This window comes from Micromonospora pisi (assembly GCF_003633685.1).
GTDB lineage: Bacteria > Actinomycetota > Actinomycetes > Mycobacteriales > Micromonosporaceae > Micromonospora_G > Micromonospora_G pisi.
Window position 1 is genome coordinate 3,452,212 of record NZ_RBKT01000001.1, and the last position, 57,671, is coordinate 3,509,882.

Annotated in this window: 47 protein-coding genes and 2 pseudogenes (2 of these 49 only partly in view); 26 read left to right on the forward strand and 23 right to left on the reverse strand. The window is 70.3% G+C overall.

Translation table 11 applies throughout. From position 1 onward, the window contains the following. A protein-coding gene (locus BDK92_RS14375) for a gamma-glutamylcyclotransferase (RefSeq protein WP_121157176.1) crosses the window boundary here: on the forward strand, positions 1 to 174 show its end. The gene continues 282 nt to the left of window position 1, outside the view; the window shows 174 of its 456 coding nt (coding positions 283–456); its start codon lies beyond the left edge, outside the window; it ends in the stop codon at positions 172 to 174. 71 nt (positions 175 to 245) lie between these two features. Here BDK92_RS14375 and BDK92_RS14380 read toward each other — a convergent pair whose 3' ends face one another. Both BDK92_RS14380 and BDK92_RS14385 read right to left on the reverse strand, forming a co-directional pair. Beyond that, positions 246 to 980 (reverse strand): SCO6745 family protein, encoded by a 735-nt coding sequence (locus tag BDK92_RS14380; protein WP_121157177.1) that lies wholly within the window; start codon positions 978 to 980, stop codon positions 246 to 248. 81 nt (positions 981 to 1,061) lie between these two features. Further along, positions 1,062 to 2,033: a hypothetical protein gene (locus BDK92_RS14385; protein WP_121157178.1), complete on the reverse strand. Its 972-nt coding sequence runs from the start codon at positions 2,031 to 2,033 to the stop codon at positions 1,062 to 1,064. A gap of 223 nt (positions 2,034 to 2,256) precedes the next feature. Here BDK92_RS14385 and BDK92_RS14390 point away from each other — a divergent pair, with 223 nt between their 5' ends. Next, the gene (locus BDK92_RS14390; RefSeq protein WP_121157179.1) at positions 2,257 to 3,309 is read left to right on the forward strand and encodes a DUF4349 domain-containing protein; all 1,053 of its coding nucleotides are present in this window, start codon (positions 2,257 to 2,259) and stop codon (positions 3,307 to 3,309) included. A gap of 60 nt (positions 3,310 to 3,369) precedes the next feature. Here the strand turns inward: BDK92_RS14390 and BDK92_RS14395 are convergent, their stop codons facing one another. The 3 genes from BDK92_RS14395 to BDK92_RS14405 form a co-directional block, all read right to left on the reverse strand. Further along, positions 3,370 to 4,251 carry an N-formylglutamate amidohydrolase gene (locus BDK92_RS14395; protein ID WP_170208588.1) on the reverse strand — a complete coding sequence of 294 codons (882 nt, stop codon included), beginning with the start codon at positions 4,249 to 4,251 and terminating at the stop codon, positions 3,370 to 3,372. Positions 4,252 to 4,531: 280 nt separating this feature from the next. After that, positions 4,532 to 5,341: a histone deacetylase gene (locus BDK92_RS14400; RefSeq protein ID WP_211349220.1), complete on the reverse strand. Its 810-nt coding sequence runs from the start codon at positions 5,339 to 5,341 to the stop codon at positions 4,532 to 4,534. 44 nt (positions 5,342 to 5,385) lie between these two features. After that, on the reverse strand, positions 5,386 to 6,663 hold the full coding sequence (locus BDK92_RS14405) for an amidohydrolase (RefSeq protein ID WP_121157181.1): 1,278 nt from the start codon (positions 6,661 to 6,663) through the stop codon (positions 5,386 to 5,388). A gap of 555 nt (positions 6,664 to 7,218) precedes the next feature. Here BDK92_RS14405 and BDK92_RS14410 point away from each other — a divergent pair. From BDK92_RS14410 to BDK92_RS14420, 3 genes are read left to right on the forward strand one after another with little or no spacing between them, the layout of a single operon-like run. Then, positions 7,219 to 9,132 carry a serine/threonine-protein kinase gene (locus tag BDK92_RS14410; RefSeq protein ID WP_121157182.1) on the forward strand — a complete coding sequence of 638 codons (1,914 nt, stop codon included), beginning with the start codon at positions 7,219 to 7,221 and terminating at the stop codon, positions 9,130 to 9,132. A 55-nt stretch (positions 9,133 to 9,187) separates the two neighbouring features. Beyond that, a complete protein-coding gene (locus BDK92_RS14415) occupies positions 9,188 to 10,891 on the forward strand; it encodes a phospho-sugar mutase (protein WP_121157183.1) in 1,704 nt (567 codons plus the stop codon). 52 nt (positions 10,892 to 10,943) lie between these two features. Beyond that, positions 10,944 to 12,776: a stealth conserved region 3 domain-containing protein gene (locus BDK92_RS14420; RefSeq protein WP_121157184.1), complete on the forward strand. Its 1,833-nt coding sequence runs from the start codon at positions 10,944 to 10,946 to the stop codon at positions 12,774 to 12,776. Between the two features lie 45 nt (positions 12,777 to 12,821). On the opposite strand, the gene BDK92_RS14425 is transcribed toward BDK92_RS14420, so the two are convergent. Continuing rightward, the gene (locus tag BDK92_RS14425) at positions 12,822 to 13,499 is read right to left on the reverse strand and encodes a GOLPH3/VPS74 family protein (protein WP_121157185.1); all 678 of its coding nucleotides are present in this window, start codon (positions 13,497 to 13,499) and stop codon (positions 12,822 to 12,824) included. Between the two features lie 38 nt (positions 13,500 to 13,537). On the opposite strand from BDK92_RS14425, the gene BDK92_RS14430 reads away from it, so the two are divergent. Further along, positions 13,538 to 14,068, forward strand: coding sequence for an NUDIX hydrolase (locus BDK92_RS14430; protein WP_246017035.1), 531 nt, complete (start codon positions 13,538 to 13,540; stop codon positions 14,066 to 14,068). A 209-nt stretch (positions 14,069 to 14,277) separates the two neighbouring features. On the opposite strand, the gene upp is transcribed toward BDK92_RS14430, so the two are convergent. Together upp and BDK92_RS14440 are read right to left on the reverse strand one after the other, a co-directional pair. After that, on the reverse strand, positions 14,278 to 14,910 hold the full coding sequence (gene upp / locus BDK92_RS14435; protein WP_121157186.1) for a uracil phosphoribosyltransferase: 633 nt from the start codon (positions 14,908 to 14,910) through the stop codon (positions 14,278 to 14,280). Continuing rightward, positions 14,891 to 16,264: a glycosyltransferase gene (locus BDK92_RS14440; RefSeq protein WP_121157187.1), complete on the reverse strand. Its 1,374-nt coding sequence runs from the start codon at positions 16,262 to 16,264 to the stop codon at positions 14,891 to 14,893. The genes upp and BDK92_RS14440 overlap by 20 nt, the downstream gene beginning before the upstream one ends. Positions 16,265 to 16,391: 127 nt before the next feature. On the opposite strand from BDK92_RS14440, the gene deoC reads away from it, so the two are divergent. The 3 genes from deoC to BDK92_RS14455 are packed head-to-tail and all read left to right on the forward strand — an operon-like array spanning position 16,392 to position 19,622. After that, a complete protein-coding gene (deoC, locus tag BDK92_RS14445; protein ID WP_121157188.1) occupies positions 16,392 to 17,351 on the forward strand; it encodes a deoxyribose-phosphate aldolase in 960 nt (319 codons plus the stop codon). 2 nt (positions 17,352 to 17,353) lie between these two features. Further along, positions 17,354 to 18,790 (forward strand): aldehyde dehydrogenase family protein, encoded by a 1,437-nt coding sequence (locus BDK92_RS14450; protein WP_121157189.1) that lies wholly within the window; start codon positions 17,354 to 17,356, stop codon positions 18,788 to 18,790. After that, positions 18,783 to 19,622 carry an aldehyde dehydrogenase family protein gene (locus BDK92_RS14455; protein ID WP_121157190.1) on the forward strand — a complete coding sequence of 280 codons (840 nt, stop codon included), beginning with the start codon at positions 18,783 to 18,785 and terminating at the stop codon, positions 19,620 to 19,622. Before BDK92_RS14450 ends, BDK92_RS14455 begins: the two co-directional genes overlap by 8 nt. Before the next feature lie 113 nt (positions 19,623 to 19,735). Here the strand turns inward: BDK92_RS14455 and BDK92_RS14460 are convergent, their stop codons facing one another. Further along, the gene (locus tag BDK92_RS14460) at positions 19,736 to 20,110 is read right to left on the reverse strand and encodes a hypothetical protein (protein ID WP_147457007.1); all 375 of its coding nucleotides are present in this window, start codon (positions 20,108 to 20,110) and stop codon (positions 19,736 to 19,738) included. Positions 20,111 to 20,271: 161 nt separating this feature from the next. Here BDK92_RS14460 and BDK92_RS14465 point away from each other — a divergent pair, with 161 nt between their 5' ends. Continuing rightward, positions 20,272 to 21,120, forward strand: a complete 849-nt coding sequence (locus tag BDK92_RS14465) for a helix-turn-helix domain-containing protein (RefSeq protein WP_121157192.1) — start codon at positions 20,272 to 20,274, stop codon at positions 21,118 to 21,120. Positions 21,121 to 21,129: 9 nt separating this feature from the next. Beyond that, positions 21,130 to 21,330, forward strand: a complete 201-nt coding sequence (locus tag BDK92_RS14470; RefSeq protein WP_121157193.1) for a DUF397 domain-containing protein — start codon at positions 21,130 to 21,132, stop codon at positions 21,328 to 21,330. A 13-nt stretch (positions 21,331 to 21,343) separates the two neighbouring features. On the opposite strand, the gene BDK92_RS14475 is transcribed toward BDK92_RS14470, so the two are convergent. Then, positions 21,344 to 21,826, reverse strand: coding sequence for an FBP domain-containing protein (locus BDK92_RS14475; protein WP_342775892.1), 483 nt, complete (start codon positions 21,824 to 21,826; stop codon positions 21,344 to 21,346). A gap of 59 nt (positions 21,827 to 21,885) precedes the next feature. On the opposite strand from BDK92_RS14475, the gene BDK92_RS14480 reads away from it, so the two are divergent. Further along, positions 21,886 to 22,530, forward strand: a complete 645-nt coding sequence (locus tag BDK92_RS14480; protein WP_246017037.1) for a TetR-like C-terminal domain-containing protein — start codon at positions 21,886 to 21,888, stop codon at positions 22,528 to 22,530. Between the two features lie 601 nt (positions 22,531 to 23,131). Here the strand turns inward: BDK92_RS14480 and BDK92_RS38405 are convergent. Genes BDK92_RS38405 through BDK92_RS14490 form a run of 3 tightly spaced genes read right to left on the reverse strand, consistent with a single transcriptional unit; the run spans position 23,132 to position 31,233 of the window. After that, positions 23,132 to 23,695: a hypothetical protein gene (locus BDK92_RS38405; protein ID WP_147457008.1), complete on the reverse strand. Its 564-nt coding sequence runs from the start codon at positions 23,693 to 23,695 to the stop codon at positions 23,132 to 23,134. Positions 23,696 to 23,732: 37 nt separating this feature from the next. Beyond that, complete coding sequence (locus BDK92_RS14485; protein ID WP_246017522.1) at positions 23,733 to 29,552, reverse strand: ricin-type beta-trefoil lectin domain protein; 5,820 nt, start codon at positions 29,550 to 29,552, stop codon at positions 23,733 to 23,735. Then, positions 29,449 to 31,233 carry a hypothetical protein gene (locus tag BDK92_RS14490; RefSeq protein ID WP_147457009.1) on the reverse strand — a complete coding sequence of 595 codons (1,785 nt, stop codon included), beginning with the start codon at positions 31,231 to 31,233 and terminating at the stop codon, positions 29,449 to 29,451. The genes BDK92_RS14485 and BDK92_RS14490 overlap by 104 nt, the downstream gene beginning before the upstream one ends. A gap of 431 nt (positions 31,234 to 31,664) precedes the next feature. Between BDK92_RS14490 and BDK92_RS14500 the strand changes: the two genes are divergently transcribed. Together BDK92_RS14500 and BDK92_RS14505 are read left to right on the forward strand one after the other, a co-directional pair. Beyond that, on the forward strand, positions 31,665 to 32,060 hold the full coding sequence (locus BDK92_RS14500; RefSeq protein ID WP_121157198.1) for a BlaI/MecI/CopY family transcriptional regulator: 396 nt from the start codon (positions 31,665 to 31,667) through the stop codon (positions 32,058 to 32,060). 4 nt (positions 32,061 to 32,064) lie between these two features. Next, positions 32,065 to 32,970 (forward strand): M56 family metallopeptidase, encoded by a 906-nt coding sequence (locus tag BDK92_RS14505; RefSeq protein ID WP_121157199.1) that lies wholly within the window; start codon positions 32,065 to 32,067, stop codon positions 32,968 to 32,970. Between the two features lie 18 nt (positions 32,971 to 32,988). Here BDK92_RS14505 and BDK92_RS14510 read toward each other — a convergent pair whose 3' ends face one another. Next, positions 32,989 to 33,849, reverse strand: coding sequence for an alpha/beta fold hydrolase (locus tag BDK92_RS14510; protein WP_121157200.1), 861 nt, complete (start codon positions 33,847 to 33,849; stop codon positions 32,989 to 32,991). Between the two features lie 155 nt (positions 33,850 to 34,004). On the opposite strand from BDK92_RS14510, the gene BDK92_RS14515 reads away from it, so the two are divergent. From BDK92_RS14515 to BDK92_RS14540, 6 genes are all read left to right on the forward strand, one after another. Continuing rightward, positions 34,005 to 35,261 carry a cytochrome ubiquinol oxidase subunit I gene (locus BDK92_RS14515; protein WP_121157201.1) on the forward strand — a complete coding sequence of 419 codons (1,257 nt, stop codon included), beginning with the start codon at positions 34,005 to 34,007 and terminating at the stop codon, positions 35,259 to 35,261. Between the two features lie 9 nt (positions 35,262 to 35,270). Beyond that, the gene (locus tag BDK92_RS14520) at positions 35,271 to 36,278 is read left to right on the forward strand and encodes a cytochrome d ubiquinol oxidase subunit II (protein ID WP_121157202.1); all 1,008 of its coding nucleotides are present in this window, start codon (positions 35,271 to 35,273) and stop codon (positions 36,276 to 36,278) included. Then, complete coding sequence (cydD, locus tag BDK92_RS14525; protein WP_121157203.1) at positions 36,275 to 37,951, forward strand: thiol reductant ABC exporter subunit CydD; 1,677 nt, start codon at positions 36,275 to 36,277, stop codon at positions 37,949 to 37,951. Before BDK92_RS14520 ends, cydD begins: the two co-directional genes overlap by 4 nt. Further along, positions 37,948 to 39,762 (forward strand): thiol reductant ABC exporter subunit CydC, encoded by a 1,815-nt coding sequence (gene cydC / locus BDK92_RS14530; RefSeq protein WP_121157204.1) that lies wholly within the window; start codon positions 37,948 to 37,950, stop codon positions 39,760 to 39,762. The genes cydD and cydC overlap by 4 nt, the downstream gene beginning before the upstream one ends. Before the next feature lie 80 nt (positions 39,763 to 39,842). Continuing rightward, complete coding sequence (locus BDK92_RS14535) at positions 39,843 to 40,526, forward strand: permease prefix domain 1-containing protein (RefSeq protein WP_121157205.1); 684 nt, start codon at positions 39,843 to 39,845, stop codon at positions 40,524 to 40,526. Next, a complete protein-coding gene (locus tag BDK92_RS14540; RefSeq protein WP_121157206.1) occupies positions 40,523 to 41,173 on the forward strand; it encodes a permease prefix domain 1-containing protein in 651 nt (216 codons plus the stop codon). Before BDK92_RS14535 ends, BDK92_RS14540 begins: the two co-directional genes overlap by 4 nt. A gap of 9 nt (positions 41,174 to 41,182) precedes the next feature. On the opposite strand, the gene BDK92_RS14545 is transcribed toward BDK92_RS14540, so the two are convergent. Then, on the reverse strand, positions 41,183 to 41,524 hold the full coding sequence (locus tag BDK92_RS14545) for a PadR family transcriptional regulator (RefSeq protein ID WP_121157207.1): 342 nt from the start codon (positions 41,522 to 41,524) through the stop codon (positions 41,183 to 41,185). Positions 41,525 to 41,656: 132 nt separating this feature from the next. On the opposite strand from BDK92_RS14545, the gene BDK92_RS14550 reads away from it, so the two are divergent. The 4 genes and pseudogenes from BDK92_RS14550 to BDK92_RS14560 all read left to right on the forward strand — a co-directional run bounded on the left by BDK92_RS14550 (position 41,657) and on the right by BDK92_RS14560 (position 46,692). Beyond that, a complete protein-coding gene (locus tag BDK92_RS14550; protein WP_211349225.1) occupies positions 41,657 to 42,676 on the forward strand; it encodes a DNA primase in 1,020 nt (339 codons plus the stop codon). A 40-nt stretch (positions 42,677 to 42,716) separates the two neighbouring features. Next, positions 42,717 to 44,351: pseudogene (locus BDK92_RS41175) on the forward strand (serine/threonine-protein kinase); the annotation flags it as partial. Between the two features lie 303 nt (positions 44,352 to 44,654). Next, positions 44,655 to 45,329: pseudogene (locus BDK92_RS41180) on the forward strand (transposase); the annotation flags it as partial. A gap of 148 nt (positions 45,330 to 45,477) precedes the next feature. Further along, positions 45,478 to 46,692: an ABC transporter substrate-binding protein gene (locus BDK92_RS14560; protein WP_121157208.1), complete on the forward strand. Its 1,215-nt coding sequence runs from the start codon at positions 45,478 to 45,480 to the stop codon at positions 46,690 to 46,692. Positions 46,693 to 47,052: 360 nt separating this feature from the next. Here the strand turns inward: BDK92_RS14560 and BDK92_RS14565 are convergent, their stop codons facing one another. From BDK92_RS14565 to BDK92_RS14580, 4 genes are all read right to left on the reverse strand, one after another. Further along, entirely contained in the window at positions 47,053 to 47,640 is a 588-nt protein-coding gene (locus BDK92_RS14565) for a GTP-binding protein (protein ID WP_121157209.1), read from the reverse strand. A 1-nt stretch (position 47,641) separates the two neighbouring features. Then, positions 47,642 to 48,019, reverse strand: coding sequence for a DUF742 domain-containing protein (locus BDK92_RS14570; protein ID WP_121157210.1), 378 nt, complete (start codon positions 48,017 to 48,019; stop codon positions 47,642 to 47,644). A gap of 105 nt (positions 48,020 to 48,124) precedes the next feature. Continuing rightward, positions 48,125 to 48,529, reverse strand: a complete 405-nt coding sequence (locus BDK92_RS14575; protein WP_121157211.1) for a roadblock/LC7 domain-containing protein — start codon at positions 48,527 to 48,529, stop codon at positions 48,125 to 48,127. Next, positions 48,526 to 51,966: a sensor histidine kinase gene (locus BDK92_RS14580; RefSeq protein WP_211349227.1), complete on the reverse strand. Its 3,441-nt coding sequence runs from the start codon at positions 51,964 to 51,966 to the stop codon at positions 48,526 to 48,528. Before BDK92_RS14580 ends, BDK92_RS14575 begins: the two co-directional genes overlap by 4 nt. Positions 51,967 to 52,159: 193 nt before the next feature. Between BDK92_RS14580 and BDK92_RS14585 the strand changes: the two genes are divergently transcribed. After that, positions 52,160 to 52,786 carry a uridine kinase family protein gene (locus BDK92_RS14585; protein ID WP_121157212.1) on the forward strand — a complete coding sequence of 209 codons (627 nt, stop codon included), beginning with the start codon at positions 52,160 to 52,162 and terminating at the stop codon, positions 52,784 to 52,786. Positions 52,787 to 52,858: 72 nt separating this feature from the next. Here the strand turns inward: BDK92_RS14585 and BDK92_RS14590 are convergent, their stop codons facing one another. After that, on the reverse strand, positions 52,859 to 53,935 hold the full coding sequence (locus BDK92_RS14590; protein WP_121157213.1) for an adenosine deaminase: 1,077 nt from the start codon (positions 53,933 to 53,935) through the stop codon (positions 52,859 to 52,861). Positions 53,936 to 54,018: 83 nt separating this feature from the next. Between BDK92_RS14590 and BDK92_RS14595 the strand changes: the two genes are divergently transcribed. Next, positions 54,019 to 54,930, forward strand: a complete 912-nt coding sequence (locus BDK92_RS14595; RefSeq protein ID WP_121157214.1) for a putative RNA methyltransferase — start codon at positions 54,019 to 54,021, stop codon at positions 54,928 to 54,930. A 46-nt stretch (positions 54,931 to 54,976) separates the two neighbouring features. On the opposite strand, the gene BDK92_RS14600 is transcribed toward BDK92_RS14595, so the two are convergent. The 3 genes from BDK92_RS14600 to BDK92_RS14610 all read right to left on the reverse strand — a co-directional run. Next, entirely contained in the window at positions 54,977 to 55,657 is a 681-nt protein-coding gene (locus BDK92_RS14600) for a DUF4272 domain-containing protein (RefSeq protein WP_121157215.1), read from the reverse strand. Between the two features lie 123 nt (positions 55,658 to 55,780). Continuing rightward, entirely contained in the window at positions 55,781 to 57,061 is a 1,281-nt protein-coding gene (locus BDK92_RS14605; protein ID WP_121157216.1) for a thymidine phosphorylase, read from the reverse strand. A 113-nt stretch (positions 57,062 to 57,174) separates the two neighbouring features. Beyond that, on the reverse strand, positions 57,175 to 57,671 hold the 3' portion of the coding sequence (locus BDK92_RS14610) for a cytidine deaminase (RefSeq protein WP_121157217.1). The gene runs 220 nt beyond the window's last position; 497 of the gene's 717 nt are visible here — the last part of the coding sequence; its start codon lies beyond the right edge, outside the window; the stop codon is at positions 57,175 to 57,177.

The following is a 57,671-nucleotide window of genomic DNA, read 5'->3' on the forward strand; positions in this document are numbered from 1 at the left end:
GTCACGCTGGACGGCGAGATCACCGCCTGGGTCTACGTCTTCGCCGGGTACGAGGGCGGCCTGCCGACCGCCTGGTACCTCTCCGAGATCGCCAACGCGGCGGAGAAGGCCGGCGCGCCGGACGACTACGTCGCCGAACTGCGCTCGCGCCCCACCGGCACCGCCACCGCCTGACCCCGCCGAGGAAGGGCCCCCTTGTCAGCGCCCGGACGTTGACAAGGGACCCTTCCTACCGCCCGGACGCCTCAGGTGAGGCCGCTACGGAGGCTGGTCAGCAGGTCGACCAGTTCGTTGCGTTCGGAGCCGGAGAGGACGCGGAAGCCGCTCGCGCCGATCCGGTGGGTCATCGCCTCGGCCCAGAGACAGCGCCGCATCAACGGAGCCACCTCCGGGTACGGCGGCTGCCACCCGTTCGCCAGCGCGCCCGACTCGCCGTCCGGCCCGGCCAGGATCATCTCCAGCGGTGTCAGCCCGGCGGAACGTACGGCGATCAAGGCGGCGGCGCTCTGGTGTTCCCGGAGCAGGTGCAGCAGCACCGCCATCCGGGCCGCGGGGTCCGGCACCGGAACCGGCACCGCCCGCCACGCCGCGAAGAGCGGCATCCCGGTCGCGTCCGCACTGGTCACAATCTGCTGCGCCAGGTCGAACAAGCGGTCCAGCTTCGGGAAGCTGTGCAGGTAATCGACGCCCCAGCGGCAGCACTCGGTGAGGATGCTCGCCGCCACCTCGGTCGGTCGGGCCACCCGCCGGGCCGCCTCCCACCCCTCGGCGACCGCGTCGGGCGCGAGGAAGCCGAGCGTCGCGGCCACCGTCTCGGCCGCCACGTCACCCAACGCCCCACCCCGGCCGGCCACCTGGAACGCCCAGCCCGACAGGCCGAGCAGCCGCGCCCGGCGCAACGTCTGCGGCGACTCGTGGAACGTCCTCGCCAGTGCCGACAAGCTTGGTCGGGCAGCGGCGGCAGCCTGTTCAGGGGTCAACTGAGCGCCCTTCCCACGATCCCGGCGCCGGAGCCGGCGGCACCCGATCGAGCCCGCTCGTTCTCCCGGCCTTCGGGCACACTACTCGGCATCGAGGGCTTCGACCGCCGCCTGCACGTCCCCGGTACGGCGTCGCGCAGCGGCGAGATCCCGCTCGGCCGACTTGCGCGCCAGTTTGCGGCGGCTGACCTCCTGCTCAGCCGCGGCACGGCGACGTTCCGCCTCGGCGAGAGCCGCCTCCGCCTCGGACAGGGCGGAGCCTGCGGCCCGCTCCGCCGCCGTGGCCCGCTCCAACTCCGACTCGGCCCGGCGCTGCCGCGTACGGGCACCGGTCAGCTCCCGCGCCAGCGTTCGACGTAACTCCGACCGCTCGGCCGCCGCCCGCCGCGCCGCCGCCTCCTCGGCCGCCTCCTCCCGTGCCGTGGCCTTCCTGGTGGCCGCCTGCTCGGCCGGCGAGCCGGCGCCACGCTGCCCGGAAACCCCGCCGGCGGTTCGGGTGGCGGTCGGTCCGCTCGCCGCCGGCTCGGGTAACAACACCTCGGCCCCGCCGGTGACCAGCCGCAGTTGCGGCCGGGGCACCTCGCCGAAGCCGGCGTAGCTGGCCGCCCGGACCAGGCGGCCGGACCGTACCTGCTCGGCCACCTCGACGTCGGCGAGCGCCGCCTGGAGCGTCGCCTCGACCTCGGCGAGGGGCAGCTTGCCGGCGCCCAACCTCGGGTCGGCCTCGACACCGAGCGCACGGGCCTCGGCGACCAGCGCGGCGACCGTACCGCGCCGCTGGGCGGAGAGTTCCCGGAGCCGGGGCCCGCGCAGGTCACGCTGGGCGGCACGCAACTCGGCCGCGAGCTCGACCAGATCGGCGACGAGTTCCGGTCGGCGGATCGCGAGCAGGTTCACCAGCCAGGCGGCCACGGTGGGCTTGCGCAGCTTGGCGAGCTGTCGCGCGGTGGCCTCGTCGCCGGCCGCCCGCGCGGCGGCGACCGCCTCGGTCCGGGCCCCGACGAACCCCTCCGGTGGGGCGGTGTAGAGGCGCTGGACAAGGTCAGCCGGCATGCCCGGTGCCCCCGGTCCGGGTCAGCACGGGCCCGACCGGCTGTCGACGTCCTTTTCGGAGGGTGAACCACGGGTGGCCGGTCCTGGTCCGCCGCATCGTGACTCCTCGACAACCGAATCGTGATGTTCCCCAGTGCAGTCTGCCGGAACCGGGGCACGGGCGCCTCGCGTCTGAGGGAACACCCGGAGCGGGGAAACGGAATTCGGAGGAGTCATGCGCGGTATGGCGCGAGGACGATGGGTGGGGTTCCTGGGCGCGGCCGGGATGGTCACCGTGCTGGCGGTGGCCGGCTGCGGCGCCCAGGCCGGCGACAACTCGACGGGCAGCGACGAAGCCGCGGTCGCCCCGGCCGCGGCACCGTTGGAGAAGGCCGACGCGGCGGCGGCCGGCGACTTCGCGGGGCAGGGCCAGGCCGATACGAAGCCGGGTGCGGTGGCCCCACCCGGCACCCAGACACCGGCGAACCTGCGGGTGGACCAGCGCTCCATCATCTACACCGGCTCGATGACGGTGCGGGTCAAGGAGATCGAGCGGGCCGCGACGGAGGCCGTCGCGATCGCGACCGGGGCCGGCGGCTTCGTCGGCGGGGACCAGCGGAGCAGTAGCACCGGCGACGCCGAGGCCTCCCTGCAACTGCGGGTGCCGGCGGACCGGTTCGCCTCGGTGGTCGACGCGCTGGCCAAGCTCGGCCGGCAGGAGCACCGTGAGATCAAGACCCAGGACGTCACCGAGGAGACCCTGGACCTGGCCGCCCGGATCCAGACCCAGCAGGCCCGGGTGGAGAGCGGACGACGGCTTCTGGCCCAGGCCAAGACCCTTTCCGACCTGGTGATGCTGGAGGGCGAGCTGGCCAAACGGGAGGCCGACCTGGTCGCGCTGGAAGCGCGGCAGCGCCGGCTCGGCGACCTGACCGCACTCTCCACCATCACCGTACGACTGATCGGGCCGGAGGCCGTGGTGGCCGAGGACGAGCAGGAGGAGAAGGGCTTCCTCGCCGGGCTCCAAAGCGGCTGGCAGGCGCTGCTCGCCACGCTGGGCGTCGTGTTGATCGTGCTCGGCGCGCTGCTGCCCTGGGTGGTCACGCTCGGCGTACCAGCGCTTCTGGTCTGGTGGCTGACTCGGCGGCACCGACGGCGTACCGGCCGGCTACCCGCTTCTCCGGTGACGGCCTCCTCCGAGCAGTCCACGCCACCGGCAGCCGCTCCCCCGCCGCCGACTCCCCCGGCGCCCAGGACGGCGGAGACGTCGGCCGAGGGTCGGACGGAACGAGCCTGAGGCCCCGGCCGGCCATCGATCGCCCACCGGCGGCCGGGGCGACAATGGGCGCGAGGCCCATCAAGCGTGGTTCGAGGAAATGCCCGGACCACCGCCGGATACCACTCCACCTTGGCCGCCCTCGCCAAGACGCCACGGCCCGTCGAGCACCCACGAACGGATCTGTTCCTCGGTGAGCAGGATGTCCTTGCGTAGGTCGTACACCAGATGGCGGGGGGAGGTCGGCGGGTCGCCCCGACGCGATCCCCGGAACGGCATGACCGGCAACAGCAACGGATAGTCGATGTCACCATTTCCGTTTACCAGGCCGATCTTCCGCTCAAGGAAATCGCGAATCCTGAAACGTACGTCTTCGACGTCCTCCAGCCGGGCGAGACCCGGATCGGCGGATTCCCCACCCTCGTCGATGACCCCGTCGATCGACGGCCGACGCCAGATCAGTTGGAACGCGGGCCGTTTCGCCGCGACACCCCGGTCCCACGGGCGTGGGCTCATCGAGAGGACGTCGTACGTGTGGTGGTGGTAGACGGTGCCCCGGCTGTCCATCGACTGGAGGATCTCGTCCACCGCGGCGAGCCACGGCAGCAGTGCCTCGTGTCGCAGGTCCCGACCGCGCCGCCGCAGGTAGGTCTGGTAGAGCTCCGCGCTGCCCACGTACGGGTCGACCGGCAACTGGGCCTCGACGGTGGCCCGGTTGGCGTCGAGCAGCAGCCGGGACAGGTGGAAGCCGGCGACGGCGACGCCCTCGGTGGCACCGGTACGGACACCCTCGACCAGTTTCCGGTAGATCGCTCCGGTGCCGAGGTCCACGTTCTGATGGACCAACTGCGAGAGCGTCTCGAAGTTCTCCGGATCGGTCTCCTCGATCAGGTCAGTCGGGAGTTCGGTTCCGCAGTGCGGCAGAATGTGCAGCTCCCGGACCGGACCCCGGGTGCTGGTCACGATCGTTCCGGCCCCGAACCGCTGCTTGCGGTGATGCGGTCCCGAAGTCGACGGGGAACCGTCCAGATAGGCGTGGCCGCAATCGACGCACAGGTGCTCCCGCTGATGTCGCAGGAAGGGCGACTTCGTACCCGTGCTTTCCAGCTCGGCCGTCATCACACTTTGGCGCACGACCGTTCCTCCTCTACTGAGAGCGCACTGTGGAAGCTGCGCGAGTTGCACAAGTTGGGTACGGCCGCGCCCCAGGACACCCGCGTGCCGTCAGCTAATGCTCGGGGACCTATCCAATACCGGCTCCCACGGTTGCCGGGGTCGATTCCCGGGCGGATTCGCCGTAACGGGTGACGTTGCGATCGGCGGCCACCCCGGGGAGTTCGTCGATCACCGCGACCAGTTCGCCGGGCGACCAGTGGCCGGCGGCGCCGGGGCGGCTGCTGAGGTAGTCGGCGATCCGCTGCGGGGACCAGCCGTAGGTCTCCGACAGGCCGGCCGCGAGGTGCCGCAGGTAGGTGGCGGACGGGCTGCGCAGTTCGACCTCGGATCTCCGCCAGGGCGCGGTGAAGGTGAAGCTGGGGCAGCCCTCCAGGTCGCCCAGGTAGAGCAGGGCCTGGTAGTGGCCCGGCCCCAACACCACCCGCCCGTGGGTCAGCACCTCGGTCAGGTCCAGGTCGGACCCGGGCTCGAAGCACATCTCCTGAGCCATGATGTCGGAGAACTGTGAGCGGGTGAGCAGGTGCGCGCGGGCCGGTGTCTCGCCCGGATCCTCCGCGTCGTAGAAGGCCATGCCGCCGGTCCAGGCCAGCGCCTCCAGCGCGAAGTAGACCCGGCCGGGCAGGGTGACGGGCAGGCTCCGTTCGGGTTGCCGCTTGTCCCGGCAACCGGGGTAGGTCAACGCGCCGGACGGTGGCTGGCCACCGGCCAGGTAGTAGTTGAGGCGCCTGAGGCTCATGTTCGAGCCGTAGCAGACGTACCAGACGTGCCCGGTCTGCGCCGCCGCGTCGGCCGCGTGTTCCAGGGCCGCCGTCTGCGCCGCGTGTTCCCGCACCGCCGCCGCGTCCGCCGTACCGTCGGCGAGCTCAACGCGCTCCATGGACCTACTCACCCACTCCGTAACGATCGTCGATCTGTTCCTGGTCACGCCGCGCCTTCGCCCGGCAGGGCGTCGAGGGCCGCCAGGGCGGTGTGCGTCATGACGCGGACGCCGTACCCGATCGACCGCTCGTCGACGTCGAAGCCGGGGTGATGGAGGTCCCGGCGGATGGTGGAGTCGGGGTCGCCGGTGCCGAGGCGGAACATCGCTCCGGGGACCTGCTCCAGGTAGAACGAGAAATCCTCACTGCCCATGCTGATCTCGGCTGGCACCACCCCGTGTTGGCCGAGCGCGCGGGTGGCTCCGGTGGTGATCGTCGCGGTGGCCTGCTCGTCGTTCACCACTGCCGGGAAACCCCGGTGGTACCGGACGTCGGCCTTCGCGCCGGTGCCGGCGAGTACGTCCCGTACCAGTTCGGGGATCACGTCCTGGGCCTCCCGCCAGGCGTCCACGCTCAGGGTCCGTACGGTTCCCCGGACGAAGCCGTCGCCGGGGATCGTGTTGTTCGCCGTACCGGCGTGCACCGTTCCCCAGACGAGCGAGAGGGGTGCGCGCGGGTCCATCCGACGGGTCAGCAGCGCGGGCACGTCGACGATCACCCGACCCAGGGCGTGCACCAGGTCCGTGGTCAGGTGTGGCCGGGCCGTGTGGCCGCCGGCCCCGCTCAGCGCGACCTCCACCGTGTCGACCGCGGCGGTCAGCGGGCCGGTGCGTACGCCGACCGTGCCGGCGGGCAGGTACGGCGCGCAGTGCAGGGCGTAGATCCCGGCGACGTCGGTGAGCCCGCCAGCGGCGATGATCTCCGGTGCTCCGGACGGGACGGTCTCCTCCGCCGGCTGGAAGAGCAGTCGGACCCGACCGTCGAGTCCGCCCTCGGCGGCGAGTCGGGCGAGCAGCAACCCGGTGCCGAGCAGGACGGTGGTGTGCACGTCGTGTCCGCAGGCGTGGCAGGCACCGTCCACGGTCGAGCGGTACGGCACGTCCTTGGCATCGGTCAGTGGCAGGGCGTCAAGATCCGCCCGGAGGGCGATCACCGGGCCGCTGGCGCGGCCGATGTCGCAGATGACCCCGTTCCCCTGTGGTAGCAGCCGGGGTTCGAGGCCGGCGGCGGCGAGTTCGCGCACGATCAGCGCGGCCGTGGCGATCTCGTGCCCGGAGAGCTCGGGGTGCGCGTGGATCCAGCGGCGGGTGGCCACCAGATCGGGCATCCGGAGCGCCAGCATCCGATCGAGTTCGTACGGGAGAGGTGTGGCCCCGGGCGGCGGCTCGGATGGGGACGACACCAGCGGGCTGCCGGTCGGCAGCGTCAACGCACTCGTCACGTCGAATTCTCGATCGCTGTGGATGGGATGGGACTGGGACAGCCTAGACCTCCGATGGTGACGCTGCGCAACATCAATTTGGTAGTGATCGGACCGCGCAGCGTCACGTATGTCCTGGTAGGAGCGTTCAAGTGGCTGCCACCCGGCCCAGGGGTCGCCGTCAAACGCCAGCATGTGCCCCCTTACCTCCTACAACGCGTGACGGTTGCGGCAGTCACGTGTCCGGCCCGGACGGCGCCAACCACGCCCGGATTGCCGGATTTTCGGTACTGGCCGCCGGCATCTGGTCGGCCCGTCGCCGCGTCGGAGGACGGCGCGGGCCTCACACTGACATACCCCGTTCACCCTCTTACGCACACCGTGTCCGTCAAAGCACGCTTCGCCACGTCATTCGATACACTCCGTCCAGAATTGGGCACATGGAGTGAGTGAGTCGGTACGGATGGAAGAGTTCCTCAGAACGCTGGCCGGGGCGGCTTTCGCTACCGGTACGCCAACCCGCAAGATAGGGGGGATGTGTCCCATGCCCCTCGATTTTCCCCGGCGGCCTTTCCTGTGACTCAGATTCCGACGTGGAGTGGCGGACCAGTCAGTCCCACCAGCGGACGCGCAGCTCCCGGCGCCACCATCGGCGGTCGTTACTCGCTGCGCGCAGCGGTCGGCCATGGCGGCATGGGCACTGTGTGGCGTGCCGCCGACACCCTGCTCCGCCGTGACGTGGCGGTCAAAGAGGTCGTGCTGCCACCGGGGCTCGCCCCCAGTGACCGCGACGCGATGTACGAACGCACCCTGCGCGAGGCCCGTGCGGCCGCCGCCCTGCAGCACCCGGCCGTGGTGCAGGTCTACGACGTGGTGACCGAGGGCGGCCGGCCCTGGATCGTGATGGAGCTGCTCGACGCGCGCAGCCTCGCCGACATGGTGATCGAGGACGGACCGCTCGCCCCCCGGGCGGTCGCCAAGATCGGCATCGCGCTGCTCGGCGCGCTCGAGGTGGCGCACGCGATCGGCGTACTGCACCGGGACGTCAAACCGGCGAACGTGCTGATCGCCTCCGACGGCCGCTGCGTACTGACCGACTTCGGGGTGGCGCGGATGCCCACCGACGTCCAGCTCACCACCCCCGGCATGGTGCTCGGCTCACCGCACTTCATCTCCCCGGAACGCGCGATGGGCAGCGACTTCGGCCCACCCAGCGACCTCTTCTCGCTCGGCGTCACGCTCTACACGGCGGTGGAGGGGCGGCCCCCGTTCGACCGGGGTGACCCGATCGAGACGATGCACGCGGTGGTCGAGGACCCGCCGGCCCCACCGTCCCGGTCCGGCCACCTCACCGAGGTGCTGATGGGGCTGCTGGAGAAGGACCCGGCCCGCCGCTTCGACGTGGACACCTCGCGCAACATGCTGCGCGAACTGCTCGCCGGCCCGCTGGCGAGCAACACCGCCGGACATCTGGTGACCGACCCGTACTCGGTGGTGCCGGCCCAGCGCGCGGCCTGGCAGCCACCGGCACCGCCGGCCAAGCCGCAGCCGACCGGCCAGATCGGCGGTTCGGCGATGCTCGCCCCCGGCGAGTCGCTCACCGACCGGCTGGCCCAGCTACGCAAGTCCGGCGGTGCCTCGGCCGGCTCGATGGCGCACGGCGGCGCGATGGACGAGACCAGGACCGGTGTCGCGCTCAGCGCGCAGACCGGCGCGATGCCAGCCGCCCAGCGCTGGGACGAGGGCAGCGGGCCGGCGATCTACGGCACCCCCGGCGGTGGCTCCGGCACCTACGGCCGCCCCGGTGGGAGCGGCAACGGCGGCGCCGTCGGCAACGCCGTGGCCGGGGCCCGACGGGCCGGCGATGCCGCGCTCACCACGATCAGGAGTTGGCCTCGCAAGATCCAACTCGCCGCCGCTGGTGGCGTGGTCGCCGTACTCGTGATCGGCATCATCGCCCTCTCCGGTGGCGACCCGGAGAAAACTGCACCGCTGCCGCAGGCCGGGGCAAGCCCCAGCGCACCGGCCGGGCCGGCGTTCCCGATCCAGGCACACGCCGAACGCGGCATCTCGGTCAACGTGCCCGAGGGCTGGAAGAAGAACGCCCCGAAGGGTGCCCTCTACATCGACTTCACCGACCCGGGCGACTCCGGTCGCCGGATCCGGCTGCTGATCGAGAAGACGTCGGCCACCCCGATCAAGTTCCTCGAATCCGCCGGCGGGATCCTGGCCAAGCCGGACAACAAGTCCTGCGCCAAGCCGTACGCCGAAATCGGTCTCCAGGAGGTCGAGCTCGGCGGCAAGCCGGCCGCCGAACTGGAATACACCTGCGGCGACGGCGACACCAAGCGACACGGGATCTGGCGGGCCGTCGTCCAGGACGGCAAGGCGTACGAGTTCTACCTGACCACCCCGGACGCCAAGTTCGAGGAGAGCAAGCCGATCTTCGACGAACTGGTCCGGAGCTTCACCATCACCGCCGCCGGCTGACCGCCGACCGGGGGACCCGGACCCGCCGGGTCCCCCGCCGTGCTATCAAGTCCGGGTGACGGCGAACCCGAACGACCCCGACAACCTGCGCGTCCTCGGCGAAGCCTGGCTGGCCGACGACCCCGACCCGGCCACCCGGGACGAGCTGCGCGGCCTGCTCGACCGGCTGCCCGACAGCGCGACCGAACTGGCCGACCGGTTCGCCGGCCCGCTCACCTTCGGCACCGCCGGGCTCCGGGGACCACTGCGCGCCGGCCCGAACGGGATGAACCTCGCCGTGGTCACCCAGGCCGCCGCCGGCCTGGTCACCTGGCTCGCCACCCGCGCCGCCGCCGGACCGCTGATCATCGGGTACGACGCCCGGCACGGCTCCCGTACGTTCGCCGAACGAACCGCGCAGATCGCCACCGGAGCCGGGCGACCCGCGCTGCTCCTCCCCCGCCCGCTCCCCACCCCGGTCCTCGCGTACGCCGTCCGGGCGCTCGGGGCAGCCGCCGGGGTGATGGTCACCGCCAGCCACAACCCGCCCCAGGACAACGGCTACAAGGTCTACCTCGGGGCGGAAATGGGCGGACCCCGGGGCGCCGGGGCGCAGATCGTCCCACCCGCCGACACCGAGATCGAGGCCGCCATCCGGGCGATCGGACCGGCCCGTGCCGTACCGCTCGGCCCGGCTGGCAAGGTGCTCGGCGACGACCTGGTCGCCGGGTACGTGGCAGCCGCGGCGGCGGTGCTCGACCCGGACGGCCCCCGGCAACTGAAGGTGGCGTACACGCCGCTGCACGGGGTGGGGGCCGCCGTCCTCACCACCGCCTTCGCCCGCGCCGGCTTCGGCGTTCCCGGGATCGTGGCCGAGCAGGCCGAACCCGACCCCGACTTCCCCACCGTCGCATTCCCCAACCCGGAGGAACCGGGCGCGGTCGACCGGCTGGTCGCGCTCGCCGAGGCCATCGGCGCCGACCTGGCCATCGCCAACGACCCGGACGCCGACCGCTGCGCCGTCGCGGTCCCCGGCCCGGACCGGCAGTGGCGCATGCTGCGCGGCGACGAACTCGGCGTCCTCCTCGCCGACCAGCTCATCCGGCGGGGCGTGACCGGCCTCTACGCCACCACGATCGTCTCCTCGTCACTGCTGCGCGCGATCTGCGCCGCCCGGGGTGTGTCGTACGACGAGACGCTGACCGGGTTCAAGTGGATCGTCCGGGCCGAGTCCGGCGACACCCCGCTGGTCTTCGGCTACGAGGAGGCGCTCGGCTACTGCGTCGCCCCGGACCTCGTACGTGACAAGGACGGCATCACCGCCGCGCTGACCGTCGCCGAACTCGCGGCCGGGCTGAAGGCCGAGGGCAGTACGCTCCTGCACCGGCTGGACGAACTCGCCGCCGAGTTCGGTGTCCACCTCACCGACCAGCTCTCGGTCCGGGTCGACGACCTGCGCGAGATCCAGGACCTGATGACCCGGTTGCGTGCCGACACCCCCACCGAACTGCTCGGCGCCCCGGTGACCTCGACGCAGGACCTGCTCCCCGTCTCGGACGTGCTGATCCTGCGCACCGACACGGCCCGGGTGGTGATCCGGCCCTCCGGCACCGAACCGAAGCTCAAGGCGTACCTCGAAGTGGTCGAACCGATCGGCGGCCCGGACCGTTCGGCGCCGCCGGCCGACGTCACCGGCGCGGTCGCCTCGGCCCGGGTGCGGGCCACTACCGCGCTGACCACACTCCGGTCCGAGATCGCGACGGCACTCGGCCTGGGCTGACCCCGGCGGCCCGCCCCACCACCTTTGGTCGTCGCTGATCGTTACAGCAGATGTGCTCGCACGTCGTTGTTACGCACTCATCCCGACCGCCCTCCGACGCCGACTCCACCAGCGTGTCCCCTTTGACCAGCAGGTACGGCTCAGCCGTTGGCTGAACCGGCCGGCCGGCACCTTCGGGGTGACCCTGCGCCAGTGGTACGACGACCGCTCCGGGCGGGACACCGGCCGGCGCTGGGTCCGGCTGGACGGACGGCGGGTTTCCGCCGCCGTCGACCCGGCCGCCACCCCGCTCAGCGCCCACCAGGGCAACCTGGACCGGGTACTGGCCGCGCTCGGCGACGCCTCGGTCGAACACTTCGCCATTCCGCACCACCGTGGCCTGCGCAGCCGGGTCGGGGTGCCGGCGAACCAGCGCGCCGAGGCGCTCCGGGCGATCGCCGGACTCGGCGACGTCCTCATCGGACGCCCCAGCCGCAAGGCGGTCCGGCCCCGTGCCGGTGGACGCGGCCCTCGGCGGGTACGCCGGGCCGACGTGGTGCTGGTCTACCGTCCGATCTGGATCAGCGAGGACCTCGCCTACGGTGCCGCGTACGCCTGCGAACTGGAGTTCTGGCACGGGGGCGACGGCCGGCTCACCGCGCCCCGACCAAACGCCCTGGCCCGCAGCGTGCCCAGCTTCCGGCCGAACGTACGGGTGCCCGGCGCGTCGCTGAACCCGTTCGTGCCCGCCGGCTACCACGCCCGCTACCCGGTCCGCGCCGACTTCGCCGGGGTCTCCGCCGACGCGGTGACGTTTCCGGTCGACGCGGTCTACGCCTGGCACGACCGGGAAGATCCACACTGGCGGTCCCGTTTCCAGACCGCGCACGACCGGCACGGGCTGCACGGGGAACCGGCCGTTGACGGGATCCGGCACGCCGACCACGACGAGCTGCGCTACTCGCTGCGCTCACTGCACCTGTACGCACCCTGGCTGCGGCACATCTACCTGGTCACCGACGGGCAGGTGCCCCGCTGGCTGGACCTGCCCCAACCGGGGTTGACCGTGATCAGTCACCGGGACCTGTTCGGCGACAACGCGACCCTGCCGACCTTCAACCCGCACGCGATCGAATCGGTGCTGCACCTGATCCCCGGGCTCGCCGAACACTTCCTCCACCTCGACGACAACGTCCTGCTCGGACGGCCGGTGCTACCGCGTACGTTCTTCCACCCGAACGGGCTGACCAAGTTCTTCCCGTCCCGGCGTAACCAGATCGACCTCGGTGACCCGGCCTACACCGACGCCCCGGTCACCGCCGCCGCGAAGAACAACCGCCGACTCATCGCCCGCCGCTTCGGCCGGGTGATCAGCGAACAGATGAAGCACGCCCCGTACGCGCTGCGCCGGTCCGTGCTCGCCGAGATCTGCGCCGTCGCCTCCGAGGAGATCGCGGAGACCCGGCGTCACCCGTTCCGGCACCCGGCGGACCTCTCCATCGCCTCCGGCCTGCACCACCACTGGTCGTACCTGCGGGGGACGGCGGTGCCCGGGCCGATCCGGCACCTGCACACCGACCTGGCCGACCCGCAGGCCCCCGTACTCCTCAACCACCTGCTGAACTGGCGGGACTACGACACCGTCCACCTCAGCGACAGCATCCCGGCCGGGGCGGACCGGGAGCGGGCGGACACCATGCTGCGCAGCTTCCTGGCCCGGTACCTGCCGGTCCGGTCACCGTGGGAGGTGACCGCCGAGGTCGAGGCGACCCGCGCCCACCAGTCCGCCACCGAACTCGCCCACCTGCTTCAACCGGGCGTGAGCACGGGCGGCGGTGTGCCGCTCGCCCGCCCCGGACAGAACGATCCGGCGACCCGACCCACCGGCCTGCTCCAGCCCCGCTGACCCTCCGGCAGGGGCGCCGACCCTGCTGAACCCTCCCGGCAGCGGTCAGCGCCGGGCGCCCAGGGCCGCGTCGATGGCGCTGGCCAGGGCCTCGATCACCAGGGCCACCGACGGGCGGACCGTCGACTCCTCCAGGCTCACCTCACCGGTGAAGCCGGCACCACCGGCGATCTCCGCCAGCCGCCGGTGCGCGTCCGCGAGGGCCGCACCGGACAAGCCCAGACTCGGTTCCATCCGGCTCGCCGCGACCAGGGCGGCGAGTGCCGCCGTACGCTCGTCCGGCACCTGCTCGCCGGTGAGCGCCACCGCCAACCGGCCCCGGATCTCCGTCTCCACCGTCGCGTCGACCGCCGGGTACCGGTGCACGTGGATGTGCCCGAGCGCGGTCTCGTCGACGTCCCGGACCACGCCCCGGCCCACCAGGCCGGCCAGGATCCGGTCCCGCAGCCCGTGCCGGAGCCGCTGCACCCAGGAGGCCGGCGGAAGCGGGCCGTCCCCGGCCATCCGCCCCAGCACCTCGTCCGTGATCGGGTTCCCGGTCGGCGCCGGGTCGCTCACCACGATCGAGCCGTTGTCGTACGCGACCCGACCGGCCAGCGCCAGTTCCACCAGTACCCCGGCGGCCATCCCCAGGTCGAGCCCGATCCGCGACCCGGTGGCCTTCCCCGACTCGTCGTCGTACGCGAGCAACAGCAACTCTTCAGCCAGCGCCACACCTGTCATGGCCCGAAACGGTAGTCGGTTTCCGCACCATCGTGCAGGTGGCCTCGCCCGGGATCGCCGGGGCCGGCCGTAAGGTGGCCCGGGTGCAGGCCATTCTCGCCACCCTCGGCTACGTACTCTCCGCCGACCGGCGCCGGGTGCTGATGATCCGCCGGGACACCCGCCCCGACGACCTGCACTACGGCTACTACAACGGGCTCGGCGGCAAACTCGAACCCGGTGAGGACGTGGTCGCCGGCATGCGGCGGGAGATCCGCGAGGAGGCCGGACTCGAATGCCGGACCGTGGAACTCGCCGGCACCATCTCCTGGCCCGGCTTCGGCCGCAATGGCGAAAACTGGTTCGGCTTCCTGTTCCGGATCCCGGACTGGTCCGGCGTCCCGTACGAGCGCTGTCCCGAGGGCACCCTGATCTGGACCGACCTGTCCGACATCCTCAGCGGCGCCGTACCGATGTGGCCCAGCGACCGCAACTTCCTACCCCTGGTCTTCGCCGACCAACCGGGGGTCTTCCACGGCTCCCAACCCTTCCACCACGGCACCCCCGGCCCCTGGACCGTCTCGGTGTAAGGAAGGGCCCCTTCTTATCGTTTTCCGTATAGGAAGGGCCCCTTCCTAACACCGAAGCACCGAAACACCGCAACCAGCAGAGCGAGTCGACCGAGCGCCGCCGCGGCGTCTGGAGCCCGAGCACACGCGGCGAAGCCGTCGTGCGCGCAGGGCGAAGACGCCGCACCGGGCGGCGCGAAGCGGAGCGAGCCAGCCGAGCGCAGCGAGGCTCAGAAACGGGGCATGCCGCCGAACTGGCGGTCGCCTGCGTCGCCGAGGCCGGGAACGATGAACTTGCGCTCGTCGAGCTGCTCGTCAATGGCGGCGGTGACCAGGCGCAGCGGCAGACCGGTCTGCTCCAGCCGGGCGATGCCGTCGGGGGCGGCGAGTACGCAGATCACGGTGATGTCGGTGCAGCCCCGCTCGGCGAGGAGCCGGCAGCAGTGTTCCAGCGATCCGCCGGTGGCGAGCATCGGGTCGAGCACCAGCACCGGGCGGCCGGTCAGGTCCCGGGGCAGCGACTCCATGTAGGCGCGGGGTTCGAAGGTGTGCTCGTCGCGGGCGAGCCCGACGAAGCCCATCGACGACTCGGGGAGCAGGGCGAGGGCCGAGTCGGCCATCCCGAGCCCGGCCCGGAGCACCGGTACGAGCAGCGGCGGGTTGGCCAGCCGGGTGCCGTCGGTCTGGGCGACGGGGGTCTGGATCGGGTACCGCTCGATCGGGAAGGAGCGCGCGGCCTCGTACACCAGGGTGGTGGTGAGTTCGTGTAGGGCGGCGCGGAACGACGCCGCGTCGGTACGGGCATCGCGCATCGCGGTGAGCCGCGTCTGGGCGACAGGATGGTCAACGACGAGTACGTCCACGATCGCTCAACCTACCGAATGCACCGACCGGCTGGGCGGGGCCGGGTCGACCTGCCCATTCGGCCTGTCTTCGGGCAACCTGCGCGTGTCGCCGGGCGGCGTGTGCGTAGACGTCGCAGATCGCGTCGGCGTACCGCTCGGGGGTGTGTCCGGCGGCCCGGTCGGCGGCGAGTTGGCCGAGTCGCCGGGCAGCGGCGGGGTCGGTGAGGAGGCGGAGCAGGGCGGCGGCGAACCCGGTGGTGGTGGGGGCGGCGCAGTCGGCGGCCCCGGCGAGCGGCCCGTGCCGGTGCAGGACCGGGTCGACCAGGACCGCGGGTACGCCGGCGAGCGCGGCTTCCTGGAGGACGAGTGCCTGGGTGTCGGTGCCGGAGGGGAAGGCGAGCACCTCGGCGGCCCCGTACGCGGCGGCCACCACCGGTGGCGGTTGCTGCCCGATGACGGTGATCCGGTCGGCCACCGCCGGGCCGACGAGACGCAGGAGTTCGGCGAGCCAGCGGGGCTCGTAGATCGCGCCGACCAGCACCAGCCGGGCGCGGGGGCAGCCGGCGAGCAGTTCGGCGAAGGAGTTGATCAGAAGGTCGACGCCCTTTTCCCGGTTGACCCGGCCGACGAAGAGGATCACTTTGTCGGTCGGGGCGATGCCGTTGCCGGCGCGGAAGGCCGCGACCTCGGTCGGGGAGGTACGGCAGGGGGCGACCCCGGTGGGCACGAGGAAGACCCGGTCGTCGGGGACGGGCAGGCTGATCCGGTCGAGCACGGCCCGGGTCGGCACCACGACCGCGTCGGCGTCGCCGAGCAGGAGCAGGTTGGTGGCGTCGAGGGCGGCCCGGCGGTGGCTGGCGGCCGGTGCCTGGCGGGATGGTGCGGCTCCGCCCGGGGCCGGCTCGGGCCGGACCGGTGGGCGGGGTACGCCGAGCCGGTGGGCGTAGAGGCGGACGGCGCCGCGCAGTGCCCTGGTCGGCACCTTGTACGCGTCGACGTACGCGTGCAGGTCGGTGTGGTACGTCTGGACCAGCGGCAGTCCGAGCCGCCGGGCGGTGAGTACGCCGAGCAGCCCGACCGGGCCGGGGGTGTGCACGTGTACGACTTCGGGTGCGCTGGCGGCGATCTCGGCGATGGTGCCGGCGGCGGCGCCACCGTGCAGCAGCCACGGGGAGAGCCGCAGGTCGGCGACGCCGCAGGGCAGCGCCCGTAACCGCATCAGGTCGGGCTCGCCGGTCTGGCCGGGGTGGCGGGGCACGACGGTGAGGCCGGGGTGTCCCCGGTCGGCCAGCGCCCGCACCAGGGTGCGGATGGAGCTGACCACCCCGTCGCGACGGGGCAGGTAGGTGTCGGTGAAGTGCACTGCTCGCACGCCGAGGACGGTGGGGGTTCGGTGCCAACAACGGATGTCGCTGGTTCGACAAGGCGGTGAAGTCTGGCGGTCCGGTCCCGGCAGTGAGCAAGATCACATCGACGCGCGGGTGCGTAGACTTGCCGCCATGACGGCGACAACGACGTCGGCGTGGTCCGACCTCTCCGATCTGGGGCGGTCCGAGGCCGCGCTGCGTACCTTCCTGCACGGTCTGCCCGGCGTCGACCAGGTCGGCGCGGAACAACGGGCGGCGATGCTCGGCACCCGCTCGATCAAGACCACGTCCAAGGCGTGGGCGATCGATCTGGCGATCCGCATGGTCGACCTGACCACGCTGGAAGGGGCCGACACCCCGGGCAAGGTACGCGCGCTGAGCGCGAAGGCGCGGCGGCCCGATCCGGCCGACCCGTCCTGCCCGGCGGTCGCCGCCGTCTGTGTCTATCCGGCGATGGTCCCGGTGGCGGCCGAGGCGCTGGCCGGCTCGGGTGTGCACCTGGCGAGCGTGGCGACCGCGTTCCCGTCCGGGCAGGCCCCGCTTGCGGTGAAGCTCGCCGACACCGAGGCGGCGGTCGCGGCCGGCGCCGACGAGATCGACATGGTGATCAACCGGGGGGCGTTCCTCTCCGGCCGCTACCGCGAGGTCTACGACGAGATCGTGGCGGTGAAGGCGGCCTGCGGCGACGCCCACCTGAAGGTGATCCTGGAGACGGGCGAGCTGGCCACGTACGACAACGTGCGGCGTGCCTCGTGGCTGGCGATGCTGGCTGGCGGGGACTTCATCAAGACCTCCACCGGCAAGGTCCCGGTCGCCGCCACGCTGCCGGTGACGCTGGTGATGCTGGAGGCGGTCCGCGACTTCCGGGACGCGACGGGTCGCCAGGTCGGGGTCAAGCCGGCCGGTGGGATCCGTACCACCAAGGACGCGATCAAGTACCTGGTCATGGTCAACGAGACCACCGGCGAGGACTGGTTGGATCCGGACTGGTTCCGGTTCGGCGCCTCGACGCTCCTCAACGACCTGCTGATGCAGCGCACCAAGCTGACGACCGGCACCTACTCCGGTCCCGACTACTTCACCCTGGACTGATCATGGCTGTCTTCGAGTACGCGCCCGCGCCGGAGTCCCGGGCCGTGGTGGACCTGCGGCCGTCGTACGGCCTCTTCATCGACGGCAGGTTCGTCGACCCGACCGACGGCGCGAGCTTCAAGTCGGTCAACCCGGCCACCGAGGAGGTGCTCGCCGAGGTCGCCGAGGCCGGCCCCGGCGACGTGGACCGGGCGGTACGCGCGGCACGCAAGGCGTACAGGAAGGTCTGGGGTCCGATGTCGGGCCGGGACCGGGCGAAGTACCTGTACCGGATCGCCCGGATCATCCAGGAGCGTTCCCGTGAGCTGGCGGTGCTGGAGTCGCTGGACAACGGCAAGCCGATCCGGGAGTCCCGGGACACCGACATTCCGCTGGTCGCGGCGCACTTCTTCTACTACGCCGGCTGGGCGGACAAGCTGAACCACGCCGGCTTCGGCCCGGACCCGCGCCCGGTCGGCGTGGCCGGCCAGGTAATCCCGTGGAACTTCCCGCTGCTGATGCTGGCCTGGAAGATCGCCCCGGCGCTCGCCGCCGGCAACACGGTGGTGCTCAAGCCGGCCGAGACGACCCCGCTGACCGCCCTGCTCTTCGCCGAGATCTGCCAGCAGGCCGACCTGCCGCCGGGTGTGGTCAACATCGTCACCGGCGCCGGGGAGACCGGCCGGGCCCTGGTCGAGCACGAGGGCGTGGACAAGGTCGCCTTCACCGGTTCGACCGAGGTGGGGCGTTCGATCGCCCGCGCGGTCGCCGGCAGCCGCAAGAAGCTCACCCTGGAGCTGGGCGGCAAGGCCGCCAACATCGTCTTCGACGACGCCCCGATCGACCAGGCGGTCGAGGGGATCGTCAACGGCATCTTCTTCAACCAGGGGCACGTCTGCTGCGCCGGTTCGCGGCTGCTGGTTCAGGAGTCGGTCTACGAGCAGGTGCTGGAGTCGCTGAAGCGGCGGATGGCCCGGCTGCGGGTCGGCGACCCGCTGGACAAGAACACCGACATCGGCGCGATCAACTCGGCCGCGCAGCTCGACCGGATCCGGGAACTCTCCGAGGTCGGCAGCGCCGAGGGGGCCGAGCGCTGGTCGCCGCCGTGCGAGCTGCCGGACCGGGGGTTCTGGTTCGCGCCGACCATCTTCACCGGGGTCACCCAGGCACACCGGATCGCCCGCGAGGAGATCTTCGGGCCGGTCCTGTCGGTGCTCACCTTCCGCACGCCGGCCGAGGCCGTCGAGAAGGCGAACAACACGCCGTACGGGCTGTCGGCCGGGATCTGGAGCGACAAGGGTTCCCGGATCCTGTGGATGGCCGACCGGCTGCGCGCCGGGGTGGTCTGGGCGAACACGTTCAACAAGTTCGATCCGACCTCGCCGTTCGGCGGGTTCAAGGAGTCGGGCTACGGTCGCGAGGGCGGCCGGCACGGGCTGGAGGCGTACCTCGATGTCTGAGACGGTGGACCGCCCTCGGCTGGCGGTACGGAAGACGTACAAGCTCTTCGTCGGCGGGAAGTTCCCGCGCAGTGAGTCGGGGCGGACGTATCTGGTGCAGGACTCGAACGTGTCACTCGCCTCCCGCAAGGACGTACGCGACGCGGTGGTGGCCGCCCGCGCGGCCGTGAAGGGTTGGGCGGGGGCGACCGCGTACAACCGGGGTCAGATCCTCTACCGGGTGGCCGAGATGCTGGAGGGGCGGCGAGACCAGTTCGTCGCCCTCGGGTGCAGCCCGGCCGAGGTGGACGAGGCGATCGACCGCTGGGTCTGGTACGCCGGCTGGTCCGACAAAATCATGCAGGTGCTCGGCAACCCGAACCCGGTGGCCGGCGCGTTCTTCAACCTGACGATTCCGGAGCAGACCGGGGTGGTCGGCATCGTCGCCCCGCCCGAGTCGCCGCTGCTGGGGCTGGTCAGTGTGATCGCCCCGGCGATGGTCACCGGGAACGCGGTGGTGGTGCTCGCCGACGAGCAGGCGCCGCTGGCCGCGATCACCCTGGCCGAGGTGCTCGCCACGTCGGATCTGCCCGGTGGGGTGGTCAACCTGCTCACCGGTCAGGCGGCGGAGACCGCGCCCTGGCTCGCCTCGCACGCCGACGTGAACGCGCTCGACCTGACCGGGGTGACCGACCCGGAGCTGGCCCGATCGTTGGAGCAGGCGGCGGCGGGCACACTCAAGCGGGTGCTGCGCCCGTCGGCCGGTCCGGTCGACTGGACCGCTGATCCGGGCCTGGGGCGGATGAAGACGTTCATGGAGATGAAGACCGTCTGGCACCCGAAGGGCGTCTGACGCTCGCCGCTCGGCCCCGCTGAAAGCAATAACCCGGTTTTGGTCTACACGTTCTTTCGTGTGCCTACACGAAAGAACGTGTACGAAGAAACCGCGTTACCGCTCCTTTTTCGTCAGTCGGTCAGCTCGCGGAGTCGGGCGGTCCAGTAGGTCAGGTCGGAGTGGTGCTCCACCAGGCTGACCGGCTCACCGCAGGCCGCTTCGATCAGGTCGACCGCCTCGTCCAGGTCACCGGGGTTGTGGTCCCAGTCCCCGTCCCGGTACATCCGCAGCCCCACGTCGGTGCGGTCGTAGCTGAGCACCTCAGCCGCGTCCGGCGGCACCAGGACGATCGTGTAGCGACCGACCTCCACCTCGGCCTCGCTCGGTTCCGGCTGCTCGGGCCGGCCCCGGCGGAACCGCTCCAACACCGATTCAATCGGACCGGGCGAGTTCGCCGGGTCGTACGGCCGGGCCCACGGCGGGGTGTACTTCGCTGAGGTTGTCACGTTCACAACGACCTCCCGGTGCGTTGGTTATTGATCAAGGCATCGAGCAACGTTGCAGTCAACTCTTGCGCTCGACGGGCATCACTGTCAATACTCAACGCGACGACAACAGTCGATCACCGTTACGGCCGGTCGATCGAAATCGGAAGCGGGAGTGCGCGATGGCGAAGTCGAATCAGCCCACAGTGGTCGGTCGCGGGCTCGGTGGCGAGTTGCGTGGGCTGCGGGAGGCGAAGAAGCTCGGCCTGCGCCGGGTCGCCGCCCGGCTCGACTGGCAGGCGTCGAAACTGTCCCGGATGGAGACCGGCATCCAGGGCATCCGGGCCGAGGATGTTGCTTCCCTACTGGTGATCTACGGCGTGACCGGTGACGAACGCAGGCGCCTGCTCGGCATGGCCGAACGCTCCGCCGAGTCGGGCTGGTGGGAGGTGATCGGCGGGCTCTCCGACGAATCCCGTACGTTGATCCGCCTGGAAGCCGAGGCCACCAGCGTCGTCAACTGGCAGCCGCTGCTGATTCCCGGCCTGCTCCAGACCGCCGACTACACCCAGGTGCTGATGCGCGACGGCGGGGTCGAGGAGCCGGACGCCCAGTCCCGGGTGGCGGCCCGACTTGGCCGACAGGCGGTCCTCACCCGTCCACAACCGCCGGAGCTGCTGGCGATCGTCGACGAGATGGTGTTGCGCCGGGTGCTCGGCAGCCCTCGGCTGATGGCCCGCCAGCTCCGGCACCTGATCGAGGCCGCGGAACGCCCCAACATCACGCTGCGAGTGGTGCCGTTCGCGGTCGGCGGGCATCCCGGACTCGACGGCGGGTTCGCGCTCTTCGACTTCCCCCGCAACAAATCCGTGGTCTATCTCGACCAGAAAATCTCCGGGCTCTTCCTGGAGGAGACACCGCAGGTGGCGTTCTTCCGGCGGGAGGCGGAGCGGCTCGGCGCGGTAGCCTTGAGCCCCACCGAGTCGGTCGACTTTGTTGCGCGGGTCGCAACGGAGCACGAGCGAGAGTGAGTCTCCCGGATGATCGCCCCTGACCTCTCCGCCGCCACCTGGCGCAAGTCCAGCCGCAGCGGCACCAACGCGGACTGCGTCGAGATCGCCGAGTTGCCCGAGGCGGTTGCCGTACGCGACTCCAAGGACCCGTACGGGCCGACGCTCGCCTTCGACCGCACCGCCTGGGCCAGCTTTGTCACCCGTACGCCAAGGGCTTTCTCGGTCTGAGCACCGCCCACGGTCAGCCGGCGACCTGCCCCAGGAAGGCGTCGAGGCTGGCCATGGTCCGCTCGATCTTTTCTTCGAGGGTGATCGACTCGTGGAGGCGACGGCCGGCGTCCTTCTTGCCGCGCAGATAGAGCGAGCAGGCCAGGTCGGTGCAGATGTAGAGCCCGACGGAGTTGCCCTGCCGCCCGCTCGGCCCGGCCTTGCGCGCGGTCATCAGCGAAACGCCGTCGCCGGTGTGCGTGGTCAGGCACAACGAGCACATGCTGCGTCGCAGCTGCCCGGTCTGCGATGCCACCCGCAGCGCCACCCCGACGAGCCCGCTGCCGGACTCGGTGACCAGGTAGGCCCGCTCGCCACCGGAGGGGTCCCGCCACCCGAAGAAGTCAAGGTCGGCCCAGGGTCGCGCGTCCAGATCCTTCGGCACGCCCAGCCGCTTCGCCTCGCCCTTGGTGCAGTTGACGAAGGACGCGCGGATGGCAGGCTCGGTCACGGGCATCATAGGAGTTATCCTAGAAGCCCTAGGCAAATGATTAAAACTTCTAGGTACGGAGTGTGGTGCACGTGGCACGTGCCGGGGTGACCACCGAACGCCTGACCCTGGCGGCGGCGGAGCTGGCCGACGAGGCCGGCTTCGAGAACGTGACCGTCTCGGCACTCGCCCGCCGCTTCGGCGTCAAGGACGCCAGCCTCTACTCCCACATCAGGAACGCGCAGGACCTGCGGATCAAGGTCGCACTGCTGGCCTTGGAGGAACTCGCCGACCGGGTCGCCGACTCACTCGCCGGCCGCGCCGGCAAGGACGCCCTGGTGGCCTTCGCCAACGCGTACCGCGACTACGCGAAGCAGCACCCCGGCAGGTACGCCGCCATGCAACAGGACCTCGACCCGGAAACCGCAGCCGCGAGCGCGGGCGGCCGACACGCGGAGATGACCCGGGCGATCCTGCGCGGCTACCAGCTCTCCGAACCCGACCAGACCGACGCCGTACGCATGATGCACAGCACCTTCCACGGGTACGTGAGCCTCGAACGGACCGGCGGGTTCCGCCACCACCCGCGTACGGCCGACGTCTCCTGGTCCAGAACCCTCGACGCCCTCGACACCCTCCTCCGAAACTGGCCCGCAACATCAACTGCTGTTCGAACTCCACCTCCGCCCGTGTCGGCTACGAGCGACACCGATCTATCCTCACCCGCCTAACACGAAGCCGTACGCCGGCCGTATCGCGGGCCGCCATTCTGGCGAGGTCCATCTTGACCGAAGGGCATCTTCCCGGTAATCCAGCACAATTGACATATCGATGCAAGGTCACCAATCAACAGCGCTCGCTGCGGATCGATGCCTAAACTCTTCCCGGGAATAACCTCTCCACATGCAGGACGGCAACGCTGCCGCACGCCGGCAGACTTCGACACACGCACCATCACCCTGGCGACGGAGTGTAGCCAAGGTGATGCGCCGGAATATGCAGGCCCTTCTCGCCGAGATTCCTCGCCGAGCCTCCACTTCAAGGATCCTCTATCCGGGATCCAGTGGGTAGACGCGAAGCCAAGCCCGATCGCCCGGAATGCCTCGCAAGAAGGACAGACCTCGATCCAATGCCTTGCACAGGCAGCGGAAGTCGGAATGGTACGGACGTAGATTCACCCAGCCCAGGGCCTGACAGCATCAGCGTCCACGGTTCCGCCCGAATCAAAACCTTTCGTGGTCAACTTTGAGTGGTGCCCGAGACGACGTCGTCGCGGCAGCGGTACACCTCGCACTTCAAATACCGTTACCTGAACAAATCTTGTTGGCCACGTCATTGACATGATTGAGGAAGGTCGTCGATAGCAATCTCGATGTGTTCGCGTATTGACAGGCACGATCGCAACGACAGCGCGCTAACGAATGCCTGGCAAACTTCATTCAAAACACCGTCAACATGGACGGCACACATGAGAAGTATGTCGACACAGCTGGCATTCCCCGACGCCAATAGCTCCTCGATGAACGCATTCAGCCGACTCGCCATCATCTCGACACAAGTCCGCACGGACACCTCGCCGACTACTTGATTGTCGACGTGCTCTTCATAACCGGTCGCGATGACACTCAAGAGATCAAGGATCGACTTGCGTCCAGGCGGCGGCGCCAGATCCATCGCGACGAGCAAGCATGAGGTAACCGGTTTAACCGCTTCGGACAGCCTCCCATCCACAACGACCACATTGTCGATTCGCCAGTATCCCGCCGCAGCCTGCTCGTCAGACTCCGCAGAAGCCAACGTCACGATAGCCACAGGAACCCTTGAGGCATCACCCGTGAACGTGCGGAAGGCGGTCCAGTCATGCTTGGCCAGTTCAACTGAAAGCGATGGATCCACCTCGGTTCCCTGTTGCGCCAACTTCCACCTTCACAATCTAGTCGGGATCGTTAACTCGGAGCCAATCTGACGCGAACGTGGTCTCGGGGGAAACATTTTCTCTTCCCCACGTGAGCTCACAACTGATGCAAACAGCTCGCGGACTCAGAAAATTGGATTTACGCAGCAATACAGGAGTTGTCCGCATTACCTTCGTTGGGTCACCGCCCAAGGCGTTGATAAGACATGTCTCAGCGCATCCTGCCGCCGAAGACGCCGCAGCCGCGTACTCGCCAGTTTGCATGTTGTAGCCGCCGATCGCAACATTCGGCATCTTTCTGCCCGATACCGACCTACTGAGATGAGTAGCCAAGCTGTCGCGAGCTTGGATCGCCGCGCCTTCAAGCTCCCCTGACGAAAGCCCCGTCGACTTGTTGACTGCCGTGCCGATGCAGTTGTGTACGAGTACCGGGGTGGTGCCGGCTACCACGTAGTACGTGTGGTCGGTGTCGACGGTGAGGTCGTGCATGACCTCGGAGCCAGCGTAGTAGCGGGTCGTGGTGACGGTTGCGGGTGTTTTGTCGAGTGCGAGGAGGCGTTCGCCGGGTTGCAGGTTGACGGCGTCGATCCAGGCGTAACGGGTCTGGCTCCAGAAGGGATGGTGCTGGGTGGTTTCGATGACCTCGATGCGTCCGTCTGCGAAGCGGATGGTGAGGTCGGCGAGGTCGCTGTCGAGGTTGGTGTGGGTATCGGTGACTTTGCGCGCCTCGGTCTCGCCGGTCGCCGGGTTGGTGGCAAGGACCTGGTCGCCTTCGTCAAATTCCTCGATGGCCTTCACCTGCCCGTTCGCCAGGACCACCTTCGTCCCTGGGGCAAAGCTGTGGCACTTGCCGAGGATCTTGTTTGCCCAGGCGACTGACTTGTCCCATGCCCTGACGGCGCTTTCGACAGCCTTCAGGCGATTGAGAAGAGCTTTGCCCTTGAGGAATGCGTTCGCCACTTTACCCGGAGGCAGGACGTTGAGTAGCGCCATACCGCAGGCGACGAGGTTTCCGCCGACACATCCGAGGATGTCGTTGATGCCAAGAAAGTCAAGCAGCAGGTCACCGGCAGCCTTGAGGATGACCTCCTTGATGCTGGTGTTCTTGATCTTATTGGCCTTGGCGAGGTCTTCCTTGCTCGGCCCATTATTGGTCGGCTTCTTCGCCGGCTTGACCGGGTCCTTCCTGACGCCCCACTTACCGTTACTCTTCTTGACAACCTTCTCGCCCGTAGCCCGGTAATGGCGCTCGTCCCCATCTGCGGTTTCCGTGATGAGTGGCCTGAGACCGTCGGGGTCAGTGAAAGTGACGGGCGAGTTGTAGGAGTAGGCGTATCCGTTGATTTGTTGTGGGTCGGCGGTGTCGATGACCGGGTCGACGCTGATGAAACGGCCTGTGGTGGGGTCGTATTCGCGGGCGCCGAGGTGGGTGAGGCCGGTGGGGTCCTGCGTGCCACCGACAAAACCCTTCTGGCTGGGCCAGGTGGTGGGTTGGGTGCCACGGGGTTCGCCGAAGGGCGTGCTCCGGCGACGGATGACATCGAGGCTGTCGGGATCGATCTTGACTTGGCTGGTGCCGTGATGGTCGGCGGAGACCCAGGTCAGGCCGGTGACGCCGCGTACGGCGACGGTGGTGCCGTTGTGGGTGTAGTAGCGGGTGCCATCCACCTGCCCGTTGGTCTTGAGGTGCAGCTCGGTTCCGCCGAGGTAGAGGGTGCTACCACCACCGCCGGTGTCACGACGCAGGAGCCGGTTGCCGCTGGCGTCGTAGACGTAGCTGGTTTCCAGCCCGGTTTGGCTGGTGGAGGCGAGGTGGCCTTCGGGATCCCAGGTGAGAGTTTGGGTGGCACCGTTGACCGGCCGGGTGATGGTGTTGCCTGCAAGGTCATATGTGTAGGTGTCGGTGCGGGTGGTTTCCCCGGTGTAGGCAACCTGGGTAAGGGTGTGAGGCTGGTCGGCCTTCGGATTGGGGTAGGTGGAGGTGGCCGTGGTGGTGCCGGTCGCACTCCAACTGGTCTGGGTCTTCCGGTTGCCGGTGACGTCATAGGTCCACGCCAACCGGTACGGGTCCGCCCCTGCTCGCTGTGGCGTGGTGCAGCCGGTGGCGGGCTGGGACCATGCGTCGGTGAGGCGCCGGTGGTAGTCGTACCGGAAGCATTCGACCTGGTCGCGGACGCCGTCGCTCTTGCCGGCGATGGTAGTGATGTTGCCGGCCGGGTCGAACTCGTACTCCGAGGCAGAGCGGTTGTTCCACGTGTTCGGTGTGGTGGGGTTCTCGGTGTCGACCAGGATGTTGGTGAGGCGGCGGGTGGCCTCGTCGATCCCGTACCCGAGCCGCACTCGTTTGCCGGCCGCGCCGAGGATCTGGTTTTCGATCCCACCCAACCAGTCGTGGCTGGTCGAGGCGACGTAGGTGGTGATCGGAGAGGCCATGGTGGTGGCGAGACCAGTGGTGCCGTACCCGTAGGTCAGGGTCTCCTCGGGCAGGCCGCCGAGAGCGGGCAGCGTGGTGGTGGCAGGTGCGCCGGTCGGGAGGAACGTGGCGGCGGTGGTGTAGATGCCGGCGAGGTTGCCCTCGGTTGCCGGGATCGTGACGGTGCTGCCGGTGGGCTGATATCGGTCGGTGTAGCCGGTGACGGCGGTGGTGTAGGCAGCGGCGCCAATGTGGCGGGTGGAGGACGTGAGCTGCCCCTTGGCCAGGGTGTCGTAGACGTACGAGGTCCGCAGCGCACCGGTAGGGCTGTCATCGCGTGTTTCGGTGAGCCGGCCGAGCGAGTCGTTGTAGACTCGCGCGATCGTTTCCCCACGGGCGTCGGTTGTCGTCAGGACCCGGTCGAGGTCGTCGTACGTGCTGCTGGACTCGCCCGCATCGGGGTCGTTCTTGCTGATCTGCCGGCCGCGCAGGTCGTAGGTGTAGCTCCACTCGTTCCCAGCCGGGTCGATGACCTTGGTCAGCATGTCGGACGGGTCGTACTGGTAGATGGTTTCGTCGGCCCCGCCGGAGATGGACCCGGTGTGGTACTGCCGCAATGCTGTCGTGTTACCGCGGGCGTCGTGGATGGTGGTGGTGGCGACCCCACCGTCGGGCGGATCAACGTGGATACGGTCCCCGCCGTAGGTGGTGGTGGTCTGCCACTTGAACGTGTTGCGTGACCAGAACGCGTCAACCTTGGGGCGTCCGGCGCCGTCGTAGGTACGCCGAGACTGGGTCGCCACGTCGGCGTCGTTGAATGCGTACAGGGTGCCGTTCGAGGCGGCGGCGTTGTGGAACGTCGACGTCTTGACGGGCAGGCCCTGGGAGTCGTACTGGGTGTCGCTCACCGCGCGGGTGCCGGACGGGGTGGTGCTCTGGGTCTGCCGGGCCTGTAGGAGCCCGTCGTAGATCGCGAACGAGCTGACCTGGTTGCCGTTCGGCGCGAGAGTCTTCGTCTGCACGTGCCGGGCGGTCGCATTGACCGTGTAGATGTACTCGGCATCGGGGGTCTGGTTTGTCGCGCGCCCCGGATTCCACACCTTGGTGCGCCGCCCGAGCAGGTCGTACTGAGCCGTGGTCGTCTTGTTGTTGGCGTCGACAACGCTCAGGATAAGACCCTTGCGGGGATCGTAATGGGTGGTAGTGATGTGTCCGGCTGGGTTTGTCACGGTGACGGTGGACGGCGCCGCACCGGTGGGCGGGGTGTAACTGGTTCGGGTGGTGTTGTTCAGCGCGTCGGTAACCGTCAACGGTCGCCCGTAGCTGTCATACGTGGTGCTCGTGCTGGTCACGTAACTGCTGGTCGTGCCGTTGTGCGACTTCACCTGTTCGGTCCGGGTAACCAAACCCTGGGTCGGCGCGACACCAGCGGCCTGCCCGTCGTAGGAGGCCACATCATCGGAGACCAGGTCCTGTGGGTACGTCGGAGTGGCCGAGCAGTCCTTCAAAGTGGTGAGGGTGCGGGAAACGGTATCGACGATTCCGCGGGTGGTGTTACGGACGTAGGTGTACCTAGTGCAGAGGTTGTCGGCCGCGGTGTTGAGATCGCCCGCATTGGTGACGGTGGTCGGGAGCCCGTATTCGTCGAAGGTGGTGCGCTTGTAGGTCCAGCGCCAGGTACCGGAGGCAGGCAGCCATGTCCGCTGCCATGCGCTTCCTTCCAAGACCATGTGGGCTTTCACGTCCTCGCCGCCGGCGACCGGTGTTGGCCGCAGCCCGGTCTGCACGGCGGTCAGAACACGAATCGTGCCCCCGATGACGGTGGTGCCGTCGAGGGTGATCTCCTCGCGTGGGCGTCCCTCCAGGCCGTTGACGTCAGAAACCCGGTTCGCCCATAGCTGGCTCAATGCGGCGGTGCAGTCCCAGATCCCTGCCTGAGTGCCGTTCGGTGCTTGCCCGCCTGCGAGGCAACGCCCGGACTGTGGGTTGAGCAGCGTTCCATTCGGCTGTGGCTGCCACACCTGGCTACCGCCGCCGTTGCAGGTGAGCAACTGCACCAGGGTGCCGTTTGCGGTGCCGCCGTTGATCACGTCAAGGCACTTGCCCGACCTTGGGTTGAGCAAGCCGCCATTAGCCCGGGTTTCCCAACCCTGTCCGCTGCCGTCGTTGCACAGACGGGAATCGGCTCGGGTTCCGTCAGTCGTGCCGCTGACCTCCAAACAGCGGTTGCTCTGCGGGCTGATCAGGGTGCCGTTCGCCTGCGGCTGCCAGATCTGACTCCAAGCGTTGGTGCAGTCCCAGATCTGCAGGCGGGCCGCGCGGCTGGTGGATGCGCTGACGATGTCGAGGCACCGGCCCGTCGGCGGATTACGCAAGCTTCCGTTGGGTTGCCGCACCCAACGCTGGTTCCCACCGGTGTTGCAGTCCCAGAGCGTGACCTCGGAACCGTTCCCGGTGGCCTGGTTGGCGATGTCCAGACAGCGACCCGATTGCGGATTCCGTAACCGGAAGGACGGGTCGGTCAGCGACGGGTAGTCGGTCTGCCACACCTGCCCGGTGGCACCGGTGCAGTCCCACATCTGGATGACTGACCCGTTGGCGGTGGCGTTCCCCGCCGCCTCCAGACAGCGACCGCCTTGACCGGAAACCGCCACCTGCATCCCGGGCGTGCCCATCGGCGTGGTGATCCCCACCCGGCGGCTGTTCCACACCATGGACTCGTTGTCGGCACTGGGCATCCCATCGCCGCTCATACCCCGGAAATAGTGTTTCCGGGAACTGGTCTGGGGGCCGCCCGCCGCACCTTCGGTGGTCGTGACCGTCGTGTACCCACGCCACAACGACCACGTCCGGACCGCCGCCAACGACGTCTCGTTATGGTCATGCGCCCACAACGCCGTGTCAGTCGAACCGTCGATCCCGTAGGAGTAGGACGTCACCTGGTCCGGCGACCCACCGGTGGTGTCGTGCTCCACCACCTGCGTCACCACGTACTTGTGGAACCAACCGTATCCGGCTGGCATGCCCACCGGTTTGTGCATCTGCGGGAAGCAGCGCCAGGGATTCGCGTGCGGGCTTGGCTGCACCGCCCGGGTGCACTCCTCGCCCGAGTAGGTGACCAGAGTCTCCCCACCGACCCCGTTTTTGATCACACCGATCCGGTAGCGCGCGTACGGTGCGACACCGATGTCGTTGCCCCAGTCCACCCGGTTGTACTTACGAGTGCCACCGAACTGGACCGCAGGCTCCGCGAGTCCGGTTGTCCCATCCTCCGCGAATCCGGTGCGTGTCACACTGTCCAGCCACAGATTCGGCGACGTGTCATCGCCCGCCGGGCTGATGAAGTCGCCGCTGGCCGGGTAGCTCTGGGCGAGGTCCCAACGATCCACCGTCCGGTACTGACCGGCCGAAGAATTCCACAACATCGCCCGCACGGCCGACAGCTTGTATGGGCTGAAGAAGACCGGGCTCGTGGTACCCGGGCAACTCGTCGACGACGACGAGCAGTGCAGATCCCACGGGGTGTCGGGGTAATCCGACTGCGCGCAAGCCGAACCGGTGACACACCGAAGTGTCTTGTCGAACTCCACCCGCCCCCCATGGCGTCTGCGCACCCTCGTTACCCGCCCGGGTGCCGTAATCGATGTACTTCGGATATCCCGCGAGTTCGTACGACGCGACCCCGGCGGTGTTGTTGTTCCGCCCGTAGTTGCCGCTGTACTTGTCGTAGAAGTACGTCATCGAGTTGCCGGTCGTGTCGGTGACGTAGTCCAACTGCCACCGATACGCCTGTCGACACGACGACGCCGCGAACCCGCTTGAGGAGTAACACGGTTCCCCTGCGTTGTTCCCGAACACCGGGACCGTCAGAACCGACGACGTCACCCTAGGGTCGGTCGGGTATCGCTTGTGCAGCCCGAAGTGGTACTGCGTGCCGTCCTGCGACGTGACCCGCCAATACTCCCCGTCGTTGTCTCCATTACTCAGAGACGTGTCCTTGAGGGCCTCGATCTTGAGCCCTTCATCGTTGGCGCCCTTCCACACCCCGGTCGCGGCGTCCCGAACCAGGCTCGTCGACGAGCCGCCCCACACCAGCGTCGCGTTATCCGGGGAGAACCAACACAGGTCGCCCGTCGTGCCACCGTCGTCTGCACACGAACGGTACGACCGCTCGATGTAACCGACCTGCAGATCCCAACCGTCACCCACCCACGACGCCTGGCTGTTACGGGCCAGCGTCCGCCCATCAACCGAACCCGACGAATACCCCAACGCCAGTTCCGGTTCCAACCCGCCCGGCGAAGACGGCACCGCAAATGGGTAACTGAACCCAAAATCACCACCCTGACCACCAGCAGACCAGTCATACGTCGGAGACAACGACGTCGCCGTGAACGTGCCACCCGCTGACTCCGCCGTCGACGCCAACGCCACCACCATTGGCGCCGCCCCCGACTCCCCCGCAACAGACGACTCGACAGCCGGGTCGCCACCGACCGCCACGCTGCCCGACACCACACCGGCCCGGTTCACCGAGTCCAACGGCGTCTGCACCTGACACACCGGCTCCGCCGGGGTATCCAACACACACGCCGGCAACCCCACCAACCGCAACCGCTGCCCGTAATCGGCCCCAAACGCGTTGGTGAACTGCCCGTAGTCGACGCTCAGCTTCACCGGCCCGGACCGGCCCACCCCGTCCGCACGCGACAGCGCCAACACCACCCCAGGCACACCCGCAGCCCGCGCCACAGCACCGTCGACGACACGCGTCCTCACTGTTGCCGGCCCCGACAGCCCGGCCGCGCGGCCCCGTCGGGACAGGTCATCGACCACCACCTCCGGCGCGATCGACACCGGCAACCCGCCCACCGTCGCCGGCGTCCCTGACACCGGTACGTCCGCCACACCCGCCGACGGCAACGCCGTTCGATCCACTGCCTTGATGGCAGCCCCGTCGGAATCCGCACGAGTCGGCTTCACCGGCTCCACCGGCCGCACCGGAACGGACTCCTCCGCCGCCGTACCCGAACCAGACGGCTTCGGTGCCGCCTGCGCCGGCACGAACGGCACCACCGACACCGCCATCACCACCGTGGTCGCCAACACCCCACGCCTCGCCCACCGGTACACCCGGGAAAAAACCCGCGACGACCCCACACCAGCGAACACGTGGTCCTCCCCAGGACAACACCAACGATCAATGAAAGCCATCGAACGCTAGAGATCCAGACCACCAACCGTCAATACCCAATCACAAATAGTAAGGACGGGTTGATCGTTAATGGACAAAAGACCGACGACGATCACTAAACGTGTCGGAGTGATGGACAATTCGAATACGGCAGCCTGGGCACAGCGGCGTTTGATCAGAGGCTCCCCCCGACCGGACACGCCGCGCCAAGGTCGCCCACTCCCGGAAGCGGCGGACCATTGCGGTCGCCCTCACCTGGCAATTCACGACCACCACGGCCGGACCTACCGCCTCCGAGCCCCGGGACCTGGGCTGTTACGACGACGAGTAGTAGGCTTAGTTCGTGACGCGACTGGGTGACCTCGAACGTGCGGTGATGGACGTCCTCTGGGACCGGGCCGCCGCCCCACGCGCCGGCGCGGAGAGCGCCACCGGGGTCACCGTACGGGAGGTCGCCGAGGCGCTCAGCGACCGCGAGTTGGCGTACACGACCGTGATGACCGTGCTTGACCGGCTCGCCGGCAAGGGCATGGTCGAGCGGGAGCGGGAGGGCCGGGCCTGGAGTTACCGGCCGGCGGCCACCCGGGAGGCACACATCGCCCGGCTGATGTTGGACGCGCTCGACCTGGCCGGCAGCCGGGACGCCGCCCTGGTGCGGTTCGCCCGGTCGGTGACCGGCAACGAGGCCGAGGTGCTGCGGGCGGCCCTGACCGACGAGGCCGCGGACCGGCAGGGCTAGGGCCATGACGTACGCCGCTCACCTCGTCGGTACGGCCGTGGCGTGCTACCTCCTCGCCATGGTGCTGCTCCGCTCCACCTGGACCTGGCGCAGCCCTCGGGTGGCGATCATTTCCTGGCAGGCGATCGGCCTCGCCCTCGGACTGTGCGCGATCGGGCTGCCGATGTCGATCGGGCTGGCGCCGTACCACGAGGGGCTTGGCGATTCGCTGCTGCACCTGGGCCGCGACCTGCTCCACGGCACCCTTCCCGCCGGGCTCGGGGTGACCCAGCTCGCCCTGGTCGGGGTCGGTTTCGGGGTTGCCACCGCCCTGCTCGGCTCGACCGTACGCGGCCTGGTCAGCGCCGTACGCGCGCAGACCCGGCACCGGCAGTTGCTGGACCTGGTCGGTCGGGACGATCCGGCCGCCCCGGGCGCGCTGGTGCTCGACCATCCGAGTGCGGCGGCGTACTGCCTGCCCGGGATGCGACCGACCGTGGTGGTCAGCGCCGGCACCCTGGACCTGCTGGACCGGACCGAACTCGCGGCGGTGCTGACGCACGAGCGGGCACACGCCGACGAGCGGCACGACCTGGTGCTGCTGCCGTTCAGCGCGCTCTGCCGGGCGCTGCCCCTGGTGGGTTGGCTGCGCCGGGCGTCGGAGACGGTGGCCCTGCTGGTGGAGATGCGGGCCGACGACAAGGCCCGGCAACTGCACGCGGAGGGGCCGTTGGCGAACGCGCTGCTCCGGTTCGCGACCGCCGGATCGCGGGTCGCCCCGGCCGGCGCCCTCGGCCTCGCCGACGCGCACCTGGACGCCCGGGTGCAACGGCTGCTGGTTGTCGGACCCCGCCCGTGGCTGCGTGGCCTGGCCAGCCTGGCCGTCGCGACGACCCTGGTGGCCCTGCCGGTGACGCTCTTCTTCGCCTGACGAACGCCAACACCCCGCTCAGCTCGACGGCACCGGGTGACCGACGACGATCTCGGCGAGACGCCGCGGGTGTTCCAGGAAGGCGAAGTGTCCGGTCTCGGGCAGGATGATCGGTTCCACGCCCAGCGCCTGCGCGGTACGCGCCCGCTCGTCGGGCCGGGACCAGTCCTGTTCGCCGTAGACCAGGGTCACCGGCGCGGTGACGCTGCCGTACATCTCACGGGCGGCGCTCCATGAGCGCCAGTTCAGGTAGACGTTCCGTTCGACGTAGTGGAAGCCGGGGCGTTTGAGGGTGGCGTCGAACTCATCGAGCAGCGGTTCGGGGACCTTCTTTCCCTCCGCCAGGCCGCCCTGCATGATGTGGCTGGTGACGGACTTGTTCTCGGCGGCGCCGAGCGCCGGTCCCACCACCGGCAGCGCCACGCCACCGAGGATGACATCGGCCAGTCGGTTGCCGCGCCGGATTCCGTCGGCGAACCGGGTGTCGTAGTCGTAGGGGTTCGAGGCGACGACCCGGGCGACCGACTGCGGTATCTGGCTGGCGACGGTGAGCGCCAGTACGGCGCCGATCGAGTCACCGACCATGGTCACGTCCCGCAGGCCGAGCTTCGTGATCGTGTCAATGACGCCGCGTCGCAGGTAGGGCTCGTCGTACTCGACGGTGGTGGGCTTCGACGAGCGGCCGTGGCCGGGCAGGTCCAGGACGTAGACCGTGTAGTTGCGCGCCAGCATCGGGATGACGTCGACGAAGTATTCGAGCTGGGTCCGGATCGTGTGCAGCAGCACCAGTGGCGGTCCGGAGCCGGCTCGGAGATACCGCACGGTGCGCTCGGAATCGAGTTGTAGGTCGGCGGCTTCGCCGAGTTCGTCGATGTGCATGGCGTGGGTTCCCCGGCACGGGCGACGACAAAACGCCGCTCGCTATCTACTACCGAGTGTCGTAGGCTCAAGTTACTACTGCCCGTAGTAGAGATAGGTAGCGAAGCTACGTGTAGGCTCGCTATGAGATGTGAGCCGACATGTTTGGGGATGGCATGGACGCACTCCTGATCGCCCGCCTTCAGTTCGCCACCACCACCTCCATCCACTTCCTGTTCGTGCTGGTCACCCTGGGACTGGTCACGATGCTGGTCTACCTGCAGACCGCCTGGGCGATCACCGGGAAGGCCGAGTACGAACGCCTGACCCAGTTCTGGGGCACGCTCTACCTGATCAACTACGCGCTCGGGATCGCCACCGGGATCGTGATGGAGTTCCAGTTCGGACTGAACTGGAGCGGCCTGTCGCGGTACGTCGGCAACGTCTTCGGCGCACCACTGGCGATCGAGACACTCGCCGCCTTCTTCCTCGAATCCACCTTCCTCGGGATGTGGATCTTCGGCTGGCACCGGCTGCGGCGCGGGGTGCACCTGGCGCTGATCTGGGGCGTCGCGATCACCGCGTACGCCTCCGCGTACTGGGTGCTGGTGGCGAACTCCTGGCTCCAGAACCCGGTCGGCTACCGGCTGGAGAACGGTGTCGCGCACCTCACCGACTTCGCCGCCCTCCTGACCAACCCCACCCTCGGCATGGCGTTCGGGCACGTGGTCAGCGCGGCCGTACTCACCGGCGGACTGCTGATGGCCGGGATCAGCGCATACCAGCTCATCCGCCGTACGCCCGACTACGCCCTGTTCCGCCGGTCACTGCGGATCGGTCTGGTCACCGCCGCGCTCGCCAGCACGATGGTGATGGGCTTCGGCTTCTCCCAGTTCGGAGCGGTCGGCGGCGTCCAGCCGACCAAGTACGGCGGCGACGCCGAGAAATCCGCGATCGTCTCGGACTGGACCACCCGGTTCGGGCCGGGCGACTACACCCCGCCCGCCTGGAGCAACGCGGCGCTCGGCTTCATGATCCTGATCGGCTTCGCGCTCGCCTGGAGCTGGCTGCTGCTGCCGCTGCTCTTCCGGGACTGGATCATCCGGTTGCGGTTCCCGCTCTACCTGCTGCTGATCGCGATACCGCTGCCATTCGTCGCCGGCATCCTCGGCTGGCTCGCCCGCGAAGGCGGACGCCAACCCTGGGCGGCGTACGGCCTGCTCAAGGTCGAGGACGCGGTCACCCCGATCTCCAGCGGCGTGCTGCTCACCTCGCTCATCGGCTTCGCCGTCCTGCTCGGCGCCCTCGCGGTCACCAACTGGACGTTGCTCGCCCGTCGTGCCCACCGGGGCGCCCACGACCTCGCCCTCGGCCGACCCCCGCACTCCACCGACGAGTCCGGCGCACGGCCCAACCACGTCCTGGCCGGTTAGGAGAGCACGATGGAGATCTTCTGGTACGCCCTGCTCGGCCTCTTCCTCACCAGCTACCTCGTGCTCGCCGGCTACGACTACGGCGTCGGCCTGCTGCTCGCCGGCGCCGACAATGAGCAGTCACGTCGACGGGCGCTCACCGCACTCGGCCCGTTCTTCCTCGGCAACGAGGTCTGGCTGGTCGCCGCCGTCGGCATCCTCTTCGGTGCCTTCCCGATGCTGGAGGGCGAACTCCTCTCCGGCCTCTACCCGGCCGTGGTCACCGCACTGGCCGGGGTGATCCTGGTCACCGCCGGAGTGCAGCTGCGCAGCCGACCGGTCAGCGCCGCCGGACGGACCCGCTGGGACCGGGTCGTCGTCACCGGCAGCGCGCTCGCCACGCTGGGCTGGGGCGCCGTCCTCGCCGGTCTGCTCCAGGGAGTGCCGCTGCGCGCCGACGGGCACGTCGCCGGGATCAGCCACCTCCTCACCCCGTTCGTCGCCGCCAGCGGGCTCGCCCTGGTCGGGCTGGTAGCCGTACACGGGGCGGTTTTCCTCGCCCTGCGACTGCCGGCCGGGGCCGGCGAACGCCACCACCGACTGGCCCGCCGCCTGATCCCCGCCGCGCTGGTCGCGGTCGGCGCGGCCACCGTGCTGGGCCTGCTCTCCCACCGGGTACGCGAAACCACCCAGCAACCGGTCGCCGCGCTGCTCCTGCCACTGCTGCTCACCCTGGCGCTGGTCGCCGTCAACGGTGCGCTCACCCGGCACCGGGTCGGCCTCGCCTTCGTCGCCAGCTCCACCGCGCTCGCCCTGCCGGTGCTGCTGGTCGCGGCAAGCACCTGGCCCTACGCACTGGTCTCCAGCGTCGACCCGGCGGCGAGCCTGACTGTGATCGACGCCGCTGCCAGCACACCCACCCTGCGGCTGTTGAGCTGGCTGCTGATTCCGCTGCTGCCAGCCCTATTAGGCTTTCAGGCAATGAACTGGTGGGCGTTCCGCGGACGGATCGACGACCGGGCGCCGGTGTACTGGTGAGCCGACGCCGCCCCTTCGATCCACGGCTGCTGCGCCGGGTCCCCTCGACCCGGCGCCAGGTCGCCGTGCTCGGCGGGCTCGGCGTCCTCGCCGCCGGGCTCGTCATCGCCCAGGCGACCACCCTCGCCGACCTGCTCGCCACCGCCGCCGGTGGTCACCTCGACCGGGCCGCGCTGATCGGATTCGTCGTCGCCGTCGCCGGCCGGGCAACCGTGCTCTGGGCGCAGGGCGCGGTCTCGGCCCGGATGGCGGCCACGGTCAAGGCGGCGCTCCGCACCGACCTGCTCGACGCGGTCGGGCAACGCGGGTCCGGCTGGCTCGCTGGTCAGCAGGCCGGACGGATCGCCACCCTCGCCGGGCGCGGGCTGGACGCCCTCGACGCGTACTTCACCGGCTACCTGCCGCAGCTCGTGCTGAGCGTGACCGTGCCGCTCGCCGTACTCGCCCGGCTCACCCTCGCGGACTGGAGTTCCGCACTGATCATCGCGGCCACCCTGCCGCTCATCCCGGTCTTCGGGGCGCTGCTCGGCTGGCAGGCCCAGGCCGCCACCGAGCGGCAGTGGCGGCGACTCAGCATGCTCGGCGGGCACTTCCTGGACATGGTCGCCGGCCTGCCGACCCTGCGCGCGTTCGGCCGGGCCCGCGCCCAGGTCGACGTGGTCCGGCGGATGGCCGACGGCCACCGGGCCGCGACCATGAAAACGCTCCGGATCGCGTTCCTCTCCGGGCTGGTCCTCGAACTGGTCGCCACCCTCTCGGTGGCGCTGGTCGCGGTCCCGATCGGGCTGCGTCTGCTGCACGGCGGCCTGGCCCTGCAGACCGCACTGCTGGTGCTGCTGCTCGCCCCGGAGGCGTACCTGCCGCTGCGGACGGCTGGCAGCCGCTTCCACGCCAGCATGGAGGGCCTGACCGCGCTCGACGACGCCCTGACCGTGTTGGGAGGGGCCCCCTATACAACGGAATCCGATAACAAGGGGCCCTTGCTCACCCCGGGCGAGATCCGGTTCGAGGGGGTGGGGGTCGAGTACGAGCGCGGGGTCGCGCTGCGGGACGTGTCGCTGACCATCCGGCCCGGTGAACGAATCGCGGTGATCGGGCCGAGCGGGGCCGGCAAGAGCACACTGCTCGGCCTGCTCCTCGGCAACGTCGCCCCGACCAGCGGGCGGATCACCGTCGACGGGGTCGACCTCGCCACCGCCGACCTGGAACATTGGCGCCGGCAACTGGCCTGGGTGCCGCAACGGGCACACCTCTTCGCCGCCTCGCTGACCGACAACATCCGCCTCGGCCAACCCGACGCACCGATCGACACGGTCCGCGCGGCCGCCAGCGCCGCACTCCTCGACGACGTCCTCCGGGACCTGCCGGACGGGCTCGACACCCTGCTCGGCGAACGCGGCCACGGCCTGTCCAGCGGGCAACGACAGCGGGTCGCCCTGGCCCGCGCCTTCCTGCGGGACGCGCCGATCGTGCTCCTGGACGAACCCACCGCCCGGCTCGACGGCGGTTCCGAGGCCGCCGTACTCGCCGCCACCCGGCAGCTCGTCGCCGGCCGTACGGCCGTGCTGGTCGCCCACCGGCCGGCGCTGCTCGCCGAGGCGGACCGGGTGCTCCGGGTCGAGGACGGACGGGTGACCGAACTCACCGCCGGCCGGACGGAGGTGGCCGTATGAGCACGCGGGACAGGCAACCCCTCGGAGCCGAGCGGGTGGTGCTCCGGCTGGCGCGACCGTACCTGGGTCGGCTGGTCGGAGCCGGACTGCTCGCCGCCGGGACCGAACTCGCCGGGCTCACCCTGATGGCCACCGCCACCTGGCTGCTGATCACGGCCGCCGGGCAACCGCCGCTGGACGTACTCACCGTGGCGATCGTCGCGGTCCGGGCACTGGCGATCGGCCGGGGCGTCCTGCGCTACACCGAACGGCTCGCCGGACACGACGCCACCCTGCGCATCATCACCGACGTACGGGCCCGCGTCTTCGCCACCCTGGCCGGCCGGCGTACGACCAGCGACCAGCACACCGGCGACGCGCTGAGCCGGCTGGTCTCCGACGTGGAGGCGGTACAGGACCTGCTCCTGCGGGTCCTGGTGCCGGGCGCGGCGGCGGCTGTGGTGAGTCTGCTCGCCATCGCCGGCACCGCCGCCGTCGCACCCGCCGCGGCGCTGCCGCTCGCGGTCGGCCTGCTGCTGGCCGGGGTCGCCCTCCCCGCCGCCGCCACCGCCCTGACCCGGCGGACCGCCGACCGGGTCGCCCCGCTGCGCGGCGCGCTCGCCGTGGACGCGGTCGACCTCACCCACGGCGCCGCCGACCTGGCCGCCTTCGGTGCCACCCGGGCGGCGCTGGAACGGGCCGACGGACGGGGCCGTGAGCTCGCCGGACTGGAGCGGCGGCTCGCCGCGGCCGGTTGGGCGATCGACGGAGTCGGCGTGCTGCTCTCCGGTGCGACGAGTGCCGCCGTGGTCGTCACCGCCCTGCACGCCGGGGTCGACGGGGTCCTGGTCGGCGTACTCGCGGTCGGCACCCTGGCCGCGGTGGAGGTGACCCTCGCCCTGGTCGGCGCCGCCCGCCAGTGGACGCAGCTCCGTACGGGCCTGCGCCGGGTCGCCGTACTCCTGGCCGAGGAGCAGAACGCCGAGGAGCAGAACGCCGGGGAGCAGAACGAGGACAACCAGCCGGACGACGCCGGGTCGACCGCCGCCACCCCGCTGCCTGCCGAAGGGGTCGACTGCGCACTCGACGAGGTGACCGTCCGGTACCGAGCCGGCGCACCGGCCGCGCTCGACCGGGTGAGTCTCGAACTGCCGGCCGGCGCCCGGGTCGCCGTGGTCGGGCCGAGCGGAGCCGGCAAGAGCACCCTGATCGGCGTACTGACCGGGGCGGTACGACCGGAGAGCGGCCGGGCCACCCTCGACGGGCGGGACGTACGGACGTACCGCCCCGAGGAACTGCCCCGGATCGTCGGCGGACTGCTCGCCGAGGCGTACGTCTTCCACGCGTCGGTACGGGAGAACCTGCTGCTCGGCCGGGCCGACGCCGACGACGACGAGTTGGCCACCGCGACCGCTGCCGCCGGCCTGCTCGACTGGGTACGCCAACAGCCGGCCGGCTGGGACACCGTGGTCGGCGAGGACGGTGGTCAGCTCTCCGGTGGCCAACGGCAACGGCTGGCGCTGGCCCGTGCCCTGCTCGCCCGCCCCCGGGTGCTGGTCCTCGACGAACCCACCGAAGGGCTCGACCCGCAGAACGCCGACCGGGTGCTGGTCACCGCGACCGGCGCGGTTCCGGCCGACCATGCCGTACTCCTGGTCACCCACCGGCTGCGCGGCCTGGACCGGTACGACCAGATCCTGGTCCTCGACGGCGGGCGGGTGATCCAGCGTGGGCGGCACGAGGAGCTGCTCGGGCAGCCCGGCTGGTACCGGGAGCAGTGGCTCACCCAGGAGGCGGCCGAAGGCGACTACCTCGCCCTCTCCGCACACTGACCCGACCCTGAGACGGATCGGGGACAGACCCGGGAATCCGCCGGACCTCAGGTTGCGCCCCGGCATGGCAGGCTGGCGACATGTCCATGCTCGACGAGTCCCCGATCGACCAGCATGTGCGGCTGCTCGGGCAACGGTTGCGCGGTCCGGCCCGGCTGAAACAGGACCTGCTCACCGAGGCACGGGACAGTCTGCGGGACGCCGCCGAGGCGTACCTGGACGACGGGCTGGACCCGGTGACCGCCGAGCACCGGGCGGTGGCCGAGTTCGGTGCGGCCGGCCAGCTCGCACCGGCGTACCAGGCCGAGCTGAGCGCCGGGCAGGGACGACGGCTCGCGCTGCTGATGGCGCTCGTACCGGCCGGCATGCTGACCGCCGACCTGATGTGGTGGCAGCCGCCGGCGACGACCCCGTCGGCGACGTCGGGTTTCCTGATCCTGGTGCAGGCCCTGGACTGGGCCTCGTACGCCGCCGGTGCCCTGGCCCTGCTCGCGCTCTACCTGCTCGGACCGGGCGGCCGACGGTGGTCCGTCGCCCCGCGTACGGTCGTCCGTCCGCTCGCGATGGTCGCCCTCGTCGTCGGCGCGGCGATCTGGGCGCTCGGCGCGGTTGCCGGGGTGAACGCCGCACGGGAGTCGCCGGCCGCGCTGACCTGGCCACCGATGATCGCCGCCTGGATCCTGCTGACCGCGACCTTCGGCCTGTTGACGACGATGACGGTACGGGTCATCGGGGCGACCCGGCTCCGGCCGCTCGCCAGATGATCGACACGTACGTGTACCGCCTGGGCCGGGCGCTGCACGGCCCGTCCCGGCACAAGTCTGACCTGCTGACCGAGGTACGCCACAGCCTCACCGACACCGCTGAGGGTTTCCGGGCCGGCGGAATGGACCCGGCGGAGGCGGAGCGGCGCGCGGTCGCCGAGTTCGGCCCGGTACGGCAGCTCGCCCGGGAGTACCAGTCGGAGTTGCTGGCCGGCTCGTTGCGTTCGCTCGCGATCCGGATGGTCGTCGTCGGCGTGGTGCTGGCGGCGGTGGGCGACCTGATGTGGCGTGGCGCCCCGTGGACCGGCCCCGAGCCACCGGCGGCGTACCTGTTCCTCTCCGGAACGCTGGAGTGGCTCTGGCACGGCGTCGACCTGTTCGCCCTCGGCGCCTACCTCTGGCTGGGCTGGCAGGCGCGACGGGGCCGGTTCCCGGTTCGGCTGGCCCGGGTGACCGGGATCGGCCTCTGTGTGGCACTCGTCCTCGGCCAGCTCGTCACGATCGCGGTCTACACCTGGTCGGTGACGCTCTGGGAGGCGGCGCTGACCTGGCCACCGATGCTGGTCGGCGGGGTCGTGCTGGTTGCCGTGCACGGTTGGCTCGGGCGGTCGGCGTACGTCCACCTGGCCAGCGGGGTGAAGGGGTGACGGCCTCGGTCAGGCCGGCGCCTCGGCGGGGCCGTCGACGCCGAGGAAACGGCCGACCGTCGAACTGAGCTCCTGCCAGCTCGTCCGCTCACCAGCCAGGGCCCGGTGGCCGGCTCCGGTGAGCTGGTACGTCCGCCGCTCCCGCCCGTTCACGGTGCTCCAGGTGCTGTCCACGTAGCCGGCCCGCTCCAGTCGGCGCAGGGCGGGATAGATGGTGCCGGTGGGCAGATTGAGCGTGCCGCCACTGCGCACCTTGAGCGCCTCGATGATGGCGTAGCCGTGCAGCGAGCCTCCTTCGAGCACCGAGAGCAGGAGTGCGTCGAGATGGCCGTGCAGTGCCTGGGCCTTCATAGGTAGCAAGACTACTAATAGATGGTGCCTTCGCCAACGGGGTGCCGGCACCCGGCTCACAGAACGGCCGACTAGGGTGTGTGCGCAGAGTCACCCACCCGACAGTTCCACCCCGATCGGGTGCCGCAAACCTTGAGTGCACACACGGAGGTCAGCGTGGCCCGCCAGTCGTCCCACCGGCCCGACGCCGACGAACCCGACACCGAGTTCGACGAGAGCAGCCGGCCCACCGACACCGCGACCGAGAGCACGGCGGACGCGGCAGCCGATCCCGTCGAGGACGACCCGGACCTCGACGACGAGGGGGCGGTAGCCGAGCCGGCGAACCGTGCCCTCTGGGAAGACGTACGCATCGATCCGGTGGAGATCGCGCTCCCCTCGGGCAGCGGCTTCACCCTTCGGGCGTACCGGATGTCCAACGAGGTCACGCCGACCGAAATCGGCGAGCGGGACGACGACGACCCGTTCCACGCCCGGGCGCGCCGGGACGAGGAAGAGGAGACCGTCGTCTTCCTCGACGAGGATTTCGCCGAGAGCCTTGAGGCCGAGGACCGCGAAGAGGACCCCCGGCGAGGGCGTGCGGTCCGCGACGACGACGAGGCCGACGACGAAGACCTCGACGACCAGGCGGACGAAGCGGACGAAGAAGACGAGGATGAGGAAGCCGAAGAAGTTGCGGTCTTTCTCACTCACCGGGGCAAACTGCTGCTCTTCAAGAGCCGCGAGTCACTGGTCAGCTTCGTCCTGTCCGGAGCACCGCACGACATGACCGAACTGGACACCTGGGACGACCTGGTCGCACGGGTCCAGCCTGCGGATATCGCTCCGCTGGACGAGGACTCGTACGAGCTCGACCTGGTCGTGGAGAACCTCCGCGGCGGGCACGACACCTGGGACCCGAAGCTGCTCATCGCCGCCGGCGAGGTCGCCCGCGACCTTGCCTTCGCGCTGCGGCTCCCATCCGTACTGGATATGCTCTCGACCGGCAACAGCCTCGATGACCTGGACGAGGCGCTCCGCGCGACGGCCAACGGCGGCCTCGGCGGATTCATGGGGCGCCGCCGGTTGAAGAAAATCGGGGCACAAACCGCAAGTTTGGGTTGGCGCACGATTATCGGCAAGATCTCTGCAGCGGTGGACTGGCGCGACTGACCTCTCACCAGGGAGCATCAGTCTTTGGCACACACCACCTGTGTCTCGGGAGGAGGACGACGCCGTGGCGCTCGTGCGGGTGTACTGCGGTCTGGCCTCAGCGGATCCGTCCGCTGGACCGGCTTCGGCCGGATCCACGCTGACGTCTGCTGTGGTTGACGACGCAGGCCGGCTGCTCCACGTCGGCGAGATCGGCGACGACCCGGCTGGCTACGCCCAGCTCGGCGCGCTGCTCGTCGAACGTTCGGGCGGACTGAGCGGTGTGGCGATCGCCGCTGACAGCGACGACCATCTGGTCACCTCGCTGCTGAGCGCGGCCGGCCGTCCTCTGGCGATCGCCGACGACGACTCGGTGGACGACTTCGCCGAGCGGTTCGCCGACGACGAGTCACAGGAGGAGATGGAGGGATCGCCGGCCCAACGGCGGGCCATCGGCCTGGCCCGGGCACTCCAGGCCGGCGCCCTCTCCGCGTTCACCCTCCCGGCCCCCCGGGACCTCGCCGGTTACAAGCCCGTACTCGCGGCCCACGCGGCGCTCGCCAGCGGACGCCACTCGGCCGCCGGGGCGCTCCGCGAGGTTCTCCGCGAGCTCTACCCCGCCGCACTCCGCGCCTACCCCGACCCGGCCGACCCGGTGCCGCTCGCGGTGCTCGACGCCCTGCCCGAACCGGGCATGCTGACCGGCACCGGCGGTCGCGGTCGGGAGAGCGCGGTTGCCGTCGACGCCATCACCGCACACCTCGTCGCCGACGGCGTGGCGGAGGCGAACGAGATCTCCGAGGCGGTCACCGCGCTCCAGGTGGCGATCGCCGAGACGCCCCGCCGGGCCACCGTCAACAACAAGGCCGTCACCTCGGCCGTGGCCGAGGCCGTACGGCAGGCCGTGGCGGCGGTACGCGCCTACGACGCCGGCTGCGACGCGCTGGTGGCGACGCTCGCGGCCCGGGTCACCACCCCCGCACCACTCTCCAGTCGCCGCACCGTACGACGCGGCACCGGGGAACCAGCACCGCTGGCCGCGGGTGCGCACGGCACCGGCAGCCACGGCGTACGACCGGCGACCCAGGAGCCGGTGCCGTCAGTCGGCCGGCGCAGTCGCCCCCAGCCCGCCGCCGGCAACGGCGTACCGGCGACTCCCCAGCCGATGACCGCACCCCCGGTCGCACCGGCACCGCTCGCACCGCCGCCGATGGCCCCGCAGCCGGTCGTACCGGCGGCGTCCCTGCCCGGCCTGGGCCGGCCCGCCGCCGCTCCGGTGGCACAGCCTCAGCGTGACCTGCCCACTCCGGTCCCCGCCGCCCAGTCCACGGCGGCACAGTGGCGGGAGTCGCCGGCCAACCGGCCGGTCTCCTCGCCGCCTCCGCCGCCTCCGGGCATCACCCCGATCGTTCCGGCGCAGCGCAGCGGCAACGTGCCGCCCGCCGACGCGGGAGAACCGTTCCGGGCGACCCTGACGACCGCCGCGATCAACAGCGCCCGGAGCGAACGACGTCCGACGCCGATCGTGCCGCGTCCGAAGACCAACCGCGAGCCCGCTCCCACCACGAACGGGTTCGGGGCGACCGACCTCAGCGTGCCCGTGCCCACGCCTCGGCCGGACACCTCCACCCCGCCGCCCGGCTCCCGGGCGAACTGGCCCCTGGTCAGCCCCGGCGACGACCGGGACGAGCGTGCGGACCGCGAGCGGGCCGAACATGACCGGGCCGAACGTGACCGGGCCGAACGTGACCGGGCCGACCGGGAGCATGCGGACCGGGAGCATGCGGACCGGGAGCTGGCTGAACGGGAGCGGGGCCGTGGCGCCCTGGGCCGTGGCGAATACGGCCGGAACGAACGTGAGCGCAACGACCGGGCCGAGCTCGGCCGGGGCGAGCGGGAACTCGGCGGACGGGACCTGGCGGCGAGCGCCGAGCCGGCGTACCAGTTCGACCGGCAGTCTTCGGCCGGTCTCGACCTGCCGGCGCCGACCGGAGCCGGCGACGGCCGGGTGACGCCGCCCTGGCTCGCCGACGACCTGCCGCAGGAACCTCCGATGCTGCGGCTCGTGGAGCCGCAGCCGTTGGCCGACCGTGCCCTGCGCGACCCGGCCGGCGCGAACGCCGACCCGCGCCTGGACGGTCCGCCGCTGCGGCTCGTCGAGCCCGACGCGCCGGACCGGAACGCCCGGCCAACCCGGGCGGCGCGACGCGCCACCGAGCCGAGTGCTCCCCCGGTGGCCGAGGGCGACGGTGACCTGCTCATCTTTGCCGCCGCCCGCTCGGCCTGGTTCACCGGTCACCCGGAGGACGAGGTCGACGTCGAGTGGTCCTCGACCGCCGACACCGGTTGGCGCGCCGCAGAGCAGGCGGCCCGACCGCAGGTCGGCGACGAGACACGGGCCGGTCTGCCCCGGCGGGTGCCGCAGGCAAACCTGGTTCCCGGCTCGCCGCTACGGGACGAACGGCCACTGCGGATCGTGCGCGACGCGGCCCGGATCGCGGAGCACACCACCGGCTATTTCCGGGGTTGGCGCCGGGGCCAGGAGATCGGCGGCTTCGCCGTCGGCGGGCGCCCCGGACGCGAGGCCGCCGGTGGCTGGGACTTCAGCCGCGATCACAACGACCGTGACGACGATCGGGAGTACGAGTACCGGTCCGCCGGCTACCGCTCCTGACCTCCCGGTCGGGCGTGATCGACCTGGGATAACGTCACGTGTCCCTGGCCACACCATAAATATTTGACCGCTGTACTATCCGCTCGGCAACATACCGGCGGAACAGCAGGTGGCCGGTGGACACCATGGCGCGGAGAGGCGGCACCTGATGGCGAGACCGGCGATCGGCTCTTCCTCCCTGACCCGTCGTGGCCTCCTGGTGGCCAGCGCCTCCAGCCTCTTCCTCACCGCCTGCGGCAGCGGCGACTCCGAGGTCCAGTCCGGCCCGACCCGAGGGCCGCAGGACCTGGTGATCGGCGCCAACCTTGAGTTGACCGGCGCCGGCGCGGCCATGGGGGTGCTCCAGGAGCGGGCGTTGCGGATCACCGTCGACACCCTCAACGAAGAGGGAATCCAGGTCGGCAACGCGCGGCGCAAGATCCGACTGGTGGTCCAGGACAACGGCAGCGACCCGAAGAAGGCGGCGGAGCAGGCCGCCGAACTGGTTGAGCGCGAACAGGCGAACGCCATCATCGGCGGCACCATCGCCGAGACGTCGATGGAAATCATCAAGGTCGCCCAACAGGGCCAACTTCCGTTCATCTCCCTTGCCGCCGCCGACGAACTCGTGGTCCCGCTGACCCAGCGCGACTTCATCTACAAACTCACCCCTGACGCGACCGACGTCGCCCGCCAACTGGCCCGCCTGATCAGCTCTCAGAAGCTTCGCAAGGTCACCCTGCTGGCCGCGCCCGGGCTGCACGGAAACTCGGGCGTACGGGCCGTCACACAGTCGTTGAAGACCTCCGGCGTCCAGCTGGCCAAGACCCTGCGGCTGCCCGCCACCGGCGCCGACCTCGGTTCCATCGCCGACCGGACGGTGTCGAGCAAGGCCGACGCGGTGGTCGTCTGGGCCACCGCCCCGACCTCCGGTGCCACCGCTCGCGCACTGCGGGACGCCGGCTACCAGGGGCCGATCTTCTTCGACGCCGGGGCGGTCGCGGAGGAAACCCTCTCGGACCAGAACGCCGACGCGGTCGAGGGGGCCTTCGTGGTCCATCCGATGGCGCTGAGCGGATCGTCGCTGACCAACACGACCAGCGCGGGTCTGGCCCGCCGCGACTTCGTCTTCCGCTACATCCAGGCACACGGTTCGTTCAGCGGCTTCGCGCCGTACGCCTCGGACGCCGTCCAGCTGATCGCCGCGGCCGCCCGGCTCGCCAACAGCGTCGACCGTGGCCGTATCCGGGTGTACCTGGCCCGGCAGGTGACCGAGGGGATCGCCGGTTCGTACGCGTTCGCGCCGATCCGGCACGGCGGAATGGAGCCCGACTCGCTCGGGGTGTTCACCGTCAGCCGTGGCGAGTGGACCCGGATCTCCTGATCCTCACGCCAGGCCCCCTCGCGTCAGCCTGATTCCCGCCGATTCGGCGTCGAGCAGGCTGCCCCACCTTCGCGTACGCCCCTGTCCTGGGGCACGCTCTGGGACCGCCTGAGGCACCACACCGACCCCGTCACCGGGCGCGGCTTCTCGGTCTCTCCTGGGCGCACAGGAACCGCCCAAGCGCGGCACACGAACCGCCCTAGCGCAGCACGCGAGCCGTGCGATGGCAGCACGCCAACCGGGCACGGCGCATCGCCTGGGAGTACGAGAACCGGCTGCGCGCATGGCAACCGGCGCTGCGCATAGCAACCGCCTGGTCGGGCGCGTGGCCCTGACCAGGCGGTTGATCCGCTATTCGGCTCAGGCGGGGGCGACCGCGCGTGACCTGCGCATGGTGAGCACGTACTCCACCAGCGAGATCAGCACGTGCTTGGTCGACTCGCGGTTACGCGCGTCGCAAGCGACCACCGGAACGTCACTCGAGATGGCGAGTGCGTCCCGCACGTCCTGCGGGTCGTGGTACTGCATCCCGTCGAAGCAGTTGATGGCCACCAGGTACGGCAGCCGCCGATGCTCGAAGAAGTCGATCGCCGCGAAACAGTCGGCCAGTCGACGGGTGTCGACCAAGACGACCGCCCCGATCGCTCCCCGTACCAGCTCGTCCCACATGAACCAGAAACGTGTCTGGCCCGGGGTGCCGAACAGGTAAAGGATCAGATCCCGGTCAATCGAGATACGACCGAAGTCCATGGCGACCGTGGTGGTCGTCTTACCCGGCACCTGTCGCGTGTCATCGACGCCGACACCGGCGGACGTCATGATCGCCTCAGTGGTCAACGGCGTGATCTCCGAGACCGAGCCGACCAGCGTCGTCTTGCCGACGCCAAACCCACCGGCGATGACGATCTTCGCCGATGTCACGCGCCCGACCGTCGGGCGGTGCGACATGTCAGAGCCTGCGAAGTCCACTCAGCACCCTCTCCAGCAGTTCAGTGCCCACCGCGTCGTTAGAGTCGTCCAGGATTGTTGGTTCGTGCACCGCGACCAGGCCTTCCGCGGCCATGTCGGCGATGAGGACCCGGGCCACTCCGAGCGGCAGCTGCATCCGCGCCGCGATTTCCGCGAGCGACTGCAGCCGACCGTCACACAGCGCGGCGATGTATTGGTGCTCCCGGCCCTGGCCGCCCTTGGCGTTGCCGGCGGACCGGCCACGCGCTGTCGTCTCGACCAGTGCCTCCAGGGCGATGTCGAGCCGGGGCCGGGTCCTTCCGCGGGTGACGGCGTATGGCCTGACCAGCGCGCCAGTTGGCTCGTCGCGCTCAGCCATCGCCGTTCACCCCCTTCTCACCCTGTCCATGACCCGAGCCCGTGGAGCCCGTCGTCCCTTCGTTGCCGTCGCACCCGTTGTCGGGGTGGCCGACCGGCGGCACTCCTAGCCCAGCATCCCCGCCGCGGCCCGCGGCGCTGGCGTGAGCGCGTCTCCCACCCGGTCGACGAGCAGTGCCATTTCGTACCCGACCTGTCCCACGTCGCTGTTGCGAGCGGCGAGCACCGCGAACGACGAACCGTCCGAGATGGACATGAGGAACAGGAAGCCATTGTCCATCTCGACCACGGTCTGCAAAACCGCGCCACCCTCGAAACAACGTGCGGCGCCCTGGGTGAGGCTAACCAGACCGGAGGCGATGGCGGCGAGCTGGTCGGCTCGGTCGCGCGGAAGGTCCCGTGACGACGCGAGGAGCAGACCGTCCGCGGAGACGGCGATCGCGTGCGCGACGCCCGGCACCCGGTCGGCGAAGTTGGCAAGCAGCCAACCAAGATCCTGCGTAGATGTCATGCTTCATGCTCCTTCTGACCGCTCCCGGCCGCGGGGCCTAGGCCGGCCTGCGGGGATTGCTGACCCGGAGTCGCTTCCGGGTTGGTCGAGGGGTCCTCCGAGGGGTTGGTACGGCCGCGCTGCACCCCTCGGTGGTACGCGGACAGCAGACCACGCACCGCCTCCGGTGTCCGGCGCTGCACCGAGACGCTCGGCTTTTCTACCCCGCCGGGAACCAACTGTGCCATCGGCACCCGCTTGGGCAGACCCTTCTGAGTGGTTTCGGCGACCGGAACCGCGGTAGCCGCGGAGGCGGCGCGCCACCCGTCGTCGGCAGCCGTCTGCCAACCGCCGGGCGACCCACTCGGGCGGGTGGCGCCGTTGCCGTAACCGACCGAGCCCCCCGTTGTCTCCTCCGCCGCTCCTGCCCCACGGACCGAGCCGGCGGAAACCGGAGCGGCCATCGAGGAACCGGCAGTCGCGCCGGAAGGTCCATTCTGGACGGTACTACGGGTGGTGTCAGCCGTGACGTACCGGGCCTTGTCCACCACGTCGGCGCCGTCGCCGGCACCGTTCTCCTCGTTGACCGCCCGCCGGGTACGGAACCAGGCGGATTCCAGCTCACGGAAGATCGGCAGTTCCATGGTCTCGTCCGCGAACCGTGGCCGGGCCTCGACGGCCGCGGCCGACGGGACCGTGATCGGTGGCTCGACCGGGGGTCGAACGACCCGGGGCAGCTCGGCGGTCATGTCGAGCGCCGCAGCCAGCCGCTCCGGAACCGAGGGCGCCGGGGCCTCCCGATCGGCGGCACTGACCGGCGGCCAGGCCGGCGGGGCGCCTGCGGCCGGGGTCACGGGCGGCATCGGTGGCGCAGACACCGGCGGGCTCGACACCGGCGGGGCGGAGATCGGCGGGGCAGAGATCGGCGGCGCGGAGACCGGAGGAAGTGCCGGCGGTGCCAGTGCGGCGTTTGCCGGGCGAATCTCCGGGGTGCTCGGCATCTGCCGGGGAATGTTCGGAGCCGGGGTGTTCGTCGGCTCCGCGTCGCCACCGGACTCGGTCGCCCGTCGCTGTGGCAACGGGTCGATTCCCTGCCCGTTGGACGGGCGCGGACTGAAACCGTCGGTGCCGTTGCCGCCGGACTTCGCACCGGTCAGGTCGGACCAGGCCGGCATGCCGCGACCGGCACCGTTGCCGTTACCGAGACCGGCACCGTTACCGAGGCCGCCCCCGTTCGTGCCCAGACCGCCACCGTTGCCGAATGCGGCCGCGAGTCCGCCGCCGTTGAGAGCGGCCGGCTCGAACGGTCGACCGGTCGGGCTGAAATCCCGCTCCGGCGCGCGCTGCGCCGGTGGGACCTGGCTGACCGGGCTGCTCTCCAACGCGAGGGGCGCACCGAAGTTCGGCCGCTGCGAAGGTGGCTGCTGCGCCGGGGTGGTGTAACCGCCCGACTGCTGCGCGCGCCCGGAGAGCGCCCTGGGCACGAGCACCGAGGTGGGCATCGTGACGTCGGCGACCGTACCCCGGTCGGAGCCGGGCCGCAGTTCGACCTTGACCCCGTGCCGGGCCGCCAGTCGGGCGACCACGACCAGGCCCATCATCCGGGAGACCGCCACGTCCACCTGCGGTGGTGTGGCCAGTCGCTCGTTGAGCTCGTAGAGCTGGTCAGCGGTGATGCCGATGCCGCGGTCCTCGACGTAGAGCGACGCGCGGTCACCGACCCGCCGGGCCTCGACCATGACCTGCGAGTCGGGCGGCGAGAAGGCGGTGGCGTTGTCGAAGAGTTCGGCGACCAGGTGGACCAGGTCGTTCACGGCGTGCGCGGCGACCTCGATGTCACGGTCGACCACCCCGAACTCGATCCGGGTGTAGTGCTCGACCTCGGACTGGGCGGCCCGGAGCACGTCGATCAGCGCGGCCGGCTCCCGCTGCACACGGGTGGAGTCCGCGCCGGCGAGCACCAGCAGGTTCTCGTCGTTACGACGCATTCGGGTGGCCAGGTGGTCGAGCTGGAACAGCTCGGCCAGCCGGTCCGGGTCTTCCTCGCCACGCTCCAGCCGGTCCAGGTGACCGATCAGCCGGTCGACCAGGATCTGCGAACGGCGGGCCAGGTTGACGAACATCGTCGCGACGGAGGAACGGAGTGCGGCCTGCTCGGCGGCGGTCCGGACGGCTTCGAGGTGGACCGCGTTGAACGCCTCCGTCACCTGCCCGAACTCGTCCTTACCCCGGACCGGCAGCGGTTCGGCGATCTGGTTGGCCAGCTGGACCGGCGACATCTGGGCCGACAGCGCCGGGTCGCGCAGCCGGGCGACCGCCTGAGGCAGGCCGTACTGGGCGATCGAGAGCGCACCGTGGCGAAGTTCGCGCAGCGAGCGGGCCATCGAGCGGGCCACGATCCAGGCGAACAGGATCGCCAGCAGGAGCGTGGCGAGCAGCAGCGTGGTTTCGACGAAGACCTGCTGGCGTACGTCGTCGCGGATCTCGGTGGCGCGGGCGACCGCGTCGCCGTCGAGCTTCGCCTCGACCGTACGGATCAGCTTCGCGTTGCCGACCATCGCCGCGTCCCACTTGTCCGCGTCGAACGGGGCATCCGACATGTCGTCGTTGGTCTTGCCCCGGATGTAACCGCTGTAGTTGTCCGCCTCGCGCTGGTCGGAACCGGCCACGGTCTGCTCGTAGAACTCGGCCTCGGACCGGGTGGCGACGGACTGGAAGGACTGCAACGCCTGCTGCTGACCGGTTTCGGTGGCGATGTATTCGGTACGCAGGACCGGCGTCAGCTCGTACTGGAGGGCCCGGTGCACCACGACCCGGCGTACGGAGAGGAACTCCTTGGCCCGGGAGGTCGCGGCGGCGGCCCGCATGCGCTCGCTCAGCGCACTGTCCCCGGCGAGCTGCGAGGCCGAGTCACGGATGTCGAGCAGGTCGCTGATCAGGCCCTCGTACGACTGCGAGGCGTCGGTGAGCTTGAGTTTGCCGTTGACCACCTGGCTGCGGGTGCCGGGCAGGTCGGCGAGGCTCCGGTCGATCCGGGTCAGCAGGGCGGTGAAGTTGGCCGGCAGGCCACTCAGCTCGGCGCGCTGCTCGGAGTACGGCCCCTTGGCGTCGTCGATCCTGGGGTGCACATCGCTGTACGCCTTCTGGTACTTGTCCTTGGCCTCCCGGTCCGGCTCCGGCACGCCAAGCAGCAGTACCGCCGCGGCTCGCTCGTCCTGCAGGCCGTCGACCAGTTGGCCGGACGCCTGCGCGAGGTGGGCCAGGGTGCGCGCCCGTTCGGCGTTGTCGTACGTCCGAAGGTGGTCGATGAGTCCGGTCGTGCCGACCACGATGGTGGCGAGCGTCGGCACGATCATGATGATGCCGAGTTTGGACCAGATCGGCATGTCACGGAGCCGGCCCATTGGCCGACGGAGACGCGACAGTAAAGAGTTCGCCGTGTTCGGCTGCTTGCTCACGTCACCGCCCTCCCTTTTCGGCGCCCGTGTGTCGCTCCGGGCACCGCCCATCGACCGACCCGGACGGGTCGGACCTCCGAGATTCCATCACGACACAAGTCAAAGAGAAAGCCCAGGTTGTCCGTCGCGGACCGTGTGATGGGATGTTCATGCAATTTGCTAGCAATCCGTCTGCTGGGAGTAACTCAAAGTAATGAGATCCTCTGTCGGAGTGGTGCTGCTCGCTGGCCCTTCAGGCTCTGGAAAGTCCTACATCGCCCGCCGCACCGGGCTTCCCGTGCTCTCCCTCGACGATTTCTACAAGGACGGTGACGACCCTACGTTGCCGCGCCGGGCCGGTCTTGTGGACTGGGAGTCACCACAGGCGTGGGACTCCGCTGCGGCCGTGGCGACGATTGCCGCGTTGGTACGGAACGGCAAGGCTGAAGTGCCGGTATACGCGATCGACGTGGACCGACGGGTGGACATACGGACATTCGATCTAGCCGGATCGCCACTCTTTATCGCCGAAGGGATTTTTGCTGCGGAGATCGTACCCGAATGCCGTCGACTGGGGTTGCTCGCCGGAGCGTACACGTTGCGCCGGCCACGCGGCGCCACCTTCTTTCGCCGTCTGGTACGCGACCTGAGTGAGCGGCGTAAGACCCCGGGGCTGCTGGTACGCCGGGGAATCGCACTGGCCCGTACCGAGCCCACGGTGCTGCGCCGACAGACCGGACTCGGCTGTCTGCCCTCCCGCGGCGGCCAGGTGATCCGGCAGGTGGCCGCGCTGCACGCCACCGCCACCACCACCGGAGCGGGCACGGGCGACACCGCCTGATCCGACGTGGGCGGCGACGGAGCCGGGGCGGGCAACCACGACTGAGGCCCCGCCACCGCGCAAGGGGGTGACTCAGGGGAGCAGTTTGGCGTACCCCGGCTTGATCACTTCGTCAATGATCGCCAGCCGCTCGTCGAACGGGATGAAGGCGCTCTTCATCGCGTTGATCGTGAACCATTGCAGTTCGGCCCAGCCGTAACCGAACGCCTCCACCAACAGAGCCATCTCCCGCGACATTGAGGTGCCGCTCATCAGCCGGTTGTCGGTGTTGACCGTGGCCCGGAACCGGAGGTCACGCAACAGCCCGATCGGGTGCTCGGCAATCGACGCGGCGGCACCGGTCTGTACGTTCGACGACGGGCAGAGCTCCAACGGGATGCGCTTGTCCCGGACGTACGCCGCGAGCCGGCCCAGCACCGGCGTCGCCCCGGTGGTGATGTCGTCGACGATCCGTACGCCGTGCCCGAGCCGGTCCGCGCCGCACCACTGGATCGCCTGCCAGATCGACGGCAGCCCGAACGCCTCACCGGCGTGGATGGTGAAGTGGAAGTTCTCCCGCTGCAGGTACTCGAAGGCGTCCAGGTGCCGGGTGGGCGGGAAGCCCGCCTCCGCACCCGCGATGTCGAAGCCCACCACCCCGCTGTCACGGAACCGGACCGCCAGCTCGGCGATCTCCTGCGACCGGGCGGCGTGCCGCATCGCGGTGAGCAGGGTGCCGATCCGGATACGCTGACCGGCCGCCGCCGCCAGGGCGGTCCCCTCCGCGAAGCCGGCGACGGTCGCCTCCACCACCTCGTCCAGGGTCAGTCCATGGTCCAGGTGCTGCTCCGGGGCGAACCGGACCTCCGCGTAGACGACCCCGTCGGCGGCCAGGTCCAGGGCGCACTCGGCGGCGACCCGACGGAGCGCGTCGGCCGTCTGCATCACCGCCACGGTGTGCGCGAACGTCTCCAGATACCGCTCCAGCGACCCGGAGTCAGCCGCGGTGACGAACCACCGACCCAGTTCCTCCGGATCCGTACTGGGCAGGGGGTGCCCGATCGCGTCGGCCAGCTCGATGATCGTCGCTGGCCGCAGTCCGCCGTCCAGGTGGTCGTGCAGCAGCGCCTTGGGTGCCTTGACGATGTCTTCGTATCCGATTGCCACCATGACCAGACCCTAGTGCTCCACCGGCCGGTGGGCAGGTGGGGCGCGGCCGGGGGCACGACCCGGCACCGCCTAGGCTGGCGAAGGTGAGTCCCGATCCGCTGCGGTTCCTGCGCTGCCCGGTCTGCGGCGAGCCGCTCACCGGGGTCGAGACCGGAGGCGCGCGGGCGCTGCGCTGTCCCCGGGGGCACAGCTTCGATCTGGCCCGCCAGGGCTACGTCAACCTGCTCGCCGGCCGCGCCCCGCACGCCGGGGACAGCCCCGAGATGGTCACCGCCCGGGAGGAGTTCCTCGGCGCGGGACACTACGACCTGGTCTCGGCCGCCCTCGTCGCGGCCGCCACCGGCAGTGCCGTCGACAGCGGTGCGGTCGACCCGAGAAGCGGCAGCGGCGACCGGCCCGACGGCGGCACGGACGCGGCGTACCCGAGGTTGGTGGTCGACGCCGGTGCCGGCACCGGCCGGCACCTCGCCGCGGTGCTGGACGCGATCCCGGACGCGGTCGGTCTGGCGCTCGACGTGTCCAAGCCGGCACTACGCCGGGCGGCCCGCGCGCACCCCCGCGCCGCCGCCGCGCTCTGCGACACCTGGCAGACCCTGCCGCTGGCCGACGCCTCCACCGCGCTGCTGCTGAACGTCTTCGCGCCGCGCAACGGCCCGGAGTTCCGGCGGGTGCTGCACCCGGACGGCCTCCTGCTGGTGGTGACGCCCGCCGCCGACCATCTCACCGAACTGGTCGAAGAACTCGACCTGCTCCGGGTCGACCCGGCGAAGTCGGACCGGGTCGCCGGCAGCCTCGGCAACGGGTTCGACCTGGTCGGGCAGAGTCGGCACACACACCGGATGCGGCTACGGCGACCGGAGGTGGCGACCCTGGTCGGCATGGGACCGAGCGCCTGGCACATCGCGGCGGCGCGACTCGCCGCCCGGATCGAGACCCTGCCGGAGCCGATCGACGTGACCGCCGCCGTCGAACTCGGCGTCTACCGCCCCCGCTGACACCTCCGTCCCCGCGCCGCGGGCGGTGGCGCGGACCCGTACCGGATCAGGTCGACAGGTCGACTTCCTCCCAGCCGGCAGGCGGGTCGTGGTACGGGCCACGGAAGATGACCGCCCACTCCAGCGCCCACCGCCGCTGCCCGATCGCGTTCGCGTCGATCATGCTCGGCCGGGCCGCGCCCAACCGCTCCAGCTCCAGGTGTCCCCAGTCAAGGCAGTAGTAGAGGTCGAGCAGGGCGGCGACCTCCACCGCGTCCCGGGGGGCGGCCAACGTACGGGACCGCCACTGGGTGAACGTCTCCCCCGCCGGCAGGTTCGGCAGCAGGTCCATCAGCCGCTCGTCGGTCGGCTCCGACGGGTCGAGGTGCTTGGTCAGCCCGAGCACCCAGGCCAGCGCGAAGACCGCGTCGTGGTGCAGCACGAACGAACGGTGGTCGCCCCGACCACCCATCACGAACTGCCACTCCGGCGGGGTGACCGACTCGACCAGGTGCGAGCCGAGCAGCCAGCTCATCCCCGCCTCGGCCGGCATACCGAAACAGCGCGCCAGGATCAGGTGCAGGACCGCCGTACGGGCCTCGATCTCGCCCGTCGGGCGCAACTCCACCTCGTCGCCCGGCTCCCACACGAGGGGGAACTGGGCCGGCGGCACCGGCAACCCCAGACGGTTGATTTCGTCGAGATTCGCGGCGCGCACGGCCCGGGGGTCGGGAGCGGGTACGGTCACAGCTACGTCCCTGCCAGTCAACAGCGGCTCTAACGCCGGATGATCCCCCTGGCCAGCGAGAATAGCGGTTCCGCCGCGACGGCACCATGCCACCCCGCCGGTCGTACCGGGGGACCTGACCGGTCAGCCGATCCGCTCGATCACCAGCGGCGGCGCCACCGGTGCGGCGTCGGCGATGGTGACCGCCACCTCGGCCGCCGTACGGGCCGCCGGAATGCGGGACGGGGCGTCGGCACGCAACTCGTAGAGGACCTCACCGGCACGTACCCGGTCTCCGGGGCGCTTGTGCAGCAGGACCCCCGCGCCCGGGCTGACCGCGTCCTCCTTGCGGGCCCGACCGGCGCCGAGTCGCCACGCGGCCACCCCGATGCCGTACGCGTCGACGGCGGCGACGTAGCCGTCCCGGTCGGCGCGGACCAGCTCGGTCTCGGCCGCCACCGGCAGCGGGGCGTCCGGGTCGCCGCCCTGTGCCCGGACCATGGCCCGCCAGGCGTCCATCGCCCGGCCGTCACGCAGCGCCGGCTCCGGGTCGACGTCGGGCAGTCCGGCCGCGTCGAGCATCTCCCGGGCCAGGGCGAGGGTCAGCCGTACGACGTCGGCCGGCCCGCCCCCAGCGAGCACCTCGACCGACTCGGTCACCTCGACCGCGTTGCCGACCGCCAGGCCGAGCGGGGTGGACATCTCGGTGAGCAGTGCGACGGTCCGTACGCCGTGCGCGGTGCCGAGGTCGACCATGGTGCGGGCCAGTTCCCGGGCGTCGTCGGTCGACTTCATGAACGCACCGCTGCCGACCTTCACGTCGAGCACCAGCGCACCGGTCCCCTCGGCGATCTTCTTACTCATGATCGAGCTCGCGATGAGCGGGATCGCCTCGACCGTGCCGGTGACGTCACGCAGCGCGTACAGCTTGCGGTCGGCCGGGGCGAGGTGGTCACCGGCGGCGCAGATCACCGCACCGGTCTCCTGGAGCTGGCCGATGAACTCGTCGTTGGTGAGCGCGGCCCGCCAACCGGGAATGGACTCCAGCTTGTCCAGGGTGCCGCCGGTGTGCCCGAGGCCCCGTCCGGAGAGCTGCGGTACGGCGGCGCCGCAGGCGGCGACCAGTGGTGTCAACGGCAGCGTGATCTTGTCGCCGACACCGCCGGTGGAGTGCTTGTCCACGGTCGGGCGGCGTACGCCGCTCAGGTCGAGCCGTTCCCCGCTGGCGATCATCGCGGCGGTCCACCGGGCGATCTCCGCCGGGCTCATGCCCCGCAGCAGGATGGCCATGGCGAGGGCGGACATCTGCTCGTCGGCGACCTGTCCCCGGGTGTACGCGTCGACCACCCAGTCGATCTGGCCGTCGCTGAGCACGCCACCGTCGCGCTTGGTCCGGATCACCTCGACCGCACTGAACGCACTCATGAGCCTTGCACCCTGCCTTTTGTCGAGAAGTTGGGATCCGGGGCGGTCGCGCGGACGGTGCGGGCGCCCCGGTTGAACGTCCACGGGCGGCCGTGCGCCGCCCGCGTACGGGGTCAGTCGGTCGCGGACCCGGGCCACCGGATGGGTATCTCCATCGGCGGCTCGCTCTCGCCGGCCCAGTAGAGGATGCCGGCGGCGTCGACCACCACCACCCGGGGCGTACGGGCGTGCCCCCAGGCGATCGCGTCGGCCGGGTCGTCCCAGCTCGGCGCCTCCTCCAGCACGCCGGTGGGTTCGTCGCCGTCGTCGCCGGCGGACCGCTCCCAGTAGCCGGTCCAGACCTGCTGACCGCCGGAGACGTCGGGGTGGACGAAGACCGTGCCCCGGCCCCGCCAGGCGGCGAGCCGTTCCGGCACCGTCGGCAGCACCGGTGGGGCGACGACCGCCTCCAGGTCGGCGACGTCGAACGCGTGCGGCAGCAGCTCGGCCATCCGCAGCGGCCGGGGTGCCGCCTCGACCAGGCACTCGGGGCCGCCCTGTTCCCAGAGCAGTTGCCGGCACCGGCCGCAGGGCATCAGCGGCTCCCCGGTGGCGTCGACGCAGGAGACCG

Bases quoted from the DNA above. Each gene is read 5' to 3' on its own strand.
- cydC (WP_121157204.1), top strand. From the start codon at position 37,948: ATGAGCACGCGGGACAGGCAACCCCTCGGAGCCGAGCGGGTGGTGCTC.
- BDK92_RS14545 (WP_121157207.1), bottom strand. From the start codon at position 41,524: ATGAAGGCCCAGGCACTGCACGGCCATCTCGACGCACTCCTGCTCTCG.
- BDK92_RS14470 (WP_121157193.1), top strand. From the start codon at position 21,130: ATGATCGCCCCTGACCTCTCCGCCGCCACCTGGCGCAAGTCCAGCCGC.
- BDK92_RS14565 (WP_121157209.1), bottom strand. From the start codon at position 47,640: ATGTCGCACCGCCCGACGGTCGGGCGCGTGACATCGGCGAAGATCGTC.
- BDK92_RS14385 (WP_121157178.1), bottom strand. From the start codon at position 2,033: ATGCCGGCTGACCTTGTCCAGCGCCTCTACACCGCCCCACCGGAGGGG.
- BDK92_RS14515 (WP_121157201.1), top strand. From the start codon at position 34,005: ATGGACGCACTCCTGATCGCCCGCCTTCAGTTCGCCACCACCACCTCC.
- BDK92_RS14455 (WP_121157190.1), top strand. From the start codon at position 18,783: ATGTCTGAGACGGTGGACCGCCCTCGGCTGGCGGTACGGAAGACGTAC.
- BDK92_RS14465 (WP_121157192.1), top strand. From the start codon at position 20,272: ATGGCGAAGTCGAATCAGCCCACAGTGGTCGGTCGCGGGCTCGGTGGC.
- BDK92_RS14510 (WP_121157200.1), bottom strand. From the start codon at position 33,849: ATGCACATCGACGAACTCGGCGAAGCCGCCGACCTACAACTCGATTCC.
- BDK92_RS14505 (WP_121157199.1), top strand. From the start codon at position 32,065: ATGACGTACGCCGCTCACCTCGTCGGTACGGCCGTGGCGTGCTACCTC.
- deoC (WP_121157188.1), top strand. From the start codon at position 16,392: ATGACGGCGACAACGACGTCGGCGTGGTCCGACCTCTCCGATCTGGGG.
- BDK92_RS14485 (WP_246017522.1), bottom strand. From the start codon at position 29,552: ATGTTGTGGAATTCTTCGGCCGGTCAGTACCGGACGGTGGATCGTTGG.
- BDK92_RS14520 (WP_121157202.1), top strand. From the start codon at position 35,271: ATGGAGATCTTCTGGTACGCCCTGCTCGGCCTCTTCCTCACCAGCTAC.
- BDK92_RS14450 (WP_121157189.1), top strand. From the start codon at position 17,354: ATGGCTGTCTTCGAGTACGCGCCCGCGCCGGAGTCCCGGGCCGTGGTG.
- BDK92_RS14400 (WP_211349220.1), bottom strand. From the start codon at position 5,341: ATGGAGCGCGTTGAGCTCGCCGACGGTACGGCGGACGCGGCGGCGGTG.
- BDK92_RS14605 (WP_121157216.1), bottom strand. From the start codon at position 57,061: ATGAGTGCGTTCAGTGCGGTCGAGGTGATCCGGACCAAGCGCGACGGT.
- BDK92_RS14390 (WP_121157179.1), top strand. From the start codon at position 2,257: ATGGCGCGAGGACGATGGGTGGGGTTCCTGGGCGCGGCCGGGATGGTC.
- BDK92_RS14560 (WP_121157208.1), top strand. From the start codon at position 45,478: ATGGCGAGACCGGCGATCGGCTCTTCCTCCCTGACCCGTCGTGGCCTC.
- BDK92_RS14585 (WP_121157212.1), top strand. From the start codon at position 52,160: ATGAGATCCTCTGTCGGAGTGGTGCTGCTCGCTGGCCCTTCAGGCTCT.
- BDK92_RS14535 (WP_121157205.1), top strand. From the start codon at position 39,843: ATGTCCATGCTCGACGAGTCCCCGATCGACCAGCATGTGCGGCTGCTC.
- BDK92_RS14425 (WP_121157185.1), bottom strand. From the start codon at position 13,499: ATGACAGGTGTGGCGCTGGCTGAAGAGTTGCTGTTGCTCGCGTACGAC.
- BDK92_RS14475 (WP_342775892.1), bottom strand. From the start codon at position 21,826: ATGCCCGTGACCGAGCCTGCCATCCGCGCGTCCTTCGTCAACTGCACC.
- BDK92_RS14575 (WP_121157211.1), bottom strand. From the start codon at position 48,529: ATGACATCTACGCAGGATCTTGGTTGGCTGCTTGCCAACTTCGCCGAC.
- BDK92_RS14570 (WP_121157210.1), bottom strand. From the start codon at position 48,019: ATGGCTGAGCGCGACGAGCCAACTGGCGCGCTGGTCAGGCCATACGCC.
- BDK92_RS14540 (WP_121157206.1), top strand. From the start codon at position 40,523: ATGATCGACACGTACGTGTACCGCCTGGGCCGGGCGCTGCACGGCCCG.
- BDK92_RS14590 (WP_121157213.1), bottom strand. From the start codon at position 53,935: ATGGTGGCAATCGGATACGAAGACATCGTCAAGGCACCCAAGGCGCTG.